Below are 56,321 nucleotides of genomic sequence, written 5' to 3'. Positions count from 1 at the left end.
GCAGCAGCTTGGCTGCCGGCGGCGTCTTGAGCGCAAAGGTGAAGCTGCGGTCCTCGTAGACGGTGATCTCCACCGGAATCACGTTGCCGCGCTGCGACTCGGTCGCGGCGTTGTACGCCTTGCAGAACTCCATGATGTTGACGCCGTGCTGACCGAGCGCCGGACCCACGGGCGGGGCGGGGTTGGCCTGCCCGGCCTGGATCTGCAGCTTGATCAGCCCGGTGACCTTCTTCTTCGGGGCCATGCTGTGTGTGTTCCTCTTCTTTTTCGGGGCTTGCGTTTAGATCTTGGAGACCTGTTGGAAGGTCAGCTCGACGGGTGTCTCACGACCGAAGATCGACACCAGCACCTTGAGCTTCTGCTGTTCGGCGTTGACCTCGCTGATCGAGGCCGGCAGCGTCGCGAACGGACCGTCCATGACGGTGACCGACTCGCCGACCTCGAAGTCGACCAGGATCTCCGGACGCTCCAGCGTCGCCTCACTCGAAGCCGCACCGGCAGCCGTCGAGCCGGCCTTGCCCGGCTTCTTCGCCGCGGCGGGCGGCAGCAGGAACTTCACCACGTCGTCGAGGCTCAGCGGCGACGGCCGCGAGGTCGCGCCGACGAACCCGGTGACACCCGGGGTGTTGCGCACCGCGCCCCACGACTCGTCGTTGAGTTCCATCCGGACCAGGATGTAGCCCGGCAGCACCTTGCGGTTGACCTGCTTGCGCTGGCCGTTCTTGATCTCGGTGACCTCTTCGGTCGGCACCTCGACCTGGAAGATGTAATCCCCCACATCCAGGTTCTGCACGCGGGTCTCGAGGTTGGCCTTCACCTTGTTCTCGTAGCCGGCGTAGGAGTGGATCACGTACCAGTCGCCGGGCTGCCGGCGCAGTTCCTTCTTCAGCGCGACGGCCGGATCCTCGTCTTCCGCCGGGGCTTCCGCGGCGGTCTCTGCGGGCACGTCGTCGGTGGCCGCCTCTTCACTCACCTCGCCGCCCGCGACGTCGGCATCCTCGTTCGCGGGGTCAGTGTTCGCAGTATCGGTCGTCATGTCGGTCTCATCGGTATCGACCAGGTCGACGCCCTCGGCCGAAGGCGTATCGCCCTCGAAGCTCGTCACGGTTGTAGTCCTCTCTTGTTACTGGTCGATCCTCGGCTAATCGCCGAACACCAGTCCGACCAGTCGGGCCATGCCATAGTCGAACCCGGCGATCAGCGTCACCATGAACGCGAGGAAGACGAGCACCACGCTGGTGTAGCTGACCATCTGCTTGCGGTTCGGCCAGATGACCTTGCGCAGCTCGGCGACGACCTGCCTGATGTAGTTGACGACGAACAGGAACGGGTTCGGGTAACGACCCGGCTCCTTCTTCGCGGTCTTTTTCTTGGTGCCGGTGCCCGAGCCGTTCTCGGTGCCCGAACTCTCGGTGAGCTCGGTGGCATCCGATTCGGTGTCCGTGTCGGCGGCCGCGCGCCGGGTCCGTTTGCCGGTGGGGCGCAGCGGCCGGGTCACCACAGCGGTGTGACCGCGGGTGTCGTCGACGCCGTCGGTCTCTGCGTCGTTGCCGGTGCCTGCGGAGCCGGCACTGTCGCGCTCGTCGCTCACCGCATGCCTTTCGTCTCAGGTTCGTGTGGACTCTTCGTTCTCGTGATGGTCTGGGTCATCACCATCCAGTGTCCACGCTTGTCCAGTATTCAGTTGGCAGGGGCGACAGGACTTGAACCTGCAACCTGCGGTTTTGGAGACCGCTGCTCTGCCAGTTGAGCTACGCCCCTTCGGGGACGACATTGCTGGCGCTGTCGTCACCGCGTACGGGGCTCACACAATTCGCGCGCTTCCAGACGTTCAGTCGGAAGCGCGCTGTAATGGGAAAACCCCGGTCACCGAGTTTAGCGCGCAGCCCGTCGGACTTCCTAATCCGCTGCCCAGCGACTACTCGCCGGCGGCCGTGCGCACGACCTGACCCGTCTGCGGGTCCCACCTCACCGAGATCGAGTTGTCGCCCTCGTGACCCATCAGCGTGGTGAACGACTCCATGACCACCGCGCCGGTCGGGTCGGTGAGCACGTTTCGGGTGGTGACGATGTCGGCGCCGAACCGCTCGTCCACGGTCTCGACGTGCATGGTGCCGGTCAGCGCGTCGCCGGCCACGATCGGCCGGTGGAAGAGGAACTTCTGGTCGACCTGGACGATCTGCATGGTCTCCAGGCCCACGTCGACGTTCTGGAAGAAGTGGTTCTGGATCATGACCGCGAAGATCGACATGAAGGTGGGCGGCGCGATCAGCGCCTCGTGACCCATTTCGGCGGCGGCGTCCTCGTCGAGGGTAGCCGGATCGGTGGCCTTCACCGATTTCGCGTACTGGCGGATCTGCTCGCGGCCCACCACGAAGGTGTCCGGATACTTCCAGACCATGCCGCGGATGTCGGTTTTGAGTGCCATGAGATGCGCCCCTCGCCTACGCCAGCGTCGCGACCGCGACGGCCCGGCCGAAGATCTTCTTGCCGCCTGCGGTGGCCGCCAGCGCGATGGTCACCGACTTGGTCTCCGGGTCAGCCGATTTCACGCGACCGCTGAAGACGATCTCGGCGCCCTTGCCGTCGTTGGGCACCGGCACGACGGCGGTGAAGCGCACGTTGTACTCCTTGACCGCGGCCGGGTCGCCCACCCAGGAGGTGATGTAACCGCCGCCGAGTCCCATCGTGAGCATGCCGTGGGCGATGGCGGTGTCGAGTCCGACCTGCTTGGCGATCTCGTCGTCCCAGTGGATGGGGTTGAGGTCACCGGAGACGCCGGCGTAGTTCACCAGGTCCTGGCGGGTGAGGGTGATCACCTTCTCCGGGAGCTGATCGCCGACCTTGATCGAATCGAACTCACGCAGTGCCATTGCTGAAGCCACTCTTTCCGTCTTCGTCGCTACGCCCCGCGAGGGTGGTGTAGCACTCCTGTACGACCTCACCGTTGTCATTGGTGATGACGTTCCTGGTGGTGATGATGTCGGTGCCGTGCGCCTTGCGAATCGAGTCGATGTAGACGTCGCAGTACAGCGTGTCGCCGGCCTTGATCGGGCGGACGAACTTCAACGCTTGATCGACCTGGACGATCTGGGCGTCGCTGATGGCGATGTTGTTGGCCTCGAACATCGCGTACTGGGCCTGGTAACCGAAGACCGAGATGAATGTCAGTGGCGCCAGCAGGGCGTCGTAGCCGAGTTCGGCGGCCGCCTTCTCTTCGAAGAAGGCGGCGTCGTCGTTCTTGACGGCCACGGCGTACTCGCGGATCTTCTCCCGGCCCACGACGTAGTGGTCGGGGTGGCGGTAATGCGTCCCGACGAACTTGTCCAAGAAAGACACGAGTGTTGAACCTATCTAGTCACCGTGGTCTCAGCCACCGGGCGACCGATCAGCGCGACTCCTTGTGCGCACGGTGCACACCGCAGTTCGGGCAGAACTTCTTCAGTTCCAGCCGGTCGGGGTCGTTGCGGCGGTTCTTCTTCGTGATGTAGTTGCGGTGCTTGCACACCTCACAGGCCAAGGTGATTTTCGGCCGGACGTCGGTACTGGAGGCCACGTCAGCTGCCCTCTTTCAGATCTCGTGTCGTTTCTCGTGCTCTGTAGCGGTGGGGGGGCTCGATCCCCCGACCTCACGATTATGAGTCGTGCGCTCTAACCAGCTGAGCTACACCGCCATTCCAGGCGCCTACCACTCGGCGGTCGCCGAGCCCCCTAACGGAATCGAACCGTTGACCTTTTCCTTACCATGGAAACGCTCTGCCGACTGAGCTAAGGGGGCCTGACCCTCGACTCGGGCAAGGCCGTGCCGTGGGCATTGAAGAGAGTACAGTCTGGCCCGCGCGGGAGCCAAACCGCTGGTCAATGCAACCGTACGCGGGCCCGTCTACATTCCCTTTACGACAGCCCTTTACGACAGCCCTTTACGACAGCAGCCAGTCGTTCGGCGAGAACAGCTCGCAGTGCAGCCGGCCCGCCGGTACGCCGCGCTCCTGCAGCTGAGCCCGGACCGCCTGCACGAAGCCGTTGCCGCCGCACAGGTACACCTCGGCGTCGGCGGGCAGCTTCGCCGCACTCGCGTCGAGCAGCCCGTGGTGGGCCACCCCGTCGGCCTCCTCGTACCAGACGTCGAGCGTGGCGTCTGGCAGTGCGGCGACCAGTTCCTGCTGACGGTCCTTAAGCGGGTGCGTCGCGGCCGAGCGGTCGGCATGCCACACCTTCACGGTGGTCTCGGGCGCGACGGCAGCGAGGTGTTCGAGGATGCCCACCATCGGGGTAATCCCGATACCCGCGGACACCAGAACCAGCGGCCGGTGGTGGGTCTCGGGGTCGGGTAGGTCGCCGAAGGGCACGGTGACGTCGAGGAGGTCCCCGCGGTGCACGTTGGCGCGCACCCAGTTCGACACCTCCCCGAGCGGGCGTACCGCGAATGTCAGCTCGCCGTCGTGCGGGGTGTTGATCAGGCTGTACTGGCGCAGTTGGCGCGCCCCGTCGGGCAGCGTAACCCCCACCGAGACGTACTGGCCGGGCCGGAATGTGGGGAACGGCTGGCCCGTCGAGCACACAGTCAGCAGGACGGCGCCGGACGGATCGTCGGTGCGCGCGACGACCCGCGCGCGGCGGTAGACGTCCCCGTCGGCGACGCCGGCCTCGGCGTATAGGCCGCGCTCCAGCCCGATCAGGGTGCGCGCCATCATCCAGTAGACGGCGTCCCAAGCGTCGGCGACCTCCGGCGTCACGGTGTCGGCGCCCAACACTTCGATGATCGCGGCGAACAGATGCTCGTGCACGATCTCGTACTGGTCGGCGGTGATGCCCAGCGAGGCATGCTTGTGCCCGATGCGCGAGATCAGTTCGGCCGGATTCGGCAGGTTCGGGTCGACGAGGTGCGTCGCGTAGGTCGCGATGGACGCCGCCAGGGCCCGCTGCTGAGCGCCCTGGGCCTGGTTGCCCCGGTTGAACAGGTTGCGCAGCAACTCGGGGCGGGCGGCGAACATCCGGCTGTAGAAGACGGTCGTGATTTCGTCGATGCGCGCGCCGACGAGCGGCAGCGTCGCGGTGATGATCTGCCCCTGCTCCGGGCCGAGTCCTTCGCCGGCGGAAACCTGCGGGGTGACGGTCATCGGATGGTCCTTTCATCGGTGGGGTCGTGCAGCGGCGCTCCGAGGGTGAATCGGGCGAGTTACACACTTCGCACGCTATGGAAACGCGTAGATGGGCTGCACCTTTTTCGGGTGTGCCGTTGAACACCCCGCGCACGTGCGGTTTCTCCACCAGCCGCTTTAGGCTGTCCGGCGTGCCGAATTCAGAACGTCTCTACTTCCGCCAGCTGCTCGCGGGCCGCGACTTCGCCGCCGGCGACATGATCGCCACACAGATGCGCAACTTCGCCTACCTCATCGGCGACCGGGAGACCGGCGACTGCGTCGTCGTCGATCCGGCCTACGCCGCCGGCGATCTGGTCGACGCGCTGGAGGCCGACGGGCTGCATCTGTCTGGCGTGCTGGCGACCCACCACCACCCCGACCACGTCGGCGGCTCGATGATGGGCTTCCAGCTCAAGGGGCTGGCCGAACTGCTCGAGCGGGTCAGCGTGCCGGTGCACGTGAACAGCCACGAGGCCGACTGGGTTTCCCAGGTCACCGGCATCGCCCGCAGCGACCTGACCGCCCACGACCACGGCGACATCGTCAGCGTCGGCGGCATCGACATCGAACTGCTACACACCCCCGGCCACACGCCGGGCAGCCAGTGCTTCCTGCTCGACGGTCGGCTCGTCGCCGGGGACACGCTGTTCCTCGAGGGCTGCGGCCGCACCGACTTCCCGGGCGGCAACGCCGACGACATGTTCCGCAGCCTGCAAGCGCTGGCCCAGTTGCCGGGCGACCCGACGGTGTTCCCCGGCCACTGGTACTCCGCGGAGCCCAGCGACGCCCTGTCGAACGTCAAGCGGTCGAACTACGTCTACCGCGCCCGCGACCTCGACCAGTGGCGCATGTTGATGGGCGGCTGACTGCGACGCCCCATCAGAGAAGTAGGCCCACAGGGTACGCCTGGAGTGACAGCCATCACACCAGGTTGGCTGACAAGATGTCCCGGTGAGTGACGTCCAGGGGCGGGTGTGGCGGAACGGTGAGCCGCAGGACGATTTCGAGTTCTCGAAGATCTCCGACTACCTCGCCGAAACGGGCACTCTTCTATGGACCGACGTGTACGCCTCCGACCACGCCATCCTCAAGGACCTCGCCCACGAACTGGGCCTCAACGAGTGGGCCGTCGAGGATGCCGTCGCCGAATCGGAGCGCACCAAGGTCACCGTGTATTCGACGCACACCTTCTTCACCGTCTACAGCGTCGACACCCACGAGGCGCAGAGCGACACCGACTCTGCGTTGGCGATCCACCGCATCTCCGGGTTCGTGCTGCCGCAGGGGCTGATCACGGTGCGGTTGTCGCCGGACTTCGACATCGACGCGGTGTCGGAGCGGTTCGACGAACTGGGCGGACAGGAGTTCGGCGTCGGCGCGCTCGTGCACGGCCTGCTCGACACGGTGGTCGACGGCCACTTCAGCGCGGTGCAGTATCTCGACGACGCCATCGAGGAGATCGAGGACGCGTTGTTCTCCGACTCGATGCCGCGGGGTGGGCTGCAGCGCATGACGTTCCAGTTGCGCAAAGATCTCGTGCACCTGCGGCGGGTGGTGCTGCCGATGCGTGAGGTGGTCAACTCGATCCAGCACCGGCGCCTGGACGCGAGGATGTCAGCCGAACTCGACCCGCGGTATGCCGACCTCTACGACCACGTGCTGCGCGCGTCGGAGTGGACCGAGTCGCTGCGCGACATGATCACCACAGTCTTCGAGACGAACCTGTCGCTGCAGGATGCGCGGCTCAACATGGTGATGAAGAAACTGACCGGCTGGGCGGCGATCATCGCCGTGCCGACCGCGATCACCGGCTTCTACGGGCAGAACGTCATCTATCCGGGCATCGAGACGGTGACCGGATTCGTCACGAGTTCGGTGCTCATCGTCCTGCTCGTCGCGATCCTCTACGTCACGTTCAAACGCCGCGACTGGCTCTAGGGTCGGTGCCGTCGTGCGCGCCCTACGACCGTTACCGACACCAGGGTCGTTGATCACCCGCCCGCGCCGTCGGGACAACAGCCCTGTTGACGGTAACCAGCACAGCATCGACGCGGTGACCCATACCCAGAGCCGGCCGGCTTGTCGGTGAGGCGGGTCATCATCGCGGCATGTACCCGATCGTGGGTTCCGAGGAGATCGCGGCCGGGCGGCTGACACGGGCAGCGTTGCGGTGGCACTACACCGCCATCCACCCGAACATCTACCTGCCCAAAGGAGCTCCCCACACACCTGACGCAAGGACCGAGTCGGCGTTCCTGTGGACAGGACGGAAGGGCATCGTCGCCGGGCGGGCCGCCGCCTACTGGCACGGGGTCCGCTGGGCCCTGCAAGACCATGACATCGAGGTGATCTGCAGGCATCGCAGACCCATACACGGTGTCGAGATCCACGACGAACGCATCGCCGCAGACGAGATCTGCACCCGTGGAGCCCAACTCCTGGTCACCTCGCCCGCCCGCACCGCTTTCGATGTCGGTCGCCGCCTGCCCCGGGTGGAAGCCGTCAGCGTGCTCGACGCCCTCTCGGCCGTGACCGGTGTGACGGCCGCGGACGTCCAGGCGTTGGCCGCCCGCTACCCGGCGAGTCGCGGGATTCCGGCGGCCCGCGAGGCCGTCGAGCTGATGGACGGCGGTGCCCGATCGCGGGAGGAGACAGTGATCCGACTATTGCTGATGGACTCCGGTCTTCCCAGACCCGGTACCAGCATTCAGCTCGAGGACAGGCACTGGTCGACGCGCATCGCCGTCGGCTGGGAGTTCGCGAAGGTGGGAATCAGCTTCGAGCCCGACGGCCGCCTCGAGCGGTACTCAGCCGTGCAGCAGCTCGAGAGTGAAGAACTGGTGCAGCGGTTGGGGTGGTTGCATATTCGCGCACATCCGTGGCGCAGCCTCCACATCGTCCGGTTTCGCGCCCGAGCGGCGCTCATGTCCCGTGCTCATCGCACCTGGAGTGGCGAGTGGGTGCCCACCAGATCGGCGGCTCAAGCGCGGCTCGCCCACGATCAGTCGGACCCGCGATCTATCGTTTGAGTCGATGCCATTCCATCTGCACCGGGCACAGCGCACCGATCTGCTGGCCGACGGACTCGGTGCGCTGCTGCGGACTCCGCCGGCCGACCCGTTCGCCGAGGACCTCGTCATCGTCGGAGCCAAAGGTGTCGAGCGGTGGCTGAGCCAGCGGCTGTCGCACATCCTGGGTCGCGGTTCGGGCCACGACGGGGTTTGTGCAGGCATCACCTTCGGCAATCCGCGCTCGCTCATCGCTCAGATCATGGGCGGATCCACCGGCCCCGACGACGCCGACCCGTGGGCCGCCGACACCCTGGTCTGGCCGCTGATCGAGGTCATCGATGACAGCCTCGACCAGCCGTGGTGCACCACGCTCGCCACCCACCTCGGCCACTTTCAACACGGCGAGGAGAAAGAGCTCCGGCAGAGCCGCCGCTACGCCGTCGCCCGCCGCCTGGCCGGCCTGTTCGCCTCCTACGCCCGCCAACGCCCACAGCTCCTCGTCGACTGGCTTGACGGCAACACCGCAGACCTCGACGACGACCTGCACTGGCAACCGCACCTGTGGCGCGCGCTCGTCGCTCACATGCCCGCCGACCCCCCGCACATCCGGCACGCTAAAACTATTGCGCGGCTTGGTGAGTCCCCCACCGACCTGCCCGAACGCCTGTCGCTGTTCGGCCACACCCGCCTGCCCTCCACCGAAGTGGAGCTGCTCGAGGCGCTCGCCAGCCATCACGACCTGCACCTGTGGCTGCCGCACGCCAGCGCCGACCTGTGGGCATCGCTGCAGACCCACCGCGGCCCCGTCCGCCGCCGTGACGACACCACCCACCGCGTGGTCGGCCACCCGCTGCTGGCCACCCTCGGCCGCGATCTGCGCGAACTGCAGCGCAGCCTGCCCGGCGACCCGCAGACCGACGACCATCTCGGCGACACCGGCCATCCCGAAACCCTGCTCGGCTGGCTGCAGTCCGACATCGCCGCCAACGCGGTCCGCCCCGCGGACCGCCGGCTGCCCCACCACGACCGCTCCGTACAGGTGCACAGTTGCCACGGCGCCGCCCGCCAGATCGACGTCCTGCGTGAGGTGCTGCTCGGTCTGCTCCTCGACGACCCGACGCTCGAACCCCGCGACATCCTCGTCATGTGCCCGGACATCGAGCACTACGCGCCGCTGATCGTCGCCGGATTCGGGCTCGGCGACGTGGTCCACGGCGCCCATCCGGCGCACCGGCTGCGGGTCAAACTGGCCGACCGGGCGCTCACGCAGACCAACCCGCTGCTCGGCGTCGCCGGCCAACTGCTCGACCTCGCCGGCGGTCGCGCCACCGCCACCGAGGTGCTCAACCTCGCCGAGGCACCCCCCATCCGGGCATGTTTCGACTTCAGCGACGACGACCTCGACGCGATCGGCGACTGGGTGCGCGAGGCCAACATCCGGTGGGGCTTCGACCGTGCACACCGCCATCCCTACGGCGTCGACTTCGTGCAGAACACCTGGCGTTTCGGTCTCGACCGGGTCCTCGCCGGTGTGGCGATGTCCGACGACGCACACGCCTGGCTCGACACCACCCTGCCCCTCGACGACGTCGGCAGCGACCGGGTCCAGCTCGCCGGCCGCCTCGCCGAATACGTTTACCGCCTACAGGCCTGCGTCGACACCCTCAGCGGCACAAAGCCTCTGGACGGATGGCTCGACGCGCTGCGCACCGGCATCAACCGGTTGACCGCCGTCCCCGACGACGACACCTGGCAGACCAGCCAACTGGAACGCGAGTTCGCCGACGTGCTGACCCAGGCCGGGCCGCGAAGCGGCACCCTGCTGCGCCTGCCCGACGTCAAGGCGCTGCTCGACAGCCACCTCGCCGGGCGCCCCACCCGCGCGAACTTCCGCACCGGCACGCTGACGGTGTGCACCATGGTGCCGATGCGTTCGGTCCCGCACCGGGTGGTGTGCCTGGTCGGTCTCGACGACGGCGTGTTCCCGCGGCTCGGTGTGGTCGACGGGGACGACGCGCTGGCCCGCGACCCGATGACCGGCGAACGCGACGTCCGCTCGGAGGACCGCCAGCTGCTGCTCGACGCGATCGGCGCGGCGACGGAGAAACTGGTCGTCACCTACACCGGCGCCGACGAGTGCTCCGGGCAGCGCAGGCCGCCGGCGGTGCCTCTTGTCGAACTGCTCGACGCGCTCGACATCACCACCGAGAGCCCGGTCCGCGACCACATCGTCGTGGAACACCCGTTGCAGCCCTTCGACGTTCGCAACGTCACCCCGGGCGCGCTCGGAGTGCCCGGCCAGCCGTTCACGTTCGACTCGACGGCGCTGACCGCCGCGACGGTCGCGGCCGGTGACCGCGCGGAGCGCCCCGGCCTGCTCAGCCGGCCCCTACCGCCGCCACCGGAGCACGACGTCGCCCTCGACGACCTGACCGGCTTCTTCAAGGATCCGGTCAAGGGGTTCTTCCGCGCATTGGACGTCACGCTGCCGTGGGACGTCGACGCCGTCGAGGACGCGATGCCGGTCGAGATCGACGCGCTGGCCGAATGGCAGGTCGGTGAACGCATGCTCGACGACATGCTCCGCGGCCTCAATCCCGAACAGGCGCAACAGGCCGAGTGGCGCCGGGGTTCACTGCCGCCCGGCCGGCTGGGCTGGCGCAAGGCGCAGGAGCTGCGCGACCAGGCCGCCGCGCTCGCCACCGCCGCACAGCGGCACCGCGGGCCGCCACCACAGGCGTACGACGTCGACATCCACCTCGGCGGTGGCCGCCGCGTCACCGGCACGGTGCCCAAGGTGTACCGCGACCGGACGGTCACCGTCACGTACTCAAAGCTCGACGGCCGCCACCTGTTGGCGTCGTGGATCCAGTTGACCGCGTTGGCCGCTCAACGCCCGGGCACCGACTGGGCGGCGGTCTGCATCGGTCGCGCCAAACGAGGCACCACCCCGCGGGTCCGGCTGCTCGGCGCACCGGACGACGCGACCGGTGTGCTGCGGGATCTGGTGAGCATGTACGACGCGGGGCGCCGCGAGCCGATCCCGCTGCCACCGAAGACCTCGTACGCATGGGCCGAGGCGCGTCACCACCGCGGAGAACCGCGGCGGGAGGCGGGGTTCCGCTGGAGATCCGGCCGCTACCCGGGTGAGGACGCCGAACCGGCCAACGTGCGGGTGTGGGGACCGCACGCCCCGCTGGACACGTTGGTCGCGGCCGGCCTCGACGGGTACGCCTGCCGCCTGTGGCTGCCGATGCTCGAAGCCGAGAAGGACTGATGCGGGGCCAGATGCGCGATCCGCTCCGCTCCTCGCTGGATTTCGACCTGCTCGGCCCGCTTCCCGCACCACGCACCACGACGGTGCTCGAGGCCAGCGCGGGCACCGGGAAGACGTTCGCGCTCGCCGGGCTGGTGACGCGCTACGTCGCCGAGGGCGTCGCGACGCTCGACCAGATGCTGCTGGTGACGTTCGGCCGGGCGGCCAGCCAGGAACTGCGGGAGCGGGTGCGCGGCCAGATGCGCGACGCGCTGGTGGCCTTCGACGATCCGTCGACCGTCGGGGACAACGAACTCGTCGCCCACCTCATCGACGCCCCTGACGAGGAACGGCACCTCCGCAGGCTACGGCTGCGGGACGCGTTGGCCGGTTTCGACGCCGCCACGATCGCGACCACCCACCAGTTCTGTCAGCTGGTCCTGAAATCACTTGGGGTGGCTGGTGATACGGATACCGGCGGGCAGCTGGTGGAGAGTCTCGACGAGCTGACCGCCGAGATCGTCGACGACCTGTACCTCGCCCACTTCGGCCAGCAGCGCGACGATCCGGTCCTGACCCGCGGGCAGGCGTTGGCACTCGCCGGTGAAGTCATCCGCAACCCCGGCGCCGAGCTGCGACCGCGCAAACCGCCACCAGAAACGGTGGCCGCGGTGCGCGTCGAGTTCGCGGAAGCCGTGTGTGCCGAACTCGAGAGACGCAAACGCCGCTCGGGCGTCCTGCATTACGACGATCTGCTGTCCAGGTTGGCCAACGCGCTCGCCGACGCGGACTCCCCGGCCCGCACCCGCATGCACCGCCGCTGGTCGATCGTCATGGTCGACGAGTTCCAGGACACCGATCCGGTGCAGTGGCAGGTGATGGACCGGGCGTTCACCGGCCGCTCGACGCTGATCCTGATCGGCGACCCCAAACAGGCGATCTACGCGTTCCGTGGCGGCGACATCGTCACGTATCTGCACGCGGCGAGCACGGCCGGGCACCGCCAGACCCTGGGCACCAACTGGCGCAGTGACGGCGGCCTCGTCGACCGGCTGCAGGCCGTGCTGCGCGACGCCGAACTCGGCGACCCCGAGATCGTCGTACGGCCCGTCGAGGCCCGGCACCAGGGGCGTCGACTCCAGGGTGCGCCGCACAACGATCCCTTCCGTCTGCGCATCGTCTCGCGTGACACCTTCGGCACCCGTGCCGACAAGGCGATCCCGATGGACAAGCTGCGACCACACATCAGCGCGGACCTGGCCGCCGACATCGGCCACCTGCTCGCCAGCGGAGCGACGTTCTGCGACCAGCCGATCGAGGCCAAGGACGTCGCGGTGATCGTCGAGACCCACAAGGACGCCCGCGCCTGCTTCGACGCGCTGTCGGTGGCCGGCATCCCGGCCGTCTACACCGGGGACTCCGACGTATTCAACTCCCCCGCCGGTGACGACTGGCTGTGCCTGCTGGAGGCGTTCGACCAGCCGCACCGCTCCGGGCTGGTGCGCGCCGCGGCCACCACGATGTTCTTCGGCCGCACCGCCGAAGAACTCGCCGCACAGGGCGACCCGTTGACCGACGAGATCGCCGAACGGCTGCGCGCGTGGGCCGACCACGCCCGTGAGCGTGGTGTCGCCGCGATCTTCGAAGCGGCGAACATGACCGGGATGGGACGGCGGGTGCTGTCCTGGCGCGACGGTGCGCGGCACATGACCGACCTCGCCCACCTGACGCAGGTGCTGCACGACGTCGCGCACCGCGAACACTTCGGCCTGCCTGCGCTGCGGGACTGGCTGCGCACGCAGCGCGAGGAGCGCAGCGGTGCCGTGGAACGCAACCGCCGCCTCGACAACGATGCCGCGGCCGTGCAGATCATGACCGTGTGGGTCAGCAAGGGCCTGCAGTACCCGGTGGTGTACCTGCCGTTCGCGTTCAACCGCAACATCCAGACGCGCGACTGCGTGCTGTTCCACGACGGCCGCACCCGCTGTCTGCACATCGGCGGCGACGACAGCCCCGACCACGCACAGGTGGAACGTCTCGGCCGCAGCGAGGCCGCAAGCGACGACGTGCGTCTGACCTACGTCGCGCTGACGCGGGCGCAGTCCCAGGTGGTCGCGTGGTGGGCGCCGTCGTGGGACGAACCCAACGGCGGGCTGTCGCGGCTGCTGCGGGGGCGCAGGCCCGGCGACACGACCGTGCCGGACCGCTGCGATCCGCCGAGAATCGACGACGGGGACGCCAGGACGGCGCTGCGCGCGTGGGCCGATCTCGGCGGGCCGGCGCTCGAGGACTCCCAGATCGCCGGACCCGCAGCACCCCATCCGCACGTGCAGCCGACGGGGCTCCAGGTTCGGCACTTCCACCGTGGCATCGACACCGCGTGGCGGCGCACGTCGTACTCGGGGCTACTGCGGGCCGCCGAAGAGACCGGGGGCAGCGGTGTGACCAGTGAACCCGAGGTGGTCGAACTCGACGACGAAACCGCCGGGGTGCCGATCTGGAAGCCCGACGACGAGGCCGCCGCGGTGTCCTCGCCGATGGCGGAGCTGCCGACGGGCGCGAAGTTCGGGTCACTGGTGCATGCGGTGCTCGAGCACGCCGACCCGTTCGCCACCGATCTCCGCGCCGAACTGGAGCGCAGGGTCCGTGAACACAGGGTGTGGTGGCCGGTCGACGTCGCTCCCGAGGTGCTGGCCGAGGCGCTGCTGCCGATGCACGACACCCCGCTCGGCGCGCTCGCACCGAACGTGACGCTTCGGCAGATCGGATTGCGGGACCGCCTGTGCGAGTTGGAGTTCGAGTTGCCGCTGGCCCGCGGGGACGTGCGCGCGGGTGCGCCGGCGATCACGCTGGCCGACGTGGGCCGCCTGCTCGGGAGGCACCTTCAGGCCGACGACGTGCTGGCCCCGTACGGTGCCCGGCTCACCGACCGCGCCCTGGGCGGCCAGTCGCTCAAGGGGTACCTGACCGGGTCGATCGACGCGGTGCTGCGGGTGGACGGCCGCTATCTGGTGGTCGACTACAAGACGAACTGGCTCGGCCAACCGGATTCACCGCTCACCGCCGCCCATTACGGCCGCGCCCGCATGGCCGAGGCGATGTTGCACTCGGACTATCCGCTGCAGGCGCTGCTGTACTGCGTTGTGGTGCATCGTTTCCTGCGCTGGCGAGTGCCGGGGTACGACCCGGAAGAACATCTCGGCGGCGTGCTGTACCTGTTCGTGCGCGGAATGTGCGGGGCGTCGACGCCGCAGGTCGACGGTGATCCGGCCGGTGTGTTCAGTTGGCGGCCCCCCGCTCCTCTCGTCGTCGCGCTGTCGGACCTGCTCGACGCCGGTTCGGCGGCCGCATCAAAGAACGCCGCATCAAAGAACACTGACGGTTTGGTGAGAATCGGCCTGCGGGTTGCGGCAACCGGGGGTACGCCACGTAGGGTGAACGAAGGTTGATCAACCAGCCGCGGCAGGTGGCAGACCGGATCGTTGGAACCGCCCCCCCGCAGACGCCGTCCGCCACATTTTTCTCATAACGCGCCCTTCTCATAAGCGCCGATGGCGCAGTTTCGGAGCTAGATCCCATGCCTTCTATCGACAATTTGACGTTCACCACCGAGTGGCTCGCCCCGTTCGAGGCCCGCATCACCGTCGCCGGATCCGTCGACGCGGCGAACGCCGCTGACTTGGAGGACTACGTGCTGCGTCGCGGTGCGAACTCGCGTCGGCTCACGCTCGACATGACCGGGGTCGACTTCCTGTCCACCACCGGGTTCTCCGTGCTGTGCACCATCGGCGAGCGCTGCGCGCGCGCCGAGGTGGCGTGGACGCTGGTGAGCAACCCGACGGTGCGCCGAGTCCTCGACATCTGCGATCCCCACTGCACGATGCCGCAGGCCGCCTGACGTCGGGAATCCGATAGGCCACACTGAACGGGTGACGGAACCGGGAGCCACACGCGTCGCTGTCTACCTCGACTTCGACAACATCGTCATCTCGCGCTACGACCAGGTCAACGGCCGCAGCTCGTACCACCGGGACAAGACCAAGGACGCCGACGACTTCGCCGAGAAGCTGCAGCGTGCCACCGTCGACATCGGCGCGGTGATCGACTTCGCGTCCTCGTTCGGCACCCTCGTGCTCACCCGCGCGTACGCGGACTGGTCCTCCGACGTCAACGCGAACTACCGCGGCCAGCTGGTGGCGCGCGCCGTCGATCTCGTGCAGTTGTTCCCGGCCGCCGCCTACGGCAAGAACGGCGCCGATATCCGACTGGCCGTCGACGCGGTCGAGGACATGTTCCGGCTGCCCGACCTGACCCACGTCGTGATCGTCGGCGGCGACTCCGACTACATCGCACTCGCGCAGCGCTGCAAACGGCTCGGCCGCTACGTGGTCGGGATCGGGGTGGCTGGCGCGTCGAGCCGGTCGCTGGCCGCCGCCTGCGACGAGTTCGTCACCTACGACGCGCTGCCCGGCGTCCCCGTCCCCACGCCTGTGGAGGCCGCCGACAGCGACAAGGCCGAGCCGGCCAAACGCACCCGCCGCCGCAAGCCGGAAAAGTCCGACGAGTCCGAGCCCGAGTTGGAGCCCGAGCCCGAGCCCGATCCCGCGGACGCCGCCACCGCGCTGCTGATGCGCGCGTTGCGGATCGGCCTGGAGAAGGACGACGCCGACTGGTTGCACAACTCGGCGGTCAAAGCGCAGATGAAGCGGATGGATCCGTCGTTCAACGAGAAGTCGCTCGGTTACCGGTCGTTCAGCGACTTCCTGCGGTCACACGCAGATCTGGTCGAACTCGACGAGAGCTCGACCACCCGCATGGTGCGGCTGCGCGGTGCCGGCGACTCATGAGCGTCGGCACCCTCGCGGTGACCGGGCTGCTCGGTGAGTTCACCGACGCGCAGGTGTTCGAACCCGCCGACGTGCACGTTGCCCGGCGGCTCACCGAGATGGCCGGCGACACAGAAGAATCCGTGGCGCTGGCCGTCGCGTTCGCGGTCCGCGCCCTGCGCAACGGGTCCGTGTGCGTGGACCTCGGCTCCGTCGCGACCCAGGTTGGCCTGCCCGCGTTACCCTGGCCCGCCCCAGAGTCATGGCTCGCGGCCGTGCGCGCGAGCCCGCTGACCGGCACGCCTCCGGTGCTGAGGCTCCACGCCGGGTCCTCGGGTGATCTGCTCTACCTCGACCGCTACTGGCGCGAGGAACAACAGGTGTGCGACGACGTGCTGGCGCTGCTGGAATCCTCGCCGTCCGGTGACGGGCCCGGCCTCGACCGCCTGTTCCCCGTCGCGGACTTTCCCGAGCAGCGTGTCGCGGCCGAAATCGCGCTCTCGCAGTCGCTTACCGTGCTGACCGGCGGCCCGGGAACCGGCAAGACGACAACGGTGGCGCGCTTGCTGGCGCTGCTCGCCGAGCAGGCCTCGCTGCGGAACCGGCCACCGCTGCGCGTCGCGCTGGCCGCCCCGACCGGTAAGGCCGCGGCCCGTCTGCTCGAAGCCGTGCACCTGCAGATCGCCGAGCTCGACGCCGTAGACCGCGACCGGCTGCCCGAACTGACCGCCTCGACGCTGCACCGGCTGTTGCAGCGGCGCCGGGACAACGCGTCGCGGTTCCGCCACCACCGGGGGAACCGGCTGCCGCACGACGTGATCGTCGTCGACGAGACGTCGATGGTGTCGCTGACGCTGATGGCCCGGTTGCTCGAGGCCGTGCGGCCCGACAGCCGGTTGCTGCTCGTCGGCGACGCCGACCAGTTGGCCTCGGTCGAGGCCGGGGCGGTGCTCGCCGACCTGGTCGACGGGCTGGGAGCGCGCGACGACGCGCGGATCGCCCGGCTGGTCACCTCACACCGCTTCGGCGCGCCGATCGGTGCGCTGGCTTCGGCGATCCGCGACGGCCGCACCGGCGACGTGATCGGCCTGCTGCGCGACGGCGGCCCCGACATCGAATGGCTCGACACCGACAACCCGGCTGAGCGGCTGCGCACAGTGCTCGTGCCGCACGCGTTGCGGCTACGCGAGGCGGCGATCCTCGGAGACGCGCGGGCAGCGTTGGCCACGCTCGACGACCACCGCCTGCTATGTGCGCACCGGCGTGGACCGTACGGCGTCCGCCAGTGGAACCGGCAGGTGGAGCGCTGGCTCACCGATGCGACGGGGGAGCCGATCTGGTCAGACTGGTACGCCGGGCGGCCGCTGCTGGTCACCGCGAACGACTACGGGCTGAAGCTCTACAACGGTGACACCGGCGTGACGGTCATGCGGGACGACGGGCTGGCCGCCGTCGTGGGTTCGGGCGCCGGACCGGTCGAGTTCTCCACCAGCCGGCTCGCCGACGTCGACACCGTGCATGCCATGACGATCCACAAGAGCCAGGGCAGCCAGGCCAAGGAGGTCACCGTGCTGCTCCCCGACGAAGAGTCACGGCTGCTGACCCGCGAGCTGTTCTACACCGCCGTCACCCGGGCGAAGACCAAGGTGCGGGTGGTCGGTTCCGAGGCGGCGGTGCGCGCGGCGATCGAGCGGCGCGTGGTGCGGGCGTCGGGTCTGGCGGAGCGGTTGCGCGGTCCGCGCCGAGATCAGACCTGAGTAGGGTTCCGGGGGTTCGCGCAGCGTTGCGCCTCAAATCCCATGGCCTCAAATCCCATGAATGAAGGGAGTGGGCGGCTTTGCGCACCACACCGCAGGAAGAACAGTCGGTACTCGCCGCACTGCGCTCACCCAGACGCCTCCGCACCGAGGTCCTCGCCGGACTGGTCGTCGCGCTGGCCCTGATCCCCGAGGCCATCTCGTTCTCGATCATCGCCGGCGTCGATCCGCAGGTCGGACTGTTCGCCTCGTTCACCATGGCCGTCACCGTCGCCATCCTCGGCGGCCGGCCCGCGATGATCTCGGCGGCCACCGGCGCGGTCGCGCTCGTCGTCGCCCCGCTGGTGCACAGCCACGGTCTGGACTACCTGATCGCCGCCGTCATCCTGGCCGGAATCCTCCAGCTGGTGCTCGGCGGCCTCGGTGTCGCCCGGCTCATGCGCTTCGTCCCGCGCAGCGTCATGGTCGGATTCGTCAACGCGCTGGCCATCCTGATCTTCGTCGCCCAGCTGCCGCATCTGCTCGGGGTGCCGTGGCTGGTCTATCCGATGGTCGTGGTCGGCATCGCGATGATCGTGCTGCTGCCCAGGATCACGACCGCCATCCCGGCGCCGCTGGTGGCGATCGTGTTGCTCACCGGCGCCTGCCTGGTCTTCGGCTGGTCGGTGCCCACCGTCGGCGACGAGGGGGAGCTGCCCAGCACGCTGCCGGCCTTCCTGCTGCCCGACGTCCCGTACACCCTCGAAACGCTCGGCGTCATCGCCCCGTACGCGCTCACCATGGCGATCGTCGGCCTGATGGAATCGCTGATGACCGCCAAGCTCGTCGACGACATCACCGACACCCACTCCGACAAGACCCGTGAATCACTCGGACAGGGCGCGGCCAACATCGTCACCGGCTTCTTCGGCGGCATGGGTGGCTGCGCGATGATCGGGCAGACGATGATCAACGTGAAGTCCTGTGGGGCGCGCACCCGGATCTCCACTTTCCTCGCCGGCGCCTTCGTGCTGGCGCTGGTCGTCGGGCTCGGCGACATCGTCGGGCAGATCCCGATGGCCGCGTTGGTCGCCGTGATGGTCATGGTGTCGGTCGGCACGTTCGACTGGCACAGCATCGCGCCGAAGACGCTGGCGCGCATGCCCAAGAGCGAGACCACGGTGATGCTCGTGACCGTCGCCGTCACCGTCGGCACCGACAACCTCGCCTACGGTGTGGCCGTCGGCACGCTGACCGCGATGGTTCTGTTCGCCCGGCGCGTCGCCCACCTCACCGACGTCGTCAAGGTGGACCGGCCCGACGAGGACACCCAGGTGTACGCGGTGAGCGGCGAGTTGTTCTTCGCATCGAGCAACGACATGGTCTACCAGTTCGACTACGCCGGCGATCCGGCCAACGTGGTCATCGACATGTCCGGCGCCCACATCTGGGATGCCTCGACGGTCGCGACGCTCGACTCGATCACCACCAAGTACGCGGCCAAGGGTAAGAACGTCACGATCGTCGGCCTCGATGACAACAGCGCCGAACGCCACCGGCGCCTCACCGGCCGGCTGGCAGGCTCACACTGAGAGAGCGACTCGCCCGTTACTGCTGACCACGGCGCGCCCGGCACCGTAGGGTGGCCCTGTGGTCGCCCAGATCAGTCGTCGGCGGACGGTGCGCGCCGACCCGCAGAGGGTGTGGGACGTGCTCGCCGATTTCGGGGCGATCGGTGACTGGATGTCGGCCGTCGACCACTCCTGCGTGCTGAGCACCGATCCCGACGGGCCCGTCGGCACCACCCGCCGCGTCCAGATCCGCCGCGTCACCCTGGTGGAGACGATCACCGAATTCGACGCCCCCACCACGCTGGCCTACGACATCGCCGGTGTCCCCCGCTGGATGCGCCGCCTCAACAATCGGTGGACGGTGCGGCCCGAGCGGCCCGGCGCCACCACCGTCACCCTGACCACCAGCGTGGACCTCGGACCCGGCCGGGTACGCGCCCTCGCCGGCCGGCTGGTCGGTCTGCTGATGGCGCAATTGTCCAACACCATGCTCGCTGGCCTGGCAACGCGATCGGAGACCACACATGTCTGAGCCCAGGCCCGACATCGTCATCCTGATGACCGACGAGGAGCGGGCCGTACCGCCGTACGAGGCACCCGAGGTGCTGGCGTGGCGCAGCCACGCGCTGCCCGGCCGCAGGTGGTTCGACGAGCACGGTGTCAGCTTCGCCCGCCACTACACCGGATCGCTGGCGTGCGTGCCCAGCCGCCCGACCATCTTCACCGGGCAGTACCCCGATCTGCACGGCGTCACCCAGACCGACGGCATCGGCAAGACGTACGACGACTCGCGGATGCGCTGGCTGCGCCAGGGTGAGGTGCCGACGCTGGGCAACTGGTTGCGCGCCGCCGGCTACGACACCCACTACGACGGCAAGTGGCACATCTCCCACGCCGACCTCACCGACCCCGCCACCGGGCTGCCGCTGGACACCAACGACGACGAGGGTGTGGTGGACCCGGCTGCGGTGCGGCGCTACCTCGACGCCGATCCGCTGGGGCCGTACGGGTTCTCCGGCTGGATCGGGCCCGAACCGCACGGAGCGGCCTTGTCCAACAGTGGCTTTCGTCGCGACCCGCTGATCGCCGCCCGGGTGGTGGGGTGGCTGGAGGACCGCTACGCGCGCCGCCGCGCCGGCGACGCTGACGCGCTGCGGCCGTTCCTGCTGGTGGCCAGCTTCGTCAACCCGCACGACATCGTGCTGTTCCCGCAGTGGGTGCGGCGCAGCCCCGTGAAGCCCTCTCCGCTCGACCCGCCGCACGTGCCCGCGGCGCCCACCGCCGACGAGGACCTGTCGACCAAACCGGCCGCCCAGATTGCGTTCCGCGAGGCCTACTACTCCGGCTACGGTCCGGCCGCGGTCATGGAGGGCACCTACCAGCGCAACGCCCAGCAGTATCGCGACCTGTACTACCGCCTGCACGCCGAGGTCGACGGTCCGCTCGACCGGGTGCGCCGCGCCGTCGTCGAGGGTTCGCAAGAAGCGGTGCTGGTCCGCACCGCCGACCACGGCGACCTGCTCGGCGCGCACGGCGGCCTGCACCAGAAATGGTTCAACCTCTACGACGAGGCCACCCGGGTGCCATTCGTCATCGCCAGGACGGGTTCGCAGGCCACCGAGGCCCGCACGGTCACCGCGCCCACCTCGCATGTCGACCTGGTGCCGACGCTGCTGGGCGTCGCCGGTGTGGACGTCGCCGCGACGGCTGCCGTGCTCGCCGAGGCGTTCACCGAGGTGCACCCCCTGCCCGGCCGGGACCTGATGCCCGTGGTCGACGGGGCCGGACCCGACGAGGACCGTGCGGTGTACCTCATGACCCGCGACAACATACTCGAAGGCGACAGCGGCGCATCCGGTTTGGGGCGCAAACTGAAGCGCACCGTCAATCCCCCCGGCCCGCTGCGCATTCGGGTTCCCGCCCATGTGGCGTCCAACTTCGAAGGACTGGTGACGCAGGTCGACGGACGGCTGTGGAAGCTGGTGCGCAGCTTCGACGATCCGGCCACCTGGACCGAACCGGGCGTGCGTCACCTCGCAGCCAACGGTCTCGGCGGCGAGGTGTACCGCGCCGGCCCGCTCGACGACCAGTGGGAGCTCTACGACCTCACCGACGACCCGACCGAAGCCGTCAACCGTTGGGGCGACCCCGAACTGCACGAGCTGCGCGCAGACCTGCGGCAGCAGCTCAAACACGTCAGGACCGAATCGATCCCGGAGCGCAATCAACCGTGGCCTTACGCAGTCCGCCGCCCACCGACCGGACAGGTACGCGTCGGCCTCGTCGGCCGGGTGCTCGGACGCCTGGGGGTCGGCGCCGCGGACTGACTATGCGAGTCGACGGGCGCGAGATCGCCGTATCGGGCAGCCTGCTGCTGCCGCTGACTCGACGCACCAACGACATCCTGCGCCTGGCGTTTGCGACGGTGCTGTTGACCGTCGTGATCACCAGTTCGTTCATCACCCGTTACGAGTGGAGCGCGCTCGAGCGGTCGATCTCCGAGATCGTCGGGGTACTCACCCCGACACAGTCCAACCTGGTCTATCTGGCCTACGGCATCTCGATCCTGGCGCTGCCGTTCGTCATCCTGGTCGGGCTGATCATCGTGCGGCAGTGGCGGTTACTCGGCGCGTTCGCCGCTGCCGGGCTGATCGCGGTGCTCTCGTTGTCGATCACCGGCAACGGGATCGCCGCGCCGCGATGGCATTTCGACCTGTCCGACCGGCTCGACACGCTGCTGTCGCAGATCCTCGACGACCCGCGGTGGATCGCGATGCTCGCCGCGGTGCTGACCGTGTCGGGCCCGTGGGTGCCGGCACGGTGGCGGCACTGGTGGTGGGCGCTGCTGCTGGCCTTCGTGCCGATCCATCTGGTGGTCAGCGCGGTCGTCCCGGCCCGCTCACTGCTCGGGCTCGCGGTCGGCTGGTTCGTCGGGGCGCTGGTCGTGCTGGTGGTCGGAACGCCCGCGCTGGAGGTGCCGCTGGTCGACGCCGTACGGGCGTTGGCACGGCGCGGATTCGACGTGACGGCGCTGACGGTGGTGCGGCCGGCCGGCCGAGGCCCGCTGGTGATGACCGCCGACACCGTGGGCCAGGGCCACGCGACGGTGCACATGTACGGGCCGAATCAGCGCAGCGGCGGCGCGCTGCGGCAGGTATGGCGCAAGCTACGGCTTCGGTCGTCTGAGACGGCCCCGTGGCAGACCTCCTTGCGTCGCGCCGTCGAGCACCGGGCGCTGATGGCGATCGCGATCGGCCAGGCCGGACTGGCCAACACCTCGTCGGTGGCGGTGGCGACGCTGGCGCGCAACTGGGCGCTCTACGCGCACGACGCGGTCCACGGTGCGCCGATCGACGAGGACACCCCGTTGCAGAACGTGTGGGAGGCGTTGCGCCGACTGCACACCCGGACGATCTCCCACGGTGATCTGCGGGCCGCGGAGATCACCGTCGACGGCGGCGCGGTGCAGTTCGGGGGGTTCGGGTACGCCGAGTACGGTGCCACGGACGCGCAGCTGCAGACCGATGTCGCACAGCTGCTGTTGACCACCGCTGAGCTGCACGACACCGAATCGGCGGTCGCCGCGGCGATCGAGGTGCTCGGTGCGGATGCTGTTCTCGTCGCATCGCGCCGTCTGACCAAACATGCAGTGGGCGAACGGTTCTGGAAGCAGCTGTCAGATGCGCGGTCCGTCGCGACGGCGACCCGCGAAGAGGTGATGCGTCAGACCGGCACCGACAGCATCAGCACCGAGAACATCACCCGGTTCACCCGCAACCAGATCATCCAGCTGGTGCTGATCGGCGCGCTGGTCTATGTCGCCTACCCGTTCCTCACCGCCGTGCCCACGTTCTCCAACGAGCTGCGCAACGTCAACATGTGGTGGGCCCTGCTCGGGTTGGCGGTGTCGACGCTGAAGTACCTCGGCGCCGCGGCGGCGCTGTGGGCGTGCGCCGACGGGCTGGTGACCTTCCGGCGTCTGGTATTGATGCAGATCGCCAACACGTTCGCGGCGACCACCACCCCGGCCGGGGTGGGCGGGCTGGCGCTGAGCACGCGATTCCTGCAGAAGGCCGGCCTCGGCGCGGTGCGGGCCACGACTGCGGTCGCGTTGCAACAGTCGGTGCAGGTGGTCACGCACATCACGCTGCTGATCCTGTTCAGCGCGGTGGCCGGTGCGTCGGCGAACCTCCGGCAGTTCGTGCCGTCGCGGATCGTGCTGTACGTGATCGCCGCAGTGCTGCTGGCAGTGGGGACCGCCGTCGTGGTGGTGCCCCAGCTGCGGCGGTGGGCGCTCACGACCGTGCGGCCGAGGCTGCTCGAGGTGCTGGGCGACCTCCGGGACCTGGCCGCCGAACCGCAGCGCCTGGCGCTCGTCGTGCTGGGCTGCGCGGCAACCACATTGGGGGCGGCGTTCGCGCTCTGGGCGAGCATCGAAGCGTTCGGCGGCGACACCTCGTTCGTCACCGTGACCGTGGTGACGATGGTGGGCGGCACGCTCGCGTCGGCGGCACCCACCCCGGGTGGGGTCGGCGCGGTGGAGGCGGCGCTGATCGGCGGGCTGGCGGCGTTCGGGGTGGCGGCCGCGGTGGCGGTGCCCGCGGTATTGCTGTACCGCGTGCTGACGTGCTGGCTGCCGGTGTTCGTCGGCTGGCAGGTCTTGCGGTGGCTCACCCGGCGGGAGATGGTCTAAGCGCCGCTCGACGGTGAGCACATCAGAGACCGATGCCACGCTTCGTCAGGCGGCACCCCGCCGAACGCACCTAGGACAGGGCGCCCAGGATGACGGCGCTGACGAAGAGCCCGATCAAGAAGGCGGCGGTGTTCTGACCCTGGATCAGTGCGCCCGCCACGCCGACGATGCCGCCGACGAAGAGCACTGCCAGCACGATCGACTGAAGGGTGTGGTGATCGGTCCGCTTGGCACGGCGTGTGGCCGCGGGCCGCACTGGTCTCAGCGAACCGTTGTCGAGCGCGTCCATGGGTGACCTTTCATTGTGTTTCGTCGTGGCGGCGAAGTGTTTCGTTGTGGCGGCGAACATGACTGTGGTTTTCAGCACAATTCTAACCTATCGTGATGAATATCACCATCATCTCCGCGGCCTGTACGCAGTCGGTTTACGACCCGTATCAGGCTGCCGCGCAACCGGAGTCGAGGGAGAGAAACGAGTCGCCTGTGACGACAGCCTGACCAACGTGAGGGGGTGTCGAACACGGTGACGATTACGGACACTGCGCGAGCGTGACGGTGTCCGGCGTCAGGAACGAGGTGGTGGTCGAGAGCGCGGACCGCGCGGCTGACGGGCGTGTCACCGGAAAGGCGCACCGTCCCCGGGCCCTTGCGTAACACCGGCGACGCAGATCACGATCACACCGTCAGCAGCACCAACCCCGTTGGCCGCAGGAGTCGGGAGAGCGCATGCGGAGAACCTGGAGAACCGCCGTGGCGGCCATCGCCCTCGCGGTGGCCGGCATCGTCGCCGACGTCTGCCCGCCCGTCGCCCACGCGCAACCAACCGCGGCGGTCAAGGACTTCTCGAAGCCGGCCATCGTCATCCTCGGTTACGGACTCGAACCGAACGGCATGATGCGGCCGATTCTGCGCCGCCGCGTCATCAGCGGGCTGACGGTCGCGCAGTTTTTCCCACAGTCACCGATCATCGTCACCGGTGGCAACCCCCGCAATGGGGTCACCGAGGCCGCGGCGATGCGGCGCATGCTGACCCTCCTCGGCTTCCCCGCGCACCGGATCATCGTGGAGGACAAGGCGACCAGCACCGTCCAGAACGCCCGCTTCTCGGTTCCTCTCGCCGAGGAAGCCGGCACCTCCGGAATCATCCTCGTCACCTCCTCCACCCATCAGGACCGAGCCGACGACAACTTCGTCGACGCGGGCGCGAACCTGCTCGCGACGGTCAGCTATCCCGACGGCAGCCCTGGGGTGAACGCCGCGCAGTTCGCCCGCGACGTCATCAGCCCGCTCGTCAACCACGGCTGACGCGCCCGGTTGCACCGCACGACACGAGGGGTACCCCGCGCTGCCGGGTCTCCGTGACGGGGTCTACCCGAAGTCGGTCGCCGGTAGCGGGAATGCCCCGCCGGTCCCACTGGTTGTCCGAAGTCATGGAACTCGGATTTCACCTACCCATCTTCGACATCGACGGCGGAACCCCCGCCATCGCCGGTGAGCTCGCCCGCGTGGGCGAGGCGGCGGAAGCCTCCGGGGCGACGTGGCTGTCGTTCATGGACCACTTCTTCCAGATCGAGCCCACCGGCCTGCCGGCCGAAGCCAACATGCTGGAGGGCTACACCTCCCTGGGGTTCATGGCCGCGCATACATCGACCATCGACCTCGGCCTGCTGGTCACCGGCGTGACGTATCGGCATCCGGGCCTGCTGGCCAAGACCGTGACGACGGTGGATGTGTTGTCGGGTGGACGGGCGTGGCTGGGGATCGGCGCCGCATGGTATGAGCGCGAGCACCGCGCGCTCGGTGTACCGTATCCCCCTCTCGCCGAACGCTTCGAGCGTCTCGAGGAGACGCTGCAGATCTGCGCGCAGATGTGGGACCCCGCCAACAACGGACCATTCCAGGGCAAGCACTACCAGTTGGCGGAGACGCTTTGTTCACCACAGCCGATCAACCGGCCGAAGGTGCTGATCGGCGGCAGCGGTGAACGCAAGACCCTGCGGCTGGTCGCACAGTACGGCGACGCGTGCAACCTGTTCGGCTCGCCAGAGGAAGTCGCCCACAAACTTGAGGTGCTGCGGCGGCACTGCGACGATGTCGGGCGCAACGTCGATGACATCCGCGTCACGATCATGCCGCACGATCCACGGCCTGAACCCGGGTCGACGGATGAGTTCCTTCGCGCCATGGCCGATTACGCGAAGCTCGGGGTACATACCGCGATCGTCATGGCGCCGGGCGGGTCCCCGGCGAAATGGATCGACGGCGTCGCACCGGTGGTGCCGCGACTCGCCGAGCTGGGTTAGCCGGCACGCCCCAGCTGGCGGGCGAGGGCGACGACGTCCGACGCCACCTGCCGACCGTTGTCGCCACGTGACGCTCACCGGTAACTCAGGCACTGGTTTCGCGGTGCGGATCCTCGACGGGTTTGGACTCGGCCGAACCCCGCTGGCGCAGGAACACGGACAGACCCACGATCGCGGCGACGGCGATGAACTCGCTCTGCCAGTTCTGCATCGACTCGAACCAGAACTGCGAGGTCGTGAGGTACCGCCAGAGCGAGATCGCCGGTTGTCCGTGCTGGGCCTGTTCTTCGTTGAATGCGGCGACGCCGCCCACCGCATGCAACGTGCACGACGCGAAGAACAGTACGAAGAACGCTATCGCCAAAGAGTTTTCGTAGACTTTGAGTGTCCATCCGTCCCGCCGAACCGGCCAGGGCGTGGTGGCGGTGATCTTCGCGTGACGCGGGTCGGCATCCTGAGGCGCCTTCTGGCTGATGGGCTTGGATTCCGAGGAACCCCGCTGATACAGGAATGCCGTCAAGACGACGTACATCCCCATCTGCAGGAACTCCGACTCCCAGTTCTCGAAGGTGGCCTCCAGGAAATGGCCGGTGGTCAGGTACGCGACGACCGAAATGGTGTGCTGGGAGCCGTGGTCGTGTTGCTCCTGGTTGTAGGCGGCGGCCCCGGAGAAGATCATGGCGACCAAGAACACGGCGAACAGCCCGAGACATGCCAGCAGAAGCCCGTTGTCGGGAAGCCATCTACGACGCGGTTCGCGAGTCACCTGGTCAGTATCCACTCGTCGTGACAGGGCCGTAGACAGCGTCGTCGTCACCGTGCTGAGCGGCGGCCTCGCACCTGCGGCGAACCAAACTGAGCTCCAGGCGGCCGGTGGTTGACGGCATGATGGAGGGTGGCAACTACCGAGACGTCGATGGAGGAAGTGAGCGCGCGTGAGCGAGCGAGACCAGCCAATGGGTGAAAGGTCTGGTGACGGCCCTTCGGCGGTCGATCCGGTGACCCAGCGGGCGTTCGGCCGGCCCGATGGCGTACCGGGAGCGTTCGCGGCGCCTGACCGCCGTCATCACCAGGGCGAATACACGCCGACGGACCAGTCCCCCGGCCCCGTCCTCGACGAGGTGTTCGGACACCCCAAGGCCCACGCCGACGCCGACGCCGCCGAGCCGTGGCCGCCGCAGGCCGAACCGGAAACGCCGCCGCCCGCGGCCGCTGCACCTGAGCCCGCCGCGTCCGGTCCCAAGCTCGGATTGGTCGACGTGCTGTTCAGCGGAAAGGTGTCGCGCCCCGCGCTCGCCCTGCTCGGTGTTCTGGCGCTGGTGGTCGGGCTGGCCGGCGGGTGGATGGGCAGCAAGACGGCGTCGATCATCGAGGCGTTCTCGACTCCGAAGGTGAACGTGTCGAACACCGCCCGCGACGATGAGCCCGAGGGCCGGTTCACCACCGTGGCTCGCGCGGTCGCCGACTCCGTGGTCACCATCGAGGCCATCAGCGAGCAGTCCGCGGCGCAGGGCTCCGGTGTCGTCGTCGACGGCCGCGGCTACATCGTCACCAACAACCACGTCGTTGAAGAGGCCGCCAGTGATACGAACAAGTGGAAGCTGTCGGTGATCTTCAACGACGGCAAGGCCGTGCCTGCGCACGTCGTCGGGCGCGACCCGGTGACGGATCTGGCGGTGCTGAAGGTCAACAATGTCGACGACCTGACGGTCGCGCGGCTGGGTGACTCGAGTCGCCTGCGGGTGGGCCAGCAGGTGATCGCCGTGGGTGCGCCGCTGGGTCTGCGCAGCACCGACACGGTGGGCATCGTCAGCGCACTGAACCGCGCGGTGCGGCTCTCGGCGGAGCGTTCGGGTGAGGACATCGTCATCTCCGCGGTACAGACCGACGCGGCGATCAACCACGGCAACTCCGGTGGCCCGCTGATCAACATGAATGCCCAGGTGATCGGGATCAACGCGGCGGGCAAGTCGCTCTCCGACAGCGCCAGCGGTCTGGGCTTCGCGATTCCGGTCAACGAGGTGAAGCATGTCGTCGAGACGCTGATGCGTGACGGTGCGATAGCCCATCCCACCTTGGGTTTGACCGCGCAGTCGGTCAGCGATACCGGCGCGGCCGGGGCGAAAGTGACCGAGGTGAAGCAGGGTGAGCCGGCGGAGCGTGCCGGGATCAAGGACGGCGACGTCATCGTCAAGATCGGTGACCGTGAGGTCGGTGACCTCGACGGGTTCGTCGTGGCGGTGCGCCAACTCCAGATCGGCAAGGGTACGCCCGTCGAGATCGTGCGAGAAGGCAAGCCGATGACGTTGACCGTCGAACCGATCGCGGGCAAGCCGACGACGTAGCCGTAGGGACATCGCCGTTGACCTTGAGCAGCCAACGTGATCCACCGGCCGCGAGCTGACGCTCCCCCCGGAGCGCCCCGGTCGCCTATCCGCGGGTGACGGATCGCAGCTGCTCGTTGGCCCAATCCCAGTCGATACGTTCCTGTTCGAGCCGGACCCGCTCGCCGAGGCTGTCCTCCACCAGGTCCCGGTAGAGGTCGTGCTCGTCGGGTGTCAGGCGCGTCAGGGCGGACGTCGCCGGACGGCCTTCGCTCACCCAGCGGTCGCGATGGGCCATCAGAGTGGCGCGGTCCATCAGCACAGACACAACCTCCGGCAGCCATGCCCGCAGCCGATCGAGTATCGCGAATCCATGGGTGTCGATGTCTCCCCAATACACCGCATCGACGCCAACCAGCCAGGGCAACCGACCCACGCTGCCGACCTCGAAGCCCTTGCCCCAGATCACCACGCCGTCGGCGGGAATTTCGGCGCTCAGATAAGTTACCTCGTTCTCGATGATCACCGCGACCCGCGGTTGAACGTCGAGCCGCGCCAACTCCTCGGAACGAACCGCCAGCTCGGTGAGCGGGGCAGGCAAACCCAACGACGCGGCCGGCCGCAGCCGAACCAACGTGGGCTTGAGCCGCAGGCCCAGGTCGACCAGGAAACCGTGGGCCGAGGCGGAAACCCCGAGCATGCCGGCCAGATCCGAACGGTGCCGCTCGACGAACTTCGTGTCCACCCCGGGTGCGCTGATCTCGCGCAGATAGCGCTGTGACCGGCGGTGACCGTCGAGCCACTCGTAGGCGGCGATCAGCCGCGGCAGCTCTGCGGACAGTTCCAGCGCCCGGTGGGGATGCGCCACGATCCAGTCGCGAATCCGCGGATGCCGCTGAGCCGACTCCAGTAGCTCGTCGAAGCGGCGGACCACCGCCGTCACACCCAGCAACGTCCAAGCCTGATCCGGTGTCGAGATGACCGCGCGGGCCGGTAACCGGTTGCGGCCCAAGTGCCTGCCGCCCACCAGTTTCCATTCCAATGCGTACCGCGTGTCGTCGCGGCGCCCCCGGTCCAAGGCCGTCACCCACTCGCGAACCGTCGCGATGTCGTCGCCGATCTGCGCCGAGCCGGGACCGCGCAGCGACACTTCGATCGCGGTGAACGGGTCATCGGTGGCGTACGCACACAACAGCGAACCGTCGTGCCATCGGCGCCTGACCTTGCCGGCGATGTCCTCAGGGGTGGTCCATCCGCGGCTCACGACCGATGTCCGTCACGCCGCCTCCGGTATTCCTCGATCGTCATGGTCTGCAGCCGCGAATACGTACCGGTCGGGTTGTCGACGATGCCGATAGACTTCACGTACGGCTCGATGACGTGCACCTTCTGCAACGGTGTGACGATCAGTAGTTGCAGGCCCAGCATCGCGAAAAGGTCCAGCGCGTACCGCGTCGAGATATCGGATCCGCGCCCGAACGCCTCGTCGATGACGGCGAATCGGAAGTCCCGCGACTTCTCGGCACCCCATTCAAGTCCGAACTGGTAGGCCAGGGATGCCGCCAGGATCGTGTAGGCGAGCTTCTCTTTCTGCCCGCCGGACTTGCCGTCGGAATCGCTGTAGTGCTCCCACTCGACATCGGTGTCGACGTCACGTTCAGACGCCGAGAACACGAACCAGTTGCGTACGTCGGTGACCCGACGAGTCCAATTCCTGTCCGACTCCGCATAGCCGTCCCGGCCACGGAAACGCTCGATGATCCGCTTCACGTCGACAAAGCGCTGCTCGGAATATTGGTCGCCGTCGGCGGCCAGCATGTCGTTGGTCAGGTTGCGCAGGTCCGAACGGAACTGAGCGACATCCTGATTGGTAGTCGGTTCCTTCTCCAAGCGGATGAAGCGCCCCGGGTTGTACGGGACGGCGCCCAGTGCGCGGTTGATCCGGTCGATACGTTCATCGATGGCGGCGGCCTGCCGGTTGAGCCAGTTGTTGAACCCTGCCAGCTCCTGGATGGCGTTCTTGTTGAGTTGGTCCTTGAATTCGCTTTCGAAGCGCGGCAGATCGTCGGTGGCGACGCGGTCGCGGAAGGCCAGGAAGTCGCCGCGCGCCTCGACGTTGGCGTCCATGTCCGCATGCAGCTCGGGCCAACGGCGGAGTACCTCGAGCATGTACTGGCCTAGATTCAGCCCGTAACCGTTGAGCTGACCCGACAGCCGTTCGATGCGCCGGTGCAGGTCGGTCGAGAGCATCGACTCAGCCTCGGCACAGTCGGCGGCGCGTGCGGGCGGGTTACTCGCGAGACGTTGACGCAGTGCCGGGTAGGACGCGCGCAACGTTTCCAGTCGTTCGCCCGTGTGGGTGCCGACGAAGTCGGCGTCGCGTGCGCGGTCCTGTTGCGCGCGTTGCATGGCAGCCTGGGTGGTGGCGAGAGCCCCGGTAAGTTCGGTGATCAATTCCGCGACAGCAGCGGCGTCCTGGGAATTTCGGTCCAGTGCCCGGGTGATCTCCTCCAGCCGCGATGATCCCGCCTGCAATCGGAGGCGTTCGGCGTCATAGGCTTCGGCCCGCAATTGGGCGTCGTCGACGTCCAGGTCGGTCCACGACCGGAACCCCTCCACGCGCAGCAACGCGTCCATCCGAAGCTGCAGCCCGTCCCGCTGCTCGCCGAGCCTGGTCGCCGCCGCGGCAGCCTGCTCGCGTTCGTTCTTCAGGTCGTCGAGTTCGGCACGCAGCGCGGCGATCTTGCGTTCGTTGACCCAACCAAGCACCCAGCGGCGGGGGTCGTCGACGCGATGCCGGTCATCCTTCTCGTGCCGGTCCCCGGAACGTACCTGACCTTCGCGGGTGACGGCCCGCCGCTCGCTGCGGAACTGCCCGAGACTTGTCGCGCAACGGTAGTCAGCGCGCTTGAGCAGCTCGGTGCGCAGATATTCATCGAACGGGCCCTCACGGACCTCGATGCAGTCAGCGAGTAGCAGTCCGTCGTGCCCCGTCGGCTGCAGCCGCACGCGGTGTTGGGGAACCCGTTCGTAGACCAGCTTCGCCCCTCGGCCGGCGACGGTGAGTGTGCGCTGGTTCACCCATCCGGCGACCGCCTCGTAGTGTCGCTGCGGCACCAGCAACGACAGCGCGAACCCGCGCAGCAGCCGTTCCGCGGCTCCTCGCCATTCGCCATGCTCGTCGTCCACGTCGAGCAGTTCACCGGCGTAGGGCAGCTCGTCCGGCGTCAGCCCGAGCGCCGCGCACAACTCCGCGCGCACCGCGACCTGCTCGTGCGGCAGGTTGTCGGTGCGTTGCTCCAGGCTCGCGATCTCCTCCACGACGGCGTCGCACCTGCGCCGGCACTCTCGTTCCCGGCCGATCGCGTCGACGGTGACGGCGTCGAGGTCCTTCTTCTCGGCGGCCAATCGGGAGCGTTCGGCGGCGGCCAGCGACGCCAGCGCGACGAACGCTTCCCGGTCCGCCACCGGTTTCAACCCGGCATCGCTGACGGCCTTGTCGAACAACGTCCTGGTTTGACGACGCGCGTCGGCCTGGGATCGGGCCTCGGTGGCGAGCCGCTCCAACTCGCCGATCCGATCCCCGCCCGCTTTCGCGCGCTCCTCGATCAGGGATTCGCGCTCGTGGCTGAGCTTTCGCTGCTCGGCTTCGGCGGCATCGCGCTGATGCCACAGGGCCGCGCCGTCCGCCTGGAGCCCGGCGATCTCGATGCCCAGGAGCTTGGAGCGTGCTTCGGCGATGAAGAGCCGAACCGCCGCCCGTTGCCGTTCCAGCTCGCCGCGCTCGGCGAGGGCGGCATCGTACTTCGCTGCGGTCTCGACGACGGGTTCGAGGGCTTCGAGTTGCTCGCGCGCGCGTTTGACGGCGTCGTGCGCTCTGGTCAGATCGTCGAAATGCCCGATGATGTCGCGGACGCGGTCGGTCGAATCGCTCGGCTCGAGCATGTGGTCGCGCACGAAATCATTGAGATTGCCTACCGATTTCATGGATACGGTTTGGTGGAAAAGCTCCAGCGCCTGCTCCGATCGGATGCCCAGGAGACGGCGCAACGCGGTCGCGTACTTGGGGAACTCGTCGAAGATCTCCGCACCGCTGCCTCGCAGCCTCTTGCGTAGCTCGCGCAGGTCTGACCCGAAATCGGCGAAGTCCGTCGCCACCGACAGTTCCTTGGGAGCCGTCACGAAGAACCTATACGGCTGCCCGGTGCTTTCCCGCTGCTGGAACACCTGGGCCAAGGCGACCGTCTCGTCGTGACCGTGGTTACAGAAGACGCCCAGGATCACCGAGTAGGTGCGTTTGTCCTCACGCAGTCCCTTGGGTCGCGACTTCCCGGTGGTCTCGTTGCGTTCCGACTTGTAGTGCCCTTCGACGTAGGAACGCAGCGTGCGCTCCTTGGCGTCGGCGCCGGCGGCTTTGTTGTACGCGGCCTTGTGCGACGGCACCAGCAATGTGGTCAGCGCGTCGACGATGGTCGACTTGCCCGAACCGATGTCACCGGTCAGCAGCGAGGTCTCCGTTCCGGGGGTGAACCGCCACGCCTGGCCGTCGAAGGTGCCCCAGTTGTAGACCTCCGCGTACTGCAGCCGATACCCCGCCCCGCGGGGTTCGACTGCAGCAGAGAGTATTTCAGTCATCTGGGGCCGCCGTCCCGGCATACTCGCGCAGTTTGCTCGCGAAGTCCGACAGGGTCTGCGCATCGACGTAGGCCTTGAGGATGCGCCGCACCTCCCAATGGTCGCGCTGACCACGCAATTGGCGCAGAAAGCCTAGTTCGGCGGCTTTCTTGACGGTCGTCTCTGCCTGGTCGACCACGCGTGCGTCGTTGGTGGACTCGTGCTGGAACAGCCGCAGCATCTCCACGATCTGGTCGGTGCTCAGCACCAGTCGGCCCTCGCCACCGCTGGTCTCGAATTCGACGAGCCGCTTACGCAGCAGGACCAGCAGCAGGCTGACGTTGTACGTCAGGGCCCGCCGGCGCACCAGCCGCGGCAATGCCTCCTCGCCGTCTTCGGATGGCCGGGAGCGCAGGTAGGCGTATCCCTCGGCGTCGTCGACCACCACGTCGATGCCGATGGTGGCGAAGTGGTCTCGAACGCCGGCACCGGCGCGTTCCAGTGTCAGCCAGGTGTCCTCGTCGGAGGTGCGGTAGACGACGCCTTGCATCAGCCGGATGATGGCGGCGGCGACAGCGCGTTCGTTGCTCATCGGCGTCGAACCGTCACCTTCGGTAGTCTGGCCCGCTTGATGATGTCCGGGTCGCCGGCATCGGGATACTCCAGGACGGTCTCGTCGGTGTCGTCTAAGTCGATCGTCAACTCCTCGTCGTTGAGCGCGAGGTAGCCGACGATCTCGGCGGCCCCCTGCTCGATCGGATGTAACGCGACGACATCGGACAGCAGTGCCGAGGAGTTCTCGGGCAGGACGGCGCGGATGGTCTCGGCCAGACGTACCTGATCGATGTAGGTCTGGGTGAACAGCAGGTCGGCATCGACGGTTTCGGTGGCTTGCGCGACGTGACTCTCGACCTGGACCGCCACCGGAGGCTGGTACAGCGGCCGCTCGAACGGCAGCGCGATGTCGATGCCGGGTTCGTCGACCTCCAGCCCGAAGGCCGGGGGCTTCTCGCGCACCTCGAGGGCGACGGCCTCCACCGCGCGAACCAAGTCGAGGACACGGCGATTCTCCAGCCACACCTGGTCGTCGAGGAAGCGGCGCAGCTGTTCGGAGATCTGCCGCACGGTGCGCTGCGCGCGGTCGGCCGCCTCCGACCAGTCGTGATGGATGTCGCGGATCCGGTGGTCGACCTTGATGGCGTCGAGGCCCGCGACCCTGGCGAGCAGATCGGCAAGCTCTGCCTGACGCTGCTCGGAGAGCAGAAACTCGTAGAACGACTGAAAGCTCCGCCCCTGGTCGGAGCCGGTGATCTCCGAGCGGCTGCCGACCAACTCGGCGAGCAGTTCGCCCTTCGAGCCCTCCCATGCTGCGATCTTCTCTCGCGCGGAGCGGTCCAGCAGCCGGAAGTTCTCTTCGACTTCACGGAAGTCCGACAGCAGCTCACGCGCGGTCGTCGACAATTGTTGATAGCGATCCCGCACCCCGGTGGCGTCGAGCATGGCCACGTCGCCGGCCTCGACGGCGGCGATCTCGGCGTCGATCTCGTCGCGGCGACGATGCAGTTCGGCCAAGCGAACCTCGGCGTGGACTTCTGTTCCGTGCACGATCTGGCGCAGCAGCGCGACAACGGTATGCAGGCGGGACTCGGTGCCGACGAATGATCGGCCCGGAAGGCTGAGCACCCAGGAGTAGGCCTTTTCGAACGCCGGCGTGACTTCGTAGTGCACTTCGTCGTCACCCGGCGGGTAGAACCGCCGCAGATAGCCGGCCTCCGTGGCTGCCCAGTCCTCGAGGTAGGAGCGCGGATCCTTGGGGAACTGCGGCTCGGCGTTCTCGGCGTTGAGCGCATACAGATGGTCGTCCAAGGCGTCCGCGACCTGGCTCGCCGCGCACGCCCCACGGTTGCCCTCGACGAAGAATTCGCCGAGAAAGGACAGGATCAGCGCCGCGTTGCCGGCGCGGAGCAGCCGCCATGCCGGATGCCGGTCGCGCAGGGCGGTGACCGCGGTGAAATCCATGACCGCGAGAGTAGGCAATACCTCCGACAGATTGCCGCCCGACTGGCCACGCCGCGCCGTACTCACGCCTGAGCGCGACGGAACAACTCGGCTGGGCGACCCCGCGAGCCGCTCGTCGTCACGCCCGTGGCGTCGAGCTTGGGTTCCATCGCCCGACGAAAGCTGTCCCGCTGCAACGGTGCTCCAGCCACCGCTTCGTGCGCCGAGCGCAGCTCCCGCAGCGTGAACTCCTCCCCCAACAGCCCGTCGGGGTCGGGCTGGTCGGCGTAACGGGACCGGATGTGCTCGACGGCCCGCACGATGATGTCGGCGTGGTCGTACGGCAGCCGGCCGGCGCGGGCTACCGGAACCAGCCGCGTCGCCTCCGGGAAGCGGGAGTCGAGTTGGTCGATCCGCACCACCTGCACGTGCGCGACGGACAACACCCAACCGCGGTCGTCGCGGGCCGGGTCGTCGAACACCTGAAGCTGGCGGGGTCGCAGACCCCGGACGTTGGCCTTGACGCGCAACGACCGGTCGACGGCGTCGGCGAGCCGCTCCCCCTCGTGCAGGAAGGTGCCGGGCAGCGCCCAGCCCGGCCCGTTGGCCCGGCGCACCTCGAGGACCACCAGCCCCAGCGTGTCGTCTCGACTCGGAAGTTGCGGTGTTCTCGTGAGAGGAATGTCGCCTCGAACTCCATGGGTTCCTTTCGCCAGGACGTCCGCGACGGTCGTCATACAGACGACGCCAAACGCCCGCGGTCACGGCGGACCCGCTATGCATAATGCCCGTTTTCGAGCAGTGGCGCCCCATGTGGGTCGAGGAATGAGTCCATCAAGTCAGCAATGCTCAATCGCATGTAGTGGGACAGCGGGACCAGCGTAAGGAGGCTCAACGTGGCTTCTGGTGCCTTGGCGACAACTGAGCCGTCCCTCAAGAGAGCACGGCAGCCATCGTCGCCCATGTCGGTGACTGCGTACCCCTCTGCCACTTGATCAACTGTCCATGGTGCGCGCAAGACGTCCAGCCCAAGTTCGTCTCGAATGACATTCCCGAACCGTCCGATCAGGTATCGCTGCAGGACTTCGTTCGTCGCAGCTATCAGGACAAGCTCCTCGGGGCCTTCGCGAGTTACTCGAGTCAAGCTCACGCGCTGGCCGTATTCGTTGCGGCAGTAGTATCGGATCTCACCACCTGGATCTGACCAGAACACGGTTGCATTCGTCTGATCTGTGGGCGTCACCGAATATCCGGCTCGATTCGCCCAGCTCATCAGTTCGCGGTAAGGGCTGAGCGGGTTCATCGAAGGAGTCCTACCTCCTTGAGTGTGCTCACGGTGACAGGCCTTTCTAACGTATCAAGCACGAGCACCTGAATCCCACCCGCTTCTCGCGCGAAAGCCGGCGCAACTTCGGAGACCTCGACCCTCCATCCCGTCGGCAACTCACTGGACAACAAGTACTGGTGGTAGGGCTGAGTCAGATTGCAAATCGGCAGTGAACGCTGCTCGAATGTCGCTGGCACGCCGTCGGGCATCAAACCAAGGTATTCACCGTCGATTTTGCCGAGCCTGTCGACATGGGCTAAGCCGTCGCCTTGCGCACCGAAGTCGCGCGTGAAAAAGCGCGTCCATGGCGTCATAGACGGCACTAACGAGCGTCCGGCACAGTGGCCGATTCGGACAGTTGCCCGGCCTGGACCAACGTCGACCTCGAGGGCAGTTGCGCCATGGACGTAACTGAGCCCCTCCATCAAGGTCTGTAATTGTCAGGCCTCGCACCGCTACGGCACGTTGAGTCGCCGCGCCAATCCGCCGATGTCGCTGCGATCGATGACTTTCCAACGCGGACAGTCCGGTAAGCCGAAGTCGTCGGGCAGCTCCGTGTTGGGCAGGACGACGACGTGGTCCCAGCGCAGCCGGCCCTGCGTGCAGCGCGGGTCCTTCTCGATGAAGTCGCGCAGCGCGTAACAGGCTTCGCGGGCCTGGCGCACGGGTTCGATGGCGAACTCGCGGCCGCCGCGGACCTGGCGCCAGCCGTCGCCGTCGTGCCAGACCTCGCCGCCCTTGACCTCGATGCACACGATGCCGGCGCCCTCGATGGCCACGACGAAGTCGACCTCGTGATCCTTGAGATGGTCGGTGACGCGCTGACCCGGCACGACGAGATCATTGGGCTCGAGCTGGTCGATCAGCGCTCGATAGGTGCTGCGCTCGGAGCTCTTGAGTAGGGGCTGCTCATCGGGCGTGATGCTCATGCGGCCGGCTTCCCGTCTACGGGTGAGACCACCATGGCTTTGCGCGCCGTCCCAGATCAGACCGCGCGTAGCTCGAAGACCGGAATGACACGGTGCGTCCGTTTCTCGTACTCGGCGAAGCCGGGGGCGCGCTCCTTGACGATCTCGAAGATGCGGTCGCGTTCGTCACGCGGAAGTTCATGGGCAGTGCGCCGGTGGGGCGGCTCGTTCCCGATCTCAACCGTGATATCCGGATGCGCGCGCAGGTTGAACACCCATGCGGGGCTGGAGTCGCGCCCCGCGGCGGAGCCGACGACGTAGATCCTGCCGTCGATGTCGAAGTAGCCGACCAGCTTCTCGCGCTGGGCACCGGACCTGGCGCCCGTGGTGGTCATGATGAGCAGCGGGAAACCCTCGAACGGCCCACCCACCTTGCCGCCGTTGCGACGAAACTCCGCGATGTTGCGTTCGTTGAATTCACGCTCGGACTGGATGTCGTCGGCCATGTTCCGATGGTGACACGACGACGACCGCCGTGATGTCTCAGTGGCGCACACGGCTGGGTTGGCGACTCGGCGAGCATCTCCCGCGCATGGTCCCCGGGCCGTCGGCACTCAGATGATTGCGTCAGCCGAAGGCCAAGCACGTGCCAGCCTTTGGTCCGTGGTCAGCAACATCAGACCGGCGGTATCTGCCAGCTCGACGTAGAGCGCATCGGCCAGTCGGAGCGTGTCGCGGCGCGCCCACGCTCCGACGACCAGGGGCGTGAGACAGTGCCGAGTCACCGGTGCCCGCCGGAGTTCGTCCAGTGCTGCGTCCACCTGCACGACGGTGAGCGCACCGCCGCGCTGCAGTCGCCCAAGTGCCGACAGCACCTCGGCATCGAAGTGCGCCGGTGCATGCATCACCGTCCGCGCCAGTCGCGCTCGCACCGCCGAGTACCGATCACCTGCGCGAGCGAGGAGATCCACCATGGCACTCGCGTCGATGACCACCTGCTCCCGCGGCGCGGATGACGCGCTCATGTTCCAAGTTCGTCGCGGGCGGCGTCGATGGCAGCCAACACGTCGTCATGCCGCGCACTGGTGCTCCTGGCATCCAAGCTCTCAAGCCACGCGTCCGTCGCAGCATCTTCTAGTTCTGCGCGAATCGCGGCTTGAGTCAGCGCCGAAACATTCAATCCGCGCTCTCTGGCCCGCTCCGCCAATTCATCGGGGACGTACACGTTGAGCCGGGCCATACACACAAATCTACACACATATGTCAGCGGCCGCTCGCTCCTCCGCGCGCCTTGCCTTAACCCTACGGAATCCCCTGCCCGAATTTGCCGCATCGGTGAGCACCGTAGCGGTGTTAGTGTGCGGCTAACAGAGAAAAGGGGGCGCGGTGTCGCATCCGCAGCAGCCGCTGAAGACCGACCCAACGGAGCTACGTATGACCGCAGACAAACTCGAGGGTCACGCCGGCGGATTTCGGACAGCGCATCAGGCAGCACAGTCCCGAGCGAGCAAAGCCGCTCTCGGGTCGGGGTCCGCGGCCGCCGCGTTGCCGGGGATGCTGGCGGCCTGGGAAGCCGACGGCGCGAAGTTCGATGAGCATTTCGTCAGACACGCGCGAGGACACCGCGAGGCAGCGGACGCGTATGCGCGCACTGACGCGGACAGCGCGGAGCGAATCGACGACGCGGGTTGAGCGCCCTGAGTTGATTCCATGGCGGCTGAACCTCAAGGAGCTCAAGGATTGGCCTCCCGAGATCGCCGACCTGGCCCAATCAGCGCGTGACGCGGCCGCGAATCACACCGACTCCGCTGACTTCTATCGCTCGCTGATCACGGTGTCCACCTGGGAGGGACGGGGCGCGCAAGCAGCCAGGTCCGCGATGGTGGCCACGGCGAGCGACCACGACGCGGCGGCCGACAGTCTCGGCACCGCGGCGAACCGGATGGACCTTGTCCACCAAGACGCCGAGGATCTCGCCGAGACGATCAAGCGCATCCTCGACGACGACGCCGCCCCGCCGGCGGTGGCCATCGACGAGACCACCAACCAGGTGATCCCGCCCGACACCAGTCACATGACGGAGGAGTACGCCGCAGAGGTCGCCGCCAAGGTCACCGATCTACAGGGGCGCATCACCGCCGCACTCGCCGACGGTGAGCGATTGGACGCCGAACTGGCAGGGGCGATCACCGCCGCCGGCGGTACCGCCGCGCCGGCGGTTAAGTCGGCAGGGTCACTCGAAGACCTACTGCTCCCCCAAAACGGCGAGCGGCGTCAATCAGCACCGGACAGTCTCGACAACGCGCTGGATCAGCTCACCGGGAAATCCGGCGATGAGCCAGCATCACCAAAGCCGGGTGAGGCCGGAGGCAGCCCCGCCGCCGGGCCGCCGCCGCTGGACCCCACGAAGGTCCAGCAGTTCAAACAGCTTGCCGGACACACGATGCTGCGCGACGGTGTTCCGCCGCAGCAGATCGAGCAGCGACTGGATGCGATCGTCGCCGCAGCGCAGAAACCGCTGCCTGCAGCCAAGCCGCCCGAGCGCGGACCGGAACCACCGCCCAGCTTCGCCGACGGTTTCGCCGACGGCTGGTTCAAGACCGAAGAAGGCATCAAAGACCTCGTCGGAGCCAATGGATGGGAGGAGCTCAAAGGCGCCTGGACCGACATGGCCAAGGGCACCTGGGAGCGAGCCACCAACCCCGTCGACTCCTTCACCGAGGAAGTCGAGCATCTGACGAAGTACCCCGAGCACTACCTGGGTGAGGTGGCCGGCGGAACGGCCATCACCGCGCCCGGCGCCGTTCTCGGCGGGGAAGCCGCCCTCGCGGCCCGCGGTGTCGGAGCGGCAATCCCCGACGATGTCATCCATACGCCGAGTGCAACAGGCACAGTCGAACATTCGACTCCGCTCGGGGGGGCGGAGCAACACCTACCCACCATCGGCGATCAACCGACGCTCAGCGATGCGCTACCTGACTTCGGGCAATTCGTCGACACGGGCCCCTACCCTCTTCCAGAGCCATCGCGACTGACAACACCATCGGACGGGGCATTCTTCTGGTCCGGCAGAAGCGTCGACGGCACTGGCATAGGGCCAATTACTGCTGGCGGAAACGGTGGGGCAGATCTAATCGCTCACGGAAGCGGTGCAACGACTTTAGAAAGCCTACTAGAGCAAAATGGTATACAACCGCCGAAGTGGAGCCCGAATGACGTTCATGCCGAGCGCTGGTGGTCCGCCGTCTCGCAAATGTACGCTGAAAACGCTTCTGGCGAGGTTCATGCGGTGATCGGCTCAAATCTCCGCCCAGGCAATGTTTGGGAAAATGTTGAGCTACCGCGCCTCATGGAAAATCCCAACGTCACACAGATCATCGTCATAGACCCCGACACCGGCATCGAAACCACCGTATTCCAACGATAGGATCCTCGCCAGAATGAACGCAGACACGATCAACGAAGCGGTCGTCATCGGTATCAGCGAATCCGCGATACCCCGGGTGGACCGGCAAAAGCTCATCGATCACTACGGAGCGGACGAGGGAAACGTCATCGCCGACCGAGTCATCGAACTAGTTCGGGAAGCGGTTGCGATGCCCATTGATTGGGGAACGATGACCTTGGCCGAAGGCGTCAACGACATCATCGGTAGATTCGGTCAGCGACATCCCGAACTATCAGCCGAGGCGTTGGAAGAGATCGGCCGATGCGTCGGCTGGCAGCTTCGCTGAGTTCACTCGCTGGGTAGCCGGCAGATTTTTCGTGCGTAACAGACTCTCCGGAGCTAGCCGAAGAGAATGGGTGGATGGGTTGGCAGATTCCCACGCCTGTCAAATAAGTGGACTACATGGTCGAGCGGAATCGGCATGGCGAACCTCTCGGTGCCTCCGGGCGGAGACGGCAGCGCGATTGGGTTCACATCAGATGACCATTCCTTCTACCTCAGACATGATGACGAGTGGTGGACGATCGACGTCGTTGACGACCGCGCTCCGCATGTGGCATTAAGCCTCCATGATCTCTTTGTGAACGGGCAGTCGAGAAGAGTTTGCCCGCGAATTGGCAGACCTCTCCACGCACCGTATGCCCAGTCCGATCGGTACGCGGGATATGCCGACCGCGTGGTACTCGGCAAGTGGGCCGGCGAGGGCGATGGATACATAGGGGAAGCGAGGCACAACGGCGGTATCTACTACGACACAGGAAGCAAGGCCTGGAGCGCCACCGGGCACAACCTGAGCAAACCAGAGTTGACGCGCAAGGCTGGCAGGTCAATGCGCAGTTCCTCGAGGGCAGCACAAACTGCATGATTGCACCGCTCGATGCGCCGAACAAATTCGGTCCGCGCGACGCGTCTTTGAGATGGCAGTATCTCACGAAGTTTGCCGCGCGGCGTGATGCGTCTCTCGAAGAGCTGGTCGAGGCTGTGAGTTTCGAGCCGAAGACCAGCGCTGAGCGGAACCTGTCAACCTGAATGAGGCACCGTTGCGCGGTATTTACTGAGCGTCCTCCTCTGGATGGTCGGGTGGGTTGATCCACGAGATTTCGGGGATCTTCGGCGGTTCGGGCGGTTTGCGGACGAACCGTTCCGGGTGTTCGGCGTAGGCGGCGTCGAGTACGCCGGCACGCTTGTCGCGGACTGCCTCGGCCAGCCCGTAGTGAACGTCAGCGGCGGTATGCAGGCCCAGCCCGCTGTGGCGATGTTCATCGTTATACCAACCGAAGAAGACTTGGCAGTGCAATCGAGCTTCCTCGATCGAGCCGAACCGGCCGGGGAAGTCGGGCCGGTACTTCAACGTCTTGAACTGGGCCTCGCTGAACGGGTTGTCGTTGGATACGTGTGGTCGCGAATGTGACTGGGTGACACCGAGATCGGCCAGCAAGAACGTCACTGGCTTGCTGGTCATGGAACTGCCGCGGTCGGCGTGGATCGTCAACTGGTCACGGTTGATCCCTTGCTTGGCGCAGGTCTGGCGGATCAGCACCTCGGCCAGCGCCGCCGATTCGCGGCTGGCGACCATCCAGCCAACGACATAGCGGGAGAAGATGTCCAAGATCACGTACAGGTAGTAGTCGGTCCACTTCGCTGGGCCACGTAACTTCGTGATGTCCCACGACCACACCGCATTGGGGGTGCTGGCCACCAGTTCGGGTTTCACCTTCGCCGGATGTGCTGCCTGGGCGCGGCGCTCACGCACCTCGCCGGCTTGGCGCAACAGCCGGTAGAACGTCGACTGCGAGCCCAGGTAGACACCTTCATCGAGCAGGGTGGCCCACACCTCAGCCGGTGCGAGGTCGGCGAACCGGTCGCTGTGCAGCACATCGAGGATGGCCTGCTGTTCGGCGGCACTCAGCGCCCGCGGTTGCCGCCGCTGACGGTGCGGGATGGGCTCTGGCCGCGCCGGTGGCGGGCTTTGCCGGTGGCGCCGGTAGTAGCTGGCCTGCGACGCCCCGACAGCTTCGCAGGCAGCTCGTATGCCCAGCTGCGGCGCCAACTCCGTGACGGCCTGATCAGTCACGGTGTCCACCTCGGATCGGTATCCGCGCTTTCGGAGAGCGTCTCCAAGAGCGCGTGCAGTTTGCCTGGACATCCACCACGGCGCGGGTCTTGGCCAGCTCCTGCTCCTGACAGCCTTGGCACCGCGGCGAGCCGGATGGAAACTGTCCACCAGGACGCCGAGGATCTCGCCGAGACAATCAAGCGCATCGTCGACGACGCCGCCACCCCTCCGGCGGCGGCCATCGATGAGACCACCAACCAGGTGATCCCACCCGACACCACTCACATGACAGAGGAGTACGCCGCGCAGGTTGCGGCCAAAGTCACCGATCTACAAGGGCGCATCGCCGCCGTACTCGCCGACGGCGAGCGAATGGATGCCGAACTGGCGCGTGCGATCACCGATGCCAGCGGGGAAGCTCAGCCGGCGGTGAAGTCGGCAGACTCATTGCACGATCTGCTACTCCCCCAGGACAGCGACGGGGACGAGCTTGACGATCTTCGGCACCGGCCCTTGGCCGCGCACCTGGCCGTTGCCCAGCACGACAAGGTTGCGTTGGCCCTGCCATAACCGGTCGACCGCATGAATCGCCCTGGTTCTGGTGGAGGCTCTGATGTGCCGCGGGTTCGGCAACGCGGGTTCAGCGCCCTGACTTGATCACATGGCGCTGAACTCAAGGAGCTCAAGGAGTCGGCCTCCCGAGATCGCCGAGCTGCCCAATCAGCGCGTGACGCCACCACGAACGACCCCCACTCCGCTGACTTCCATCGCTCGCTGATCACGGTGTCCGCTTGGGAGGGACAGGGCGCGCAGGCGGCCAGGTCCGCGATGGTGGCCACGGCGAGCGACCAGACGCGGTGACTGACAGCCTTGGCACCTGCGGCGAGCCGGATGGAAACTGTCCACCAGGACGCCGAGGATCTCGCCGAGACAATCAAGCGCATCGTCGACGACGCCGCCACCCCTCCGGCGGCGGCCATCGATGAGACCACCAATCAGGTGATCCCACCCGACACCACTCACATGACAGAGGAGTACGCCGCGCAGGTTGCGGCCAAAGTCACCGATCTACAAGGGCGCATCCGCGACGACACTGGAATCGACCATCTCGGGCGCAAGGGCAAGCAGCTATGTGAAGTTCACAAACGAACACAATCAGCCAATTAACCTCGATGGCAAGCCAGGCACACGGGCGGAAACGCACATACCACGGAACCCCGATGGCTCGTATTCAATACCGAAAGGCTGGCCGTGAAAAACCTTGAGCTAGAAGGAAAAGAACTCCAATCGGTGTTGGTGAACTACACGGTCAGGATGCAACTGGCAGACGTCCACTTCATCGTCATCGAGTCACCGTTCACGGTCGTCGTCGGAGACGACGTCATCTCCCTTTCACCTGAAGAAGACGCCCAAGATGCGTTTCAGCCTATTCATCAGCTAGTGGGACAAACAGTCGAAGAAGCCTTCGCCGACGAGGCAGGTGCCCTCAGTGTCAGGTTCAGCGGCGGGGCTCATCTATCGGTGAAGCCCGATGCAGCCTATGAAGCATGGAGCGTGTCCGGGCCGGACGGCGCGCTCGTTGTCAGCACACCGGGCGGCAAATTGGCTGTGTGGAGTGCCAAAAAGCCGGCCGACGGAGCGTCGGAGTAGAGATTCGCCGGAGACGTCGGACGCTGCCATGAATGCTCACTTTCGCTCCTCGGCAAGGATTACAAGGCTGTTATCGACGCAATACTGGCGCGACGCAGCCCTGCCCTTCTCGAGCAAGTCCTGCAGTCCACGTCAGTGGCGCGTTCGGATGCCAGGCAGATCGTCTCAATTTTCAACGACGAGCCACCGACCACCTAGATGAGAACTGGGAGGCGCGGTACATCGTTGTCGGTGACTAGTCAGGTGTCGGTTTTCTTCAACGTAATGAGGAACGCGTGTCAGCTCCGGTCGGAAGTGAGCAGGTAGTTCCGGACCGGAGCAGGGCCGCTCAGGATTCGACCGGCGCTGACACGAGCGAGGCAAAGTAATCACCGGTTGGGCGAACAACAGCGCCGGGACAGGAGGAGCAGGTGGATAGCGACTTCGGGTTTCTGGGCACCGGTCAGGCTGAGATGCTCGGTGAAATCCTGACGCGGCGAAGCCCTGATCTTTTAGCACGTGTACGCCGGTCCGGTTCGGTGACTCGTTCCGAAGCCGAAGAAATCATGTCGGCGCTCAGCGACGAACTGACCGACAACCTCGACGATGACTGGGAGCCGACCGGCTATGGACGCGAGGTGAGCGCGGTCCTCGCGCAATTCAACGCCGCTCGAATCAGCAAGTGGCCATGAAGACGGACCGACAGAGCGAAAGGCACATCCGCCACGACGGTAGGTAGAAGCGATCGAACCGCGGCCGAGTGGGATCGGTGACTCGTGACGACTACAGCCAGTAACCTGCGCCTGCGTCTACCTCGACGACAGCATGTTATCGGCATCGTAGACGAACCAGGCACCGACCGGATGTACTGCTCTGAGCGCGGGTCGCCGTGTTCGCGTCAGGCGGTGCTGTTCGCGCAACTGTCCCTGAGACATTCCGCACGCGTGGTGGCTGGTGCACACCCTCGGCCTCAATGACGACCGCGTCTGGAGCTATCTCGCCAAGGCCTACGGAAAGCTCGACCTCATCGCCGCACTGCCCGCTTACGCCGGGCTGGTCGAGCGTGAACTGGCCGTGGCGGATGCGGGGAACTATCAAAGTACAGCAAGGCGTTCGAAAATGATGCGGCGACTGAGACTGCGACGCAGATTTGTCATCGCCGGAAAGGACCAGGTCGCAGGCCTCATGCAAGGGCCCATCGCTTGCGGTCGGGCGTACCCCGCAGTCGTCCAGGGCATCAAGGCTGACGACGAAGCCGGGCGCGACCGGCGCCAGGATTCCCGCGAGCTTTGCGATGTGCCTAGCCGAACTGTCCTGGAAACTCCCGAACACCCGCTTGCCCATCCACGCCTCGGCCTCGTTGATGCCCGCGACCGGATCGAGTTCGGGAACCCGAAGAGCCCCGGCGCATCGGACAACCGAGGCGTTCGGTGCGCGACGACGCCAATCAGACGAGGCCAGCGGCCTGGACAAGCAGGAAGCCCGGCAGGAACACTGCCAAAGCCACTGGCGCAGCGACCAATCCGATCAACATCCCTCGCCCTACTTGCCCGGCGACTCCAGGGCGCGACCGGAGGACTGCCGCGATTGCGAGATCGATCAGCACGAACGGCAGGACAAAGATGGCGAGGGCGAACCACGGCAGAAAATACCAAACGGCAGCAGTCTCGACGAAAAGGATGTTCACCAGTGCCGCCACGAACGTGACGGGTCCATAGGACGACGCGAGCGGTTGCGGCACCCGTGAAGTCACCACGCCAAGATCCATAACCCGTAGAGCAGTCCACCCACGAGGACAACCGCATACGACCCGACGACGCCGAGTGCGATGCCGCGTGCACGTGAAGAAGACGATCGGGCCAGCAGGAGAGTGATCCCTGCGCATAGGAGGAAGGCGGCGCCGGCACCGGCTACGAAGAGGACGACTGCTCCGGTACCAGGGAACCACTTCCCCAGCAGCCAGGTTGTCACGATGACGAGCGCCAGGACCAGCTGGGTCGTGAGCGGCGCCGACCATGTAGCCGTGGACCAGACCCGTGAGTCCTGGCCATTGAGTCGCGCGAGTGCTGTCATGTCGCCTACCTGATCACACTGGAGTCACGCCCGGCGGCAACGGGATCGACGGAAGCCGTGATGGGTCAGTCGTGGTCCCGAACTCCGTCCACGGCAAGGGGGATTGGTACATCGTAGTCAGGATTCCACCCTCCGGAATCGAATGGTGCGAACGCGCTGCCACCGGCCCCGACCTCGTGGTGCTGTGGGAGATTCACCATCGGTCCGGTCGAGTTACCGGCAATCGCCGCATCGATGAGCACCGTCCGAGACGAACCATCGGGGAAGTCCTGATACACCTCCATGGAGGGGTAGTCGGTGCACGTCCCGTCGACACGGACGCCGTCGGCCGTGGGAGTGAAGACGAGATCACCGTTGACCCTCCACGGATTGTTCACCATTGGCCATGGTGGGTCCTTCGCAATGTGGGGAGCAAAAGGGTTGGCGGCATCGTATTTGATGCGGACCGCACCGTCGTCGGTCTGCTGCACCACAGCTTCTGGTATCCCCACTTTGACCTGGCCGGGTCCGCCGTCGGGAGTGAGCTCGACGGACGGATTCTGTCGCATCACGACCGAGGGTTTTGGTCAGCCCAATGGCTTCCAAAGCGGCAGCCGGCGGGGTCCACATTGCGGGATGAATTCCAGCGGGATCCCTGCAAAGCCACCTTCGTGCCGGTTGCTGGGAAGGCGGCCCGACCATCAAGGCCAGTAGGCACTCGAGCACATCACCGAGTTACTTGAGAAACTCCACGAGGAGCGTTCGAGCAGGCTCGACTCGAAGGCCCCAACCACCCATTCAGGATGTCCATACGCACGCTGCATAACGACGCGCGCCGCGTCAACGAACTCGAAGCTGTGATCGTTGACGTCATCCGCGGCGTGGCGGCACTGGAGCTCAAGCGCAAAGGCGGAATCCGCAGCGCCTTCTTCACGCCGGGTAAAGTTGACGAGTAGGCGACGGGACGTCATGGCGTAACCTCACCCACTACCGGCTGCGCTGCGTCATCCTCGCCGAACGGATCGATGCACTCTGAAACCGAAAGAGCGGCTTATCGTGGAACGCCACGGTCGGTCCCCGGCTGCATGAAGAGGCGCTCGTCGTGTTCGTGTCGGCGACATGAATCCGCGAAGTCTCGCGCTTGGTCTAAGTCGCCACGCAGCGCCTCATACTCCTCGTCGCTGAGCTTGTAATACTCCATGTAATCGATCATCTGGTTGCTAACCGGTATTGCCAAATAGTAAAGACCTGATTCAGTTTCGACGCCCAGCGAGTAGCGGTCTAATCTTGATACGAAGGCCTTCTCGAATTTCACTGTTGTCACCTTCCATCAAGGTCTGTAATGTCAGGTCGCCAGGAGGTACGTCCGCACCATCGATCACCGCTTCAGGCATCCCTGTCGGTAGGAACCCGCCTGGCATCCTCTGATCATTGGCACCGGCTTCATTCCCTGAGGGTATTCGTAAGTCGAAGTTGGTTGGTTCGGGAACGTCTACGCGTACCACCCCATCGGTGTGGAAGTATCCGTCCGGCAGTCCGAGCGCTCGCTCCAACGCGCGACGGTCGCCACCGGTGGCCTCCATGAGGTTATCGAGTTCGCGAGTCGGAAAGACGAAGGCAATACCCGTAACCGGTATCAACGCGACACGGCGCGGCGATGGTCAAAATGGCACCAAAAGCCTCACGCGGAAGTCCGAACGTGAGAATTCGTGCACGTCGACTGCGGGGTGAGCCCATAGGCTGTTAGCTATTGGCGCAGCCGTCGGGGGAGCCGTGGATCACCTGGAAGTAGACGTTGACGAGGCGTACAACATCTCGCGCGCGGTCGGCAATGATGCCGAGGAGCTTCGCGAAGAGCTAGCGAGCCTGCAGCACGCGTGGGACATCTTGTCACGCGGTTGGACCGGCGCCGCCGCGTCGGCGTACTGGTCTATCTGGGATGAGTGGCGGGAGGGTGCCACCACCCTGGTGGACTCGCTCGCCGAATCCTCGCGCAACCTTGGACACGCCGCCGCTCGATACGCCGAGCAAGACGCGGCATCCGCGACGGCGTTGGAGTCGACGGACATGGATCTGGGGCTTTGATGCGCTACCGGGTCGAACTGGATGAACTGCTGGCATTCGTCGACAAGCTCCAATCATTCGAGCGGCGCGCCGAAGCCATCGCTGATCGAGTGGACTGCCAAGTGGCCGACCTGCACACCACCTGGTCCGGAGAGGCGGCCGCCGCGCATCGCGCTCAGCACGACGAATGGGTGTCCGGTGCGACGCAGATGCGGGAAGCGCTCGCCGAATTGCGGCAAGCGGCAGAGCACGCCCATCGCAACTACACCCATGCCGCGCAGCTCAATCGGGACATGTTGACGTGACGCAGGACGTCGATCCGGAGACTTACTACGCGGTCGGCAAGGGACTATTCGACAAAGCCGGCAAGCTATACGACGCGTTCGCAGTGAATGTGAACCTTCTTGGTGAGACGGGTTCCATGGCCGGGTCCGACGATGCCGGCACGGCCTGGGCAGCCTCCTACGACGAGCGCGCAAGCGAAGTCCTCGGAGCCGCCAACGATCTGGTGAAGGCCCTAGAGAACTATGGCGGCGTCATGATCCAGGCGGGTTACAACCACGCTGTCGCGGAACACGATTCGGCCCCTGGCAATCAAGCGCCGATGCCGTCGAAGCCTGCCGACCGTGCAAGCGTCGACGGCACGCTCACAGCGCCACCATCTGCGGGCGGGCCAGGCGAAGGACTCCTGGACGACTCCATCGGGTTGGTGTCGCAGGTCGGCGTACCCGTTCCGGATGGAGATACCGACAAGGTCGCGAAGGCGGCGGATGCGTGGGATCGCCTGGCGACGGTGCATCAAACCGAGATGATCGTCGAAGGTTTGGACGTCGACTCCCGCACCTTCGACGATACGCATTCTCCTGAAGTCGAGTACATCGTGCGAGACCTTGAGGAGCTGCGCGAAGCCGCATCAGCGATCCTCAACGGATGTGCCGAACTGGCTGAGTCATGCCGCCAGTACAAGTCAGCGCTCGAGGACCTACGGACTCAACTCGAAGACATCCTCGACGAGCTGGCGAAGGAATTGGCGGTTACAGCGGCCATCGCGGTTGCCGCGTCGTTCGTCTCCTTCGGTGTCGGAGCGGTCGCAGGTACGGCCAAGGCTGCACACTCGATCACCAAGTACGCACAGATGATCACCGGAGCGATTGCCTCGTGGAAGATCTCGAAGAACATCAGTAAGGGTGTCAAGAAAGTTCACGACATCGCCGGGGTCCGCCAGAAAATGCAGCGCATCAAGAACCTGGGCCGCAAGGGCAAGCCAGAAGGAAAGCCACCGCCAGTCCGGAACCTGGGCGACCTGTTCAAGAGCCGGACACCGAAAGCAAGCGAATTGGAGGGCTATGCGACTTCACAAGGTTGGACTAAAACTCAGTCGCCCGGTGGACCGCCGAAGTACGTCGACGAGAACGGTATTGTCCGAATGACGATCAAGGAGGGAAGTCCACGCACTCCCGGTAGCGAAGCACCTCACGTTGAGCTTCGGGACGCGACCGGTCAGCGAATAGACCCGAACGGAAACCCCGTGACGAGGCGAAGCGAAGGCAACCACACTCCGATCGAGTGGGATTGGTGAATCGTGATCGACTACAGCCAGTTCCCCGGCTTGACCGGCGTCTACCTCGAGGACAGCTACGTCATCGGCATCGCGGAGGCGCCCGGACAGCTCACCTTCAAGCTGGATGCAGTGTTGACTCCCGAAAGCCCCGCGTACCACCCTCCGCAACCCGGTGAGCAATATTGCTACGCCTTAGGAACCCTGACGTTTGCAGGCGCTTCTCGGATCGAATGGGAGCGACGCACCACCGCTCGCTACACCGATGCTGACGGCGAAGAGGACCTTGGAAACATCGACATCGTCGCGGTCGACGGCGAGGCACTCCTTGTCGAGGGCGACTGGGGCAGAGTTCGGATTGTCGGGGCGCAGCCGCAGTTCGAAATGACGGCGGTCGTGTAGGAATCATTGAACCCTAGAGAAGTCCAATTCTCCCTTACAGACAGGCCCTTTCGCATATCTACACGCCATCACGGGCAACGTTCCACGAAAAATCCGGGTTAGGGATACGCTCCGTATCCGCCCACGAAATCCGAGTCGCAGCCGTCGTTACGCCACCGCCGCTCGCGACGCCAAATAAACCTCCGTGGGCATAGGAAGACGCAGATGCCACGTGATGGCGATCGGCCGATCACCCTCATGCGACACGTAGTCGGCAGGGCCGAGGAAGATGTACGGGGTTGGCCCCAGTGCGTTGGTCTTGTTCTCCCGGACGAACAGCAAGATGTGCGAACCGCGTTCGCGGTGCTGAAGGTACCGCTGACCAGTGGGCGAAACTGCTGATGTCGTGGACTGCGACTCCCAATGGAAGAGCTCGCGGTTCAACGCGTAGTCGCGATACATCGTGGTCGGCGAATAGTCCGTGTCGGTCTTCTTCAGCGTAATGAGGAACGCGTCGGCGTTGACCTCCGGACACCAGGCCACTCCCTCGCGCATGGTACTCGGTGAGCGTCCCTGTGCCGTCCAGCCGAGCGCTGCAAGTATCTCTTCCCTCGAGTAGCTCGCGTGCAACGCGAGTGGAACGTCGGCAAGAGCGGGGGCGAGCTCGACCAATGGCCGGGCAGTGCGGTGAGCGGTACCGAAGGCTATGTCAATCACCTCACGCATCTCGTCGGTAACCGGTTCGCCGTCGATAGCAGTCAAACCCTCTGTTGCGTCGGTGAACTCCCCTCCGTCGGGGAAGAGGCTGTAGAACAACATCGCGGCAAGACGCTGCTCGGCTACACCTGCAGCCTGTTGGCCGTCGAGGAGTGCCGTGTACGCGTCTCGGCGAAGACGGTCATCCAGGTGTGCGAGCGCCCGCACACGCTTGACGAGACGATGCTCGAGCGGACCTTCCGAAGCCGTCAGCTTGCCGGCGGCACGGCGAAGTGCTGTCCACGATCGGTCCGTGCGTAGAACGTCCTCCAAGCCGCGGCCAGAGGCGTCGAGGAAGTCGGCAAGATTGTCGTTGGGATGCGCGCGGACCTCCAACACCAGCGCGGGCCATCGGGGCGCCACCTGCTGGCGGATGTTCTCGAGGACCAGTCGCTGAGCGACGGCGTCCAGGACGATCTGGCTGCCCGACGGCAGAAAGGGGAACCCATTTTCGACCTGACGCGCCAGCTCTTTCCGGCTGGCGCCGGTGAGCGCGCGGAAGCGTTGATCGAAGCGGAATTCGCGTCGTTGATGGCCGACGAAGTCGAGCGCGGTTAGGACCGTCTTCCCTCTCGTAAGGCGCAGGCCACGACCAAGCTGCTGCAGGAATACGGTGGCGCTTTCCGTCGGGCGCAGGAAGAGCACCGTATCGACCTCCGGAATGTCCAGGCCTTCGTTGAAGAGGTCGACGGCGAAGATGACGTTGATGTGCCGATTCCGCAGTGCCGTCAGAGCGTCTTGTCGCTCGACCGCTGGAGTGTCTGCGGACACTGCTTGCGCGGGAATGCCGGCGGAGACGAATCGTTCGGCCATGTAGTGAGCATGTTCGACGCTCACGCAGAAGCCGAGGGCGCGCATCGTGCCGATATCGGCGATCTTGTCCCGCAATTCCTTGAGCACGATGCGGGTGCGGGAATCGTTGCCGGTGTAGACGTTACTCAGCGCTGACAGGTCGTATCGGCCGCGCTTCCATTCCATCGTCTGAAGATCGGTGTCGTCGTAGACGCCGAAATAATGGAAGGGGCACAACAGGTTCTGCTCGAGGGCATCCCACAGGCGTAATTCCGCTGCCACGCGGCCATCGAAGAACTGTCGGACGTCGACTCCGTCCGCGCGTTCCGGCGTGGCGGTAAGTCCAAGTAGTTCGACGGGTTCCACATGCTCGAGCAACCGCCGGTACGACGCGGCTTCGGCATGGTGGAACTCATCGATCACGACGACATCGAAGTGGTTGGGTGCAATCGTCGAGAGCCGGTCGGCAGACAGGGACTGAATACTGGCGAAGACGTGGCGCCACTGTGTCGGATGGTCTCCCCCGACTAAGAGTTCACCGAAGGTGGGCTCCGTGAGCACCTCTCGATACATGCGCCGCGCCTGCTGAAGGATCTCCTTGCGATGGGCGACGAAGAGCAATGTCAAGTCGCGGTTGTGGACCTCGCGCGCAAGCCGGCGATAATCGAGCGCGGCCATAACGGTCTTACCGGTGCCGGTTGCGGCGACGATAAGGTTTCGGTGGCGTCCGTGGAGGACGCGCTCCGCTTCGAGTTCCTCCAGCATCTCGGCCTGGAAGGGCTTCGGATGGACCTCTAGCCCGGACAGCGTGACAGCGACGCCCCCGCGTTCGCGCCGGCCAGACGCGACGTCCAACGCATTACGGAGCCGAGTGCCGTCACCGACTGGGTCATACAGCTCGAATTCGCTGTTATCCCAGTAGGAGTCGAAGGTCAGTCGGAACTTGTCGAGTAGATGTGGTGTTGCCACAGCCGACAGTCGCACGTTCCACTCAAGTCCATCGACCAATGCGGCATGCGAGAGGTTGCTTGAGCCGACGTAGGCGGTATGGAAGCCGGTGTTGCGGCGCAGCAGCCAAGCCTTGGCGTGTAGCCGCGTGCGGTCGGTCTCGTAGTTGACGCGCACCTCGGCGCCGAAGTCGTTGACCAATGCGTCCAGCGCACGGGCGTCGGTCGCGCCGAGATACGTCGTGGTGATCACGCGCAGTGGCACGCCACGGCGGCGCAGCTCGGTCAGTTCACGTTCTAGCAGCCGAAGGCCGTGCCACTTGACGAAAGCGCAGAGCAGATCGACGTGGTCGGCGCTGACGAGTTCGGCACGCAGCTCCGCGGCCAGCGTGGGCTCGTTGCGAGCGTTCGTCATGAGTGCGGCATCCGAAAATGGCGTGGCGGGCCGCAGTACCGGTGTGTGGTCGAGCGCGGTTGCGCTAGCGACTTCCTCAAGCCGGGTCAGCTTGCCAGGCTCAAGCGGGTGCAGCGCTTCTCCCCCGGCGTCAGGCAACAGTTCGAGGATGCGTCGCGCCAGTGTTGTGCGCTCCTCAGTGCTGCCGATGGCCTGCAGCGCTCGTTCAATGCTCGGTGCCAGGTGACGGGTGATGCTCAACGCCTGCTCGGCAGAGTCGACGGCGCCGTACGCCGGGCGAAGGTCCGATGCCTGCCCCAGCTGCCCATAAAGCTTGTCGGTGAGCAGCGATTCGTACATCCCGAGTTCCACAAGCGGCACGTTAACGGACGGGACATACAAGTGTGCAGCAATGCTGATTGGGTTTACGCCAGCGGTTGCCTCGGCGCCGCCCGAGGGAAGGGCAAGCCCATGACGCCGGAGCGCCTCAGTCGACTTCGAACAGTCCTGGCAACACTCGCCGACTCGCCAATCACCACGCTTGAAGCACGCCCCATCACCACCAAACGAGTCCGCAGCGGCGGCATTGCGCTTCATGCGTCGAGCCCCCTCGCGCAGAATCTTTCCCAGCTCGGCACGGAGACGGCGAATTCGGCGCCAGCGGCAGCGAAGGCGGCGGCGACCGGCGAAGTGCTCTATCGCATGGTCGTGCCGGCGAAGGTGGCGGCGCAGGTGAGCAAGGGTTGGTCAGCCCAATGGCTTCCCGAGCGGCGGCCGGCGGGGTCCACAAGTTCGCTGATGACTTCGAGCGGGATCGCTGCACAAGCCACCTTCGTGCCGGTTGCTGGGAAGGCGGCCATTGTGGGCACAACCACCGGCTCGGCCGGTACGGCCGGGGTGGCGACCGCGGGGGCGCTCACGGTGGCAGCGCCGCTTGTTCTTATGGCGTTGGCCGTCGGAGCAAGCGCGTATGCCGACCATCAACGCCAGCAGGCGCTCGAGCACATCACCGAGTTACTTGAGAAGCTCCACGAGGAGCGTTCGAGCAGGCTCGGCTCGAAGGCCCCAACTACCCATTCAGGATGTGCATGGGCACGCTGCATAACGACGAGCGCGGCGTCAACGAACTCGAAGCTGTGATCGCTGACGTCATCCGCGGCGTGGCGACACTGGAGCTCAAGCGCAAGGCGCGATGCCCGATTCCATAGTCGTCGAGCGCTTCTGCAGTCATGAACCGACTGGAGTCCCGCCCGGCGGTGGCGGAGCGGGCGACGTAGATCCTGTCATCGATGTGCGGTGCACGATGTAGCGGGCGACCAGGCCATGACGATGTGGGCGGCGATCCGAATCGGAACCTCGATGAGGCAGTGCTTGTTGGTGTCGGTCCACTCAAAGGCGAGGATGTGCACTCCATGGTGGCGAGTAATACTCATAACCGGTATCAACGCGACACGGCGCAGCGATGGTCAAAAATGGCACCAAAAGCCTCACGCGGAAGTCCGAACGTGAGAATTCGTGCACGTCGACTGCGGGGTGAGCCCATAGGCTGTTAGCTATTGGCGCAGCCGTCGGGGGAGCCGTGGATCACCTGGAAGTAGACGTTGACGAGGCGTACAACATCTCGCGCGCGGTCGGCAATGATGCCGAGGAGCTTCGCGAAGAGCTAGCGAGCCTGCAGCACGCGTGGGACATCTTGTCACGCGGTTGGACCGGCGCCGCCGCGTCGGCGTACTGGTCTATCTGGGATGAGTGGCGGGAGGGTGCCACGACCCTGGTGGACTCGCTCGCCGAATCCTCGCGCAACCTTGGACACGCCGCCGCTCGATACGCCGAGCAAGACGCGGCATCCGCGACGGCGTTGGAGTCGACGGACATGGATCTGGGGCTTTGATGCGCTACCGGGTCGAACTGGATGAACTGCTGGCATTCGTCGACAAGCTCCAATCATTCGAGCGGCGCGCCGAAGCCATCGCTGATCGAGTGGACTGCCAAGTGGCCGACCTGCACACCACCTGGTCCGGAGAGGCGGCCGCCGCGCATCGCGCTCAGCACGACGAATGGGTGTCCGGTGCGACGCAGATGCGGGAAGCGCTCGCCGAATTGCGGCAAGCGGCAGAGCACGCCCATCGCAACTACACCCATGCCGCGCAGCTCAATCGGGACATGTTGACGTGACGCAGGACGTCGATCCGGAGACTTACTACGCGGTCGGCAAGGGACTATTCGACAAAGCCGGCAAGCTATACGACGCGTTCGCAGTGAATGTGAACCTTCTTGGTGAGACGGGTTCCATGGCCGGGTCCGACGATGCCGGCACGGCCTGGGCAGCCTCCTACGACGAGCGCGCAAGCGAAGTCCTCGGAGCCGCCAACGATCTGGTGAAGGCCCTAGAGAACTATGGCGGCGTCATGATCCAGGCGGGTTACAACCACGCTGTCGCGGAACACGATTCGGCGCCCGGCAATCAAGCGCCGATGCCGTCGAAGCCTGCCGACCGTGCAAGCGTCGACGGCACGCTCACAGCGCCACCATC

The 56,321-nt window shown here is 66.2% G+C and carries 58 protein-coding genes, 3 tRNA genes and 4 pseudogenes (2 of these 65 only partly in view); 34 read left to right on the top strand and 31 right to left on the bottom strand.

Features of this window, described 5'->3' with window-relative positions:
* The 11 genes from rplK to G6N07_RS02535 all read right to left on the bottom strand — a co-directional run.
* On the bottom strand, window positions 1-244 hold the 5' portion of the coding sequence (rplK, locus tag G6N07_RS02585; RefSeq protein WP_085190374.1) for a 50S ribosomal protein L11. It extends 185 nt beyond the left edge of the window; the window shows 244 of its 429 coding nt (coding positions 1-244); the start codon lies at window positions 242-244; its stop codon lies beyond the left edge, outside the window.
* A gap of 36 nt (window positions 245-280) precedes the next feature.
* Window positions 281-1,105, bottom strand: coding sequence for a transcription termination/antitermination protein NusG (gene nusG / locus G6N07_RS02580; RefSeq protein ID WP_085190376.1), 825 nt, complete (start codon window positions 1,103-1,105; stop codon window positions 281-283).
* 36 nt (window positions 1,106-1,141) lie between these two features.
* Complete coding sequence (gene secE, locus G6N07_RS02575) at window positions 1,142-1,591, bottom strand: preprotein translocase subunit SecE (RefSeq protein WP_085190377.1); 450 nt, start codon at window positions 1,589-1,591, stop codon at window positions 1,142-1,144.
* Window positions 1,592-1,685: 94 nt separating this feature from the next.
* Window positions 1,686-1,761: transfer RNA gene (locus G6N07_RS02570), tRNA-Trp, on the bottom strand.
* 157 nt (window positions 1,762-1,918) lie between these two features.
* The gene (gene hadC, locus G6N07_RS02565) at window positions 1,919-2,428 is read right to left on the bottom strand and encodes a (3R)-hydroxyacyl-ACP dehydratase subunit HadC (protein ID WP_085190379.1); all 510 of its coding nucleotides are present in this window, start codon (window positions 2,426-2,428) and stop codon (window positions 1,919-1,921) included.
* 16 nt (window positions 2,429-2,444) lie between these two features.
* Window positions 2,445-2,873 (bottom strand): (3R)-hydroxyacyl-ACP dehydratase subunit HadB, encoded by a 429-nt coding sequence (hadB, locus tag G6N07_RS02560; protein WP_085190381.1) that lies wholly within the window; start codon window positions 2,871-2,873, stop codon window positions 2,445-2,447.
* Window positions 2,860-3,339, bottom strand: coding sequence for a (3R)-hydroxyacyl-ACP dehydratase subunit HadA (hadA, locus tag G6N07_RS02555; protein WP_085190383.1), 480 nt, complete (start codon window positions 3,337-3,339; stop codon window positions 2,860-2,862). Before hadA ends, hadB begins: the two co-directional genes overlap by 14 nt.
* 49 nt (window positions 3,340-3,388) lie before the next feature.
* Window positions 3,389-3,556, bottom strand: coding sequence for a 50S ribosomal protein L33 (gene rpmG / locus G6N07_RS02550; RefSeq protein WP_011854752.1), 168 nt, complete (start codon window positions 3,554-3,556; stop codon window positions 3,389-3,391).
* A 44-nt stretch (window positions 3,557-3,600) separates the two neighbouring features.
* A tRNA-Met gene (locus G6N07_RS02545) sits at window positions 3,601-3,674 on the bottom strand.
* A gap of 31 nt (window positions 3,675-3,705) precedes the next feature.
* Window positions 3,706-3,778: transfer RNA gene (locus G6N07_RS02540), tRNA-Thr, on the bottom strand.
* 142 nt (window positions 3,779-3,920) lie between these two features.
* A complete protein-coding gene (locus tag G6N07_RS02535) occupies window positions 3,921-5,120 on the bottom strand; it encodes a globin domain-containing protein (protein ID WP_085190385.1) in 1,200 nt (399 codons plus the stop codon).
* A 173-nt stretch (window positions 5,121-5,293) separates the two neighbouring features.
* On the opposite strand from G6N07_RS02535, the gene G6N07_RS02530 reads away from it, so the two are divergent.
* From G6N07_RS02530 to G6N07_RS02475, 12 genes are all read left to right on the top strand, one after another.
* Window positions 5,294-6,010 carry an MBL fold metallo-hydrolase gene (locus G6N07_RS02530; RefSeq protein ID WP_085190387.1) on the top strand — a complete coding sequence of 239 codons (717 nt, stop codon included), beginning with the start codon at window positions 5,294-5,296 and terminating at the stop codon, window positions 6,008-6,010.
* A gap of 85 nt (window positions 6,011-6,095) precedes the next feature.
* Window positions 6,096-7,082, top strand: a complete 987-nt coding sequence (locus G6N07_RS02525) for a magnesium transporter CorA family protein (protein WP_085190389.1) — start codon at window positions 6,096-6,098, stop codon at window positions 7,080-7,082.
* A 170-nt stretch (window positions 7,083-7,252) separates the two neighbouring features.
* Window positions 7,253-8,173, top strand: a complete 921-nt coding sequence (locus G6N07_RS02520) for a hypothetical protein (protein ID WP_085190391.1) — start codon at window positions 7,253-7,255, stop codon at window positions 8,171-8,173.
* A 4-nt stretch (window positions 8,174-8,177) separates the two neighbouring features.
* Window positions 8,178-11,432: an exodeoxyribonuclease V subunit gamma gene (recC, locus tag G6N07_RS02515; protein WP_085190393.1), complete on the top strand. Its 3,255-nt coding sequence runs from the start codon at window positions 8,178-8,180 to the stop codon at window positions 11,430-11,432.
* Window positions 11,432-14,860, top strand: a complete 3,429-nt coding sequence (recB, locus tag G6N07_RS02510; RefSeq protein ID WP_085190395.1) for an exodeoxyribonuclease V subunit beta — start codon at window positions 11,432-11,434, stop codon at window positions 14,858-14,860. Before recC ends, recB begins: the two co-directional genes overlap by 1 nt.
* A gap of 128 nt (window positions 14,861-14,988) precedes the next feature.
* Window positions 14,989-15,309, top strand: coding sequence for an STAS domain-containing protein (locus G6N07_RS02505; RefSeq protein WP_085190397.1), 321 nt, complete (start codon window positions 14,989-14,991; stop codon window positions 15,307-15,309).
* A 31-nt stretch (window positions 15,310-15,340) separates the two neighbouring features.
* A complete protein-coding gene (locus G6N07_RS02500; protein WP_179959940.1) occupies window positions 15,341-16,258 on the top strand; it encodes an NYN domain-containing protein in 918 nt (305 codons plus the stop codon).
* Window positions 16,255-17,994 carry an exodeoxyribonuclease V subunit alpha gene (gene recD / locus G6N07_RS02495; protein WP_085190401.1) on the top strand — a complete coding sequence of 580 codons (1,740 nt, stop codon included), beginning with the start codon at window positions 16,255-16,257 and terminating at the stop codon, window positions 17,992-17,994. The genes G6N07_RS02500 and recD overlap by 4 nt, the downstream gene beginning before the upstream one ends.
* An 80-nt stretch (window positions 17,995-18,074) precedes the next feature.
* Complete coding sequence (locus tag G6N07_RS02490; protein ID WP_085190403.1) at window positions 18,075-19,565, top strand: SulP family inorganic anion transporter; 1,491 nt, start codon at window positions 18,075-18,077, stop codon at window positions 19,563-19,565.
* A gap of 58 nt (window positions 19,566-19,623) precedes the next feature.
* Window positions 19,624-20,076, top strand: coding sequence for an SRPBCC family protein (locus G6N07_RS02485; protein ID WP_085190405.1), 453 nt, complete (start codon window positions 19,624-19,626; stop codon window positions 20,074-20,076).
* Window positions 20,069-21,871 carry a sulfatase-like hydrolase/transferase gene (locus G6N07_RS02480; RefSeq protein WP_085190407.1) on the top strand — a complete coding sequence of 601 codons (1,803 nt, stop codon included), beginning with the start codon at window positions 20,069-20,071 and terminating at the stop codon, window positions 21,869-21,871. Before G6N07_RS02485 ends, G6N07_RS02480 begins: the two co-directional genes overlap by 8 nt.
* Window positions 21,872-21,873: 2 nt before the next feature.
* Window positions 21,874-24,237 carry a lysylphosphatidylglycerol synthase transmembrane domain-containing protein gene (locus G6N07_RS02475; RefSeq protein ID WP_085190409.1) on the top strand — a complete coding sequence of 788 codons (2,364 nt, stop codon included), beginning with the start codon at window positions 21,874-21,876 and terminating at the stop codon, window positions 24,235-24,237.
* Between the two features lie 70 nt (window positions 24,238-24,307).
* Here the strand turns inward: G6N07_RS02475 and G6N07_RS02470 are convergent, their stop codons facing one another.
* The gene (locus G6N07_RS02470) at window positions 24,308-24,526 is read right to left on the bottom strand and encodes a hypothetical protein (protein WP_085190411.1); all 219 of its coding nucleotides are present in this window, start codon (window positions 24,524-24,526) and stop codon (window positions 24,308-24,310) included.
* 251 nt (window positions 24,527-24,777) lie between these two features.
* Here G6N07_RS02470 and G6N07_RS20840 point away from each other — a divergent pair.
* The 3 genes and pseudogenes from G6N07_RS20840 to G6N07_RS02455 form a co-directional block, all read left to right on the top strand.
* Window positions 24,778-24,891: pseudogene (locus G6N07_RS20840) on the top strand (hypothetical protein); the annotation flags it as partial.
* A 72-nt stretch (window positions 24,892-24,963) separates the two neighbouring features.
* Complete coding sequence (locus G6N07_RS02460) at window positions 24,964-25,542, top strand: YdcF family protein (RefSeq protein WP_085190413.1); 579 nt, start codon at window positions 24,964-24,966, stop codon at window positions 25,540-25,542.
* A gap of 125 nt (window positions 25,543-25,667) precedes the next feature.
* On the top strand, window positions 25,668-26,540 hold the full coding sequence (locus G6N07_RS02455; protein ID WP_085190465.1) for an LLM class F420-dependent oxidoreductase: 873 nt from the start codon (window positions 25,668-25,670) through the stop codon (window positions 26,538-26,540).
* Window positions 26,541-26,625: 85 nt separating this feature from the next.
* Here the strand turns inward: G6N07_RS02455 and G6N07_RS02450 are convergent, their stop codons facing one another.
* Window positions 26,626-27,306: a DUF6766 family protein gene (locus G6N07_RS02450; protein ID WP_235849723.1), complete on the bottom strand. Its 681-nt coding sequence runs from the start codon at window positions 27,304-27,306 to the stop codon at window positions 26,626-26,628.
* Between the two features lie 169 nt (window positions 27,307-27,475).
* Between G6N07_RS02450 and G6N07_RS02445 the strand changes: the two genes are divergently transcribed.
* Window positions 27,476-28,885 (top strand): S1C family serine protease, encoded by a 1,410-nt coding sequence (locus G6N07_RS02445; RefSeq protein WP_085190417.1) that lies wholly within the window; start codon window positions 27,476-27,478, stop codon window positions 28,883-28,885.
* Window positions 28,886-28,970: 85 nt separating this feature from the next.
* Here G6N07_RS02445 and G6N07_RS02440 read toward each other — a convergent pair whose 3' ends face one another.
* The 11 genes and pseudogenes from G6N07_RS02440 to G6N07_RS02390 all read right to left on the bottom strand — a co-directional run bounded on the left by G6N07_RS02440 (window position 28,971) and on the right by G6N07_RS02390 (window position 38,951).
* Window positions 28,971-30,128 (bottom strand): Wadjet anti-phage system protein JetD domain-containing protein, encoded by a 1,158-nt coding sequence (locus tag G6N07_RS02440; RefSeq protein WP_085190419.1) that lies wholly within the window; start codon window positions 30,126-30,128, stop codon window positions 28,971-28,973.
* Window positions 30,125-33,499, bottom strand: a complete 3,375-nt coding sequence (locus G6N07_RS02435) for an ATP-binding protein (protein ID WP_085190467.1) — start codon at window positions 33,497-33,499, stop codon at window positions 30,125-30,127. Before G6N07_RS02435 ends, G6N07_RS02440 begins: the two co-directional genes overlap by 4 nt.
* On the bottom strand, window positions 33,492-34,070 hold the full coding sequence (locus G6N07_RS02430; RefSeq protein WP_085190421.1) for a DUF4194 domain-containing protein: 579 nt from the start codon (window positions 34,068-34,070) through the stop codon (window positions 33,492-33,494). The genes G6N07_RS02435 and G6N07_RS02430 overlap by 8 nt, the downstream gene beginning before the upstream one ends.
* On the bottom strand, window positions 34,067-35,497 hold the full coding sequence (locus G6N07_RS02425) for a DUF3375 domain-containing protein (protein WP_085190423.1): 1,431 nt from the start codon (window positions 35,495-35,497) through the stop codon (window positions 34,067-34,069). Before G6N07_RS02425 ends, G6N07_RS02430 begins: the two co-directional genes overlap by 4 nt.
* Before the next feature lie 62 nt (window positions 35,498-35,559).
* Window positions 35,560-36,213: an NUDIX hydrolase gene (locus G6N07_RS02420; RefSeq protein ID WP_235849724.1), complete on the bottom strand. Its 654-nt coding sequence runs from the start codon at window positions 36,211-36,213 to the stop codon at window positions 35,560-35,562.
* Between the two features lie 38 nt (window positions 36,214-36,251).
* On the bottom strand, window positions 36,252-36,779 hold the full coding sequence (locus G6N07_RS02415) for an Imm61 family immunity protein (protein ID WP_085190425.1): 528 nt from the start codon (window positions 36,777-36,779) through the stop codon (window positions 36,252-36,254).
* Window positions 36,776-37,117: a TNT domain-containing protein gene (locus G6N07_RS02410; protein ID WP_163784058.1), complete on the bottom strand. Its 342-nt coding sequence runs from the start codon at window positions 37,115-37,117 to the stop codon at window positions 36,776-36,778. Before G6N07_RS02410 ends, G6N07_RS02415 begins: the two co-directional genes overlap by 4 nt.
* 153 nt (window positions 37,118-37,270) lie before the next feature.
* Window positions 37,271-37,732: pseudogene (locus tag G6N07_RS02405) on the bottom strand (nuclease-related domain-containing protein); the annotation flags it as partial.
* Between the two features lie 56 nt (window positions 37,733-37,788).
* Window positions 37,789-38,217: a nitroreductase/quinone reductase family protein gene (locus tag G6N07_RS02400; protein WP_085190429.1), complete on the bottom strand. Its 429-nt coding sequence runs from the start codon at window positions 38,215-38,217 to the stop codon at window positions 37,789-37,791.
* 108 nt (window positions 38,218-38,325) lie between these two features.
* Complete coding sequence (locus G6N07_RS02395; RefSeq protein ID WP_085190431.1) at window positions 38,326-38,736, bottom strand: type II toxin-antitoxin system VapC family toxin; 411 nt, start codon at window positions 38,734-38,736, stop codon at window positions 38,326-38,328.
* Window positions 38,733-38,951, bottom strand: a complete 219-nt coding sequence (locus tag G6N07_RS02390) for a type II toxin-antitoxin system CcdA family antitoxin (RefSeq protein WP_085190432.1) — start codon at window positions 38,949-38,951, stop codon at window positions 38,733-38,735. Before G6N07_RS02390 ends, G6N07_RS02395 begins: the two co-directional genes overlap by 4 nt.
* Window positions 38,952-39,145: 194 nt before the next feature.
* Between G6N07_RS02390 and G6N07_RS02385 the strand changes: the two genes are divergently transcribed.
* Window positions 39,146-39,403 (top strand): ESX-1 secretion-associated protein, encoded by a 258-nt coding sequence (locus tag G6N07_RS02385; RefSeq protein ID WP_099050206.1) that lies wholly within the window; start codon window positions 39,146-39,148, stop codon window positions 39,401-39,403.
* A gap of 123 nt (window positions 39,404-39,526) precedes the next feature.
* Here G6N07_RS02385 and G6N07_RS02380 read toward each other — a convergent pair whose 3' ends face one another.
* Window positions 39,527-39,742, bottom strand: a complete 216-nt coding sequence (locus G6N07_RS02380; RefSeq protein ID WP_133055533.1) for a hypothetical protein — start codon at window positions 39,740-39,742, stop codon at window positions 39,527-39,529.
* Between G6N07_RS02380 and G6N07_RS02375 the strand changes: the two genes are divergently transcribed.
* The 4 genes from G6N07_RS02375 to G6N07_RS02360 all read left to right on the top strand — a co-directional run bounded on the left by G6N07_RS02375 (window position 39,735) and on the right by G6N07_RS02360 (window position 42,188).
* The gene (locus G6N07_RS02375; RefSeq protein WP_133055534.1) at window positions 39,735-41,138 is read left to right on the top strand and encodes an endonuclease; all 1,404 of its coding nucleotides are present in this window, start codon (window positions 39,735-39,737) and stop codon (window positions 41,136-41,138) included. The genes G6N07_RS02380 and G6N07_RS02375 overlap by 8 nt on opposite strands.
* Before the next feature lie 13 nt (window positions 41,139-41,151).
* On the top strand, window positions 41,152-41,445 hold the full coding sequence (locus tag G6N07_RS02370) for a hypothetical protein (RefSeq protein WP_085190434.1): 294 nt from the start codon (window positions 41,152-41,154) through the stop codon (window positions 41,443-41,445).
* A gap of 135 nt (window positions 41,446-41,580) precedes the next feature.
* Complete coding sequence (locus tag G6N07_RS02365; RefSeq protein WP_133055535.1) at window positions 41,581-42,024, top strand: hypothetical protein; 444 nt, start codon at window positions 41,581-41,583, stop codon at window positions 42,022-42,024.
* Complete coding sequence (locus tag G6N07_RS02360) at window positions 42,021-42,188, top strand: hypothetical protein (RefSeq protein WP_163784056.1); 168 nt, start codon at window positions 42,021-42,023, stop codon at window positions 42,186-42,188. Before G6N07_RS02365 ends, G6N07_RS02360 begins: the two co-directional genes overlap by 4 nt.
* 22 nt (window positions 42,189-42,210) lie before the next feature.
* Here G6N07_RS02360 and G6N07_RS02355 read toward each other — a convergent pair.
* Window positions 42,211-43,224, bottom strand: a pseudogene (locus tag G6N07_RS02355) (IS3 family transposase); the annotation flags it as partial.
* Between the two features lie 144 nt (window positions 43,225-43,368).
* Here G6N07_RS02355 and G6N07_RS02350 point away from each other — a divergent pair.
* The 4 genes from G6N07_RS02350 (at window position 43,369) to G6N07_RS02335 (ending at window position 45,536) form a co-directional block, all read left to right on the top strand.
* The gene (locus G6N07_RS02350; RefSeq protein WP_085190439.1) at window positions 43,369-43,785 is read left to right on the top strand and encodes a hypothetical protein; all 417 of its coding nucleotides are present in this window, start codon (window positions 43,369-43,371) and stop codon (window positions 43,783-43,785) included.
* 300 nt (window positions 43,786-44,085) lie between these two features.
* On the top strand, window positions 44,086-44,382 hold the full coding sequence (locus G6N07_RS02345) for a hypothetical protein (protein ID WP_163784054.1): 297 nt from the start codon (window positions 44,086-44,088) through the stop codon (window positions 44,380-44,382).
* A gap of 84 nt (window positions 44,383-44,466) precedes the next feature.
* Window positions 44,467-44,865, top strand: coding sequence for a DUF6188 family protein (locus G6N07_RS02340; RefSeq protein WP_220096634.1), 399 nt, complete (start codon window positions 44,467-44,469; stop codon window positions 44,863-44,865).
* Window positions 44,866-45,275: 410 nt separating this feature from the next.
* Complete coding sequence (locus G6N07_RS02335) at window positions 45,276-45,536, top strand: HU family DNA-binding protein (protein WP_085192552.1); 261 nt, start codon at window positions 45,276-45,278, stop codon at window positions 45,534-45,536.
* Window positions 45,537-46,291: 755 nt separating this feature from the next.
* Here G6N07_RS02335 and G6N07_RS02330 read toward each other — a convergent pair.
* The 3 genes from G6N07_RS02330 to G6N07_RS02320 form a co-directional block, all read right to left on the bottom strand.
* Entirely contained in the window at window positions 46,292-46,612 is a 321-nt protein-coding gene (locus G6N07_RS02330; RefSeq protein WP_085192551.1) for a hypothetical protein, read from the bottom strand.
* Complete coding sequence (locus tag G6N07_RS02325; RefSeq protein ID WP_133055576.1) at window positions 46,594-46,917, bottom strand: hypothetical protein; 324 nt, start codon at window positions 46,915-46,917, stop codon at window positions 46,594-46,596. The genes G6N07_RS02330 and G6N07_RS02325 overlap by 19 nt, the downstream gene beginning before the upstream one ends.
* A gap of 65 nt (window positions 46,918-46,982) precedes the next feature.
* Window positions 46,983-47,465: a hypothetical protein gene (locus tag G6N07_RS02320; protein ID WP_163784052.1), complete on the bottom strand. Its 483-nt coding sequence runs from the start codon at window positions 47,463-47,465 to the stop codon at window positions 46,983-46,985.
* A 234-nt stretch (window positions 47,466-47,699) separates the two neighbouring features.
* Between G6N07_RS02320 and G6N07_RS20075 the strand changes: the two genes are divergently transcribed.
* Entirely contained in the window at window positions 47,700-47,852 is a 153-nt protein-coding gene (locus G6N07_RS20075) for a hypothetical protein (protein WP_235849906.1), read from the top strand.
* A gap of 95 nt (window positions 47,853-47,947) precedes the next feature.
* On the opposite strand, the gene G6N07_RS02310 is transcribed toward G6N07_RS20075, so the two are convergent.
* Window positions 47,948-48,211: a hypothetical protein gene (locus G6N07_RS02310; RefSeq protein ID WP_085192311.1), complete on the bottom strand. Its 264-nt coding sequence runs from the start codon at window positions 48,209-48,211 to the stop codon at window positions 47,948-47,950.
* Window positions 48,212-48,669: 458 nt separating this feature from the next.
* Here G6N07_RS02310 and G6N07_RS02305 point away from each other — a divergent pair, with 458 nt between their 5' ends.
* From G6N07_RS02305 to G6N07_RS02290, 4 genes are read left to right on the top strand one after another with little or no spacing between them, the layout of a single operon-like run.
* On the top strand, window positions 48,670-48,981 hold the full coding sequence (locus tag G6N07_RS02305) for a WXG100 family type VII secretion target (protein ID WP_085192312.1): 312 nt from the start codon (window positions 48,670-48,672) through the stop codon (window positions 48,979-48,981).
* Window positions 48,981-49,265, top strand: a complete 285-nt coding sequence (locus G6N07_RS02300) for a WXG100 family type VII secretion target (protein ID WP_085192313.1) — start codon at window positions 48,981-48,983, stop codon at window positions 49,263-49,265. Before G6N07_RS02305 ends, G6N07_RS02300 begins: the two co-directional genes overlap by 1 nt.
* Window positions 49,262-50,539 (top strand): WXG100-like domain-containing protein, encoded by a 1,278-nt coding sequence (locus tag G6N07_RS02295; RefSeq protein ID WP_085192314.1) that lies wholly within the window; start codon window positions 49,262-49,264, stop codon window positions 50,537-50,539. The genes G6N07_RS02300 and G6N07_RS02295 overlap by 4 nt, the downstream gene beginning before the upstream one ends.
* Window positions 50,540-50,542: 3 nt before the next feature.
* Complete coding sequence (locus G6N07_RS02290) at window positions 50,543-50,920, top strand: hypothetical protein (RefSeq protein ID WP_085192315.1); 378 nt, start codon at window positions 50,543-50,545, stop codon at window positions 50,918-50,920.
* 147 nt (window positions 50,921-51,067) lie between these two features.
* Here the strand turns inward: G6N07_RS02290 and G6N07_RS02285 are convergent, their stop codons facing one another.
* Window positions 51,068-54,160: a DEAD/DEAH box helicase gene (locus tag G6N07_RS02285; protein WP_085192316.1), complete on the bottom strand. Its 3,093-nt coding sequence runs from the start codon at window positions 54,158-54,160 to the stop codon at window positions 51,068-51,070.
* 99 nt (window positions 54,161-54,259) lie between these two features.
* Between G6N07_RS02285 and G6N07_RS02280 the strand changes: the two are divergent.
* The 4 genes and pseudogenes from G6N07_RS02280 to G6N07_RS02265 form a co-directional block, all read left to right on the top strand.
* Window positions 54,260-54,823, top strand: a pseudogene (locus G6N07_RS02280) (hypothetical protein); the annotation flags it as partial.
* Window positions 54,824-55,367: 544 nt separating this feature from the next.
* Window positions 55,368-55,679, top strand: coding sequence for a WXG100 family type VII secretion target (locus G6N07_RS02275; protein WP_085192312.1), 312 nt, complete (start codon window positions 55,368-55,370; stop codon window positions 55,677-55,679).
* The gene (locus G6N07_RS02270; protein ID WP_085192313.1) at window positions 55,679-55,963 is read left to right on the top strand and encodes a WXG100 family type VII secretion target; all 285 of its coding nucleotides are present in this window, start codon (window positions 55,679-55,681) and stop codon (window positions 55,961-55,963) included. The genes G6N07_RS02275 and G6N07_RS02270 overlap by 1 nt, the downstream gene beginning before the upstream one ends.
* Window positions 55,960-56,321 carry the 5' portion of a WXG100-like domain-containing protein gene (locus G6N07_RS02265; RefSeq protein WP_179959938.1) on the top strand. The gene runs 589 nt beyond the window's last position, so only the first 362 of its 951 coding nucleotides appear in the window; its start codon is at window positions 55,960-55,962; its stop codon lies off the right edge, out of view. The genes G6N07_RS02270 and G6N07_RS02265 overlap by 4 nt, the downstream gene beginning before the upstream one ends.

Source organism: Mycolicibacterium doricum (assembly GCF_010728155.1).
GTDB classification, from domain to species: domain Bacteria; phylum Actinomycetota; class Actinomycetes; order Mycobacteriales; family Mycobacteriaceae; genus Mycobacterium; species Mycobacterium doricum.
Note: the sequence above shows the minus strand (reverse complement) of the source record. Positions and strands in the feature narration are given on the sequence as shown.

Coding starts and splice junctions, on each gene's coding strand:
- hadC (WP_085190379.1), bottom strand. CDS start 2,428: ATGGCACTCAAAACCGACATCCGCGGCATGGTCTGGAAGTATCCGGAC.
- hadB (WP_085190381.1), bottom strand. CDS start 2,873: ATGGCACTGCGTGAGTTCGATTCGATCAAGGTCGGCGATCAGCTCCCG.
- G6N07_RS02535 (WP_085190385.1), bottom strand. CDS start 5,120: ATGACCGTCACCCCGCAGGTTTCCGCCGGCGAAGGACTCGGCCCGGAG.
- G6N07_RS02520 (WP_085190391.1), top strand. CDS start 7,253: ATGTACCCGATCGTGGGTTCCGAGGAGATCGCGGCCGGGCGGCTGACA.
- recC (WP_085190393.1), top strand. CDS start 8,178: ATGCCATTCCATCTGCACCGGGCACAGCGCACCGATCTGCTGGCCGAC.
- recB (WP_085190395.1), top strand. CDS start 11,432: ATGCGGGGCCAGATGCGCGATCCGCTCCGCTCCTCGCTGGATTTCGAC.
- G6N07_RS02505 (WP_085190397.1), top strand. CDS start 14,989: ATGCCTTCTATCGACAATTTGACGTTCACCACCGAGTGGCTCGCCCCG.
- recD (WP_085190401.1), top strand. CDS start 16,255: ATGAGCGTCGGCACCCTCGCGGTGACCGGGCTGCTCGGTGAGTTCACC.
- G6N07_RS02480 (WP_085190407.1), top strand. CDS start 20,069: ATGTCTGAGCCCAGGCCCGACATCGTCATCCTGATGACCGACGAGGAG.
- G6N07_RS02475 (WP_085190409.1), top strand. CDS start 21,874: ATGCGAGTCGACGGGCGCGAGATCGCCGTATCGGGCAGCCTGCTGCTG.
- G6N07_RS02470 (WP_085190411.1), bottom strand. CDS start 24,526: ATGGACGCGCTCGACAACGGTTCGCTGAGACCAGTGCGGCCCGCGGCC.
- G6N07_RS02460 (WP_085190413.1), top strand. CDS start 24,964: ATGCGGAGAACCTGGAGAACCGCCGTGGCGGCCATCGCCCTCGCGGTG.
- G6N07_RS02455 (WP_085190465.1), top strand. CDS start 25,668: ATGGAACTCGGATTTCACCTACCCATCTTCGACATCGACGGCGGAACC.
- G6N07_RS02435 (WP_085190467.1), bottom strand. CDS start 33,499: ATGACTGAAATACTCTCTGCTGCAGTCGAACCCCGCGGGGCGGGGTAT.
- G6N07_RS02430 (WP_085190421.1), bottom strand. CDS start 34,070: ATGAGCAACGAACGCGCTGTCGCCGCCGCCATCATCCGGCTGATGCAA.
- G6N07_RS02425 (WP_085190423.1), bottom strand. CDS start 35,497: ATGGATTTCACCGCGGTCACCGCCCTGCGCGACCGGCATCCGGCATGG.
- G6N07_RS02420 (WP_235849724.1), bottom strand. CDS start 36,213: ATGACGACCGTCGCGGACGTCCTGGCGAAAGGAACCCATGGAGTTCGA.
- G6N07_RS02415 (WP_085190425.1), bottom strand. CDS start 36,779: ATGAACCCGCTCAGCCCTTACCGCGAACTGATGAGCTGGGCGAATCGA.
- G6N07_RS02410 (WP_163784058.1), bottom strand. CDS start 37,117: ATGACGCCATGGACGCGCTTTTTCACGCGCGACTTCGGTGCGCAAGGC.
- G6N07_RS02400 (WP_085190429.1), bottom strand. CDS start 38,217: ATGGCCGACGACATCCAGTCCGAGCGTGAATTCAACGAACGCAACATC.
- G6N07_RS02395 (WP_085190431.1), bottom strand. CDS start 38,736: ATGAGCGCGTCATCCGCGCCGCGGGAGCAGGTGGTCATCGACGCGAGT.
- G6N07_RS02390 (WP_085190432.1), bottom strand. CDS start 38,951: ATGGCCCGGCTCAACGTGTACGTCCCCGATGAATTGGCGGAGCGGGCC.
- G6N07_RS02385 (WP_099050206.1), top strand. CDS start 39,146: ATGACCGCAGACAAACTCGAGGGTCACGCCGGCGGATTTCGGACAGCG.
- G6N07_RS02380 (WP_133055533.1), bottom strand. CDS start 39,742: ATGGCCACCGCCGGCGGGGCGGCGTCGTCGTCGAGGATGCGCTTGATC.
- G6N07_RS02370 (WP_085190434.1), top strand. CDS start 41,152: ATGAACGCAGACACGATCAACGAAGCGGTCGTCATCGGTATCAGCGAA.
- G6N07_RS02365 (WP_133055535.1), top strand. CDS start 41,581: ATGGCGAACCTCTCGGTGCCTCCGGGCGGAGACGGCAGCGCGATTGGG.
- G6N07_RS02360 (WP_163784056.1), top strand. CDS start 42,021: ATGATTGCACCGCTCGATGCGCCGAACAAATTCGGTCCGCGCGACGCG.
- G6N07_RS02350 (WP_085190439.1), top strand. CDS start 43,369: ATGGAAACTGTCCACCAGGACGCCGAGGATCTCGCCGAGACAATCAAG.
- G6N07_RS02330 (WP_085192551.1), bottom strand. CDS start 46,612: ATGGATCTTGGCGTGGTGACTTCACGGGTGCCGCAACCGCTCGCGTCG.
- G6N07_RS02325 (WP_133055576.1), bottom strand. CDS start 46,917: ATGACAGCACTCGCGCGACTCAATGGCCAGGACTCACGGGTCTGGTCC.
- G6N07_RS02320 (WP_163784052.1), bottom strand. CDS start 47,465: ATGCGACAGAATCCGTCCGTCGAGCTCACTCCCGACGGCGGACCCGGC.
- G6N07_RS20075 (WP_235849906.1), top strand. CDS start 47,700: ATGTCCATACGCACGCTGCATAACGACGCGCGCCGCGTCAACGAACTC.
- G6N07_RS02300 (WP_085192313.1), top strand. CDS start 48,981: ATGCGCTACCGGGTCGAACTGGATGAACTGCTGGCATTCGTCGACAAG.
- G6N07_RS02270 (WP_085192313.1), top strand. CDS start 55,679: ATGCGCTACCGGGTCGAACTGGATGAACTGCTGGCATTCGTCGACAAG.